The organism is Streptomyces sp. NPDC016469 (genome assembly GCF_040632905.1).
Taxonomy (GTDB): Bacteria; Actinomycetota; Actinomycetes; order Streptomycetales; family Streptomycetaceae; genus Streptomyces.
Genome location: NZ_JBEYCQ010000025.1, coordinates 1 through 57303 on the forward strand (window position 1 = coordinate 1; position 57303 = coordinate 57303).

General features: G+C 72.5%; 50 protein-coding genes and 1 pseudogene (1 of these 51 only partly in view). 36 read left to right on the forward strand and 15 right to left on the reverse strand.

Features of this window, described 5'->3' with window-relative positions:
* A pseudogene (locus tag ABZ565_RS25660) lies at positions 1–84 on the reverse strand (electron transfer flavoprotein subunit beta); the annotation flags it as partial.
* Positions 85–193: 109 nt separating this feature from the next.
* Between ABZ565_RS25660 and ABZ565_RS25665 the strand changes: the two are divergent.
* Entirely contained in the window at positions 194–946 is a 753-nt protein-coding gene (locus tag ABZ565_RS25665; protein WP_361031319.1) for a TetR family transcriptional regulator, read from the forward strand.
* A 130-nt stretch (positions 947–1076) separates the two neighbouring features.
* The gene (locus ABZ565_RS25670; RefSeq protein WP_361031322.1) at positions 1077–1478 is read left to right on the forward strand and encodes a hypothetical protein; all 402 of its coding nucleotides are present in this window, start codon (positions 1077–1079) and stop codon (positions 1476–1478) included.
* 21 nt (positions 1479–1499) lie between these two features.
* On the opposite strand, the gene ABZ565_RS25675 is transcribed toward ABZ565_RS25670, so the two are convergent.
* From ABZ565_RS25675 to ABZ565_RS25685, 3 genes are all read right to left on the reverse strand, one after another.
* Positions 1500–2144, reverse strand: a complete 645-nt coding sequence (locus ABZ565_RS25675) for a response regulator transcription factor (protein WP_361031325.1) — start codon at positions 2142–2144, stop codon at positions 1500–1502.
* A complete protein-coding gene (locus ABZ565_RS25680; protein WP_361031567.1) occupies positions 2135–3250 on the reverse strand; it encodes a histidine kinase in 1116 nt (371 codons plus the stop codon). Before ABZ565_RS25680 ends, ABZ565_RS25675 begins: the two co-directional genes overlap by 10 nt.
* Before the next feature lie 143 nt (positions 3251–3393).
* A complete protein-coding gene (locus tag ABZ565_RS25685) occupies positions 3394–4065 on the reverse strand; it encodes a DedA family protein (RefSeq protein ID WP_361031328.1) in 672 nt (223 codons plus the stop codon).
* A 285-nt stretch (positions 4066–4350) separates the two neighbouring features.
* Here ABZ565_RS25685 and ABZ565_RS25690 point away from each other — a divergent pair, with 285 nt between their 5' ends.
* Entirely contained in the window at positions 4351–7086 is a 2736-nt protein-coding gene (locus ABZ565_RS25690; RefSeq protein WP_361031331.1) for a cellulose binding domain-containing protein, read from the forward strand.
* Positions 7087–7192: 106 nt separating this feature from the next.
* Positions 7193–7702: a hypothetical protein gene (locus ABZ565_RS25695; RefSeq protein WP_361031334.1), complete on the forward strand. Its 510-nt coding sequence runs from the start codon at positions 7193–7195 to the stop codon at positions 7700–7702.
* A gap of 84 nt (positions 7703–7786) precedes the next feature.
* On the opposite strand, the gene ABZ565_RS25700 is transcribed toward ABZ565_RS25695, so the two are convergent.
* On the reverse strand, positions 7787–8671 hold the full coding sequence (locus ABZ565_RS25700; RefSeq protein ID WP_361031337.1) for a sugar isomerase: 885 nt from the start codon (positions 8669–8671) through the stop codon (positions 7787–7789).
* Positions 8672–8857: 186 nt separating this feature from the next.
* Here ABZ565_RS25700 and ABZ565_RS25705 point away from each other — a divergent pair, with 186 nt between their 5' ends.
* The 16 genes from ABZ565_RS25705 to mmuM all read left to right on the forward strand — a co-directional run bounded on the left by ABZ565_RS25705 (position 8858) and on the right by mmuM (position 23812).
* Positions 8858–9658: a DeoR/GlpR family DNA-binding transcription regulator gene (locus ABZ565_RS25705; protein WP_026171883.1), complete on the forward strand. Its 801-nt coding sequence runs from the start codon at positions 8858–8860 to the stop codon at positions 9656–9658.
* Positions 9659–10126: 468 nt separating this feature from the next.
* Positions 10127–11101: an ABC transporter permease subunit gene (locus ABZ565_RS25710; RefSeq protein ID WP_361031570.1), complete on the forward strand. Its 975-nt coding sequence runs from the start codon at positions 10127–10129 to the stop codon at positions 11099–11101.
* On the forward strand, positions 11098–12042 hold the full coding sequence (locus ABZ565_RS25715; RefSeq protein ID WP_361031340.1) for a carbohydrate ABC transporter permease: 945 nt from the start codon (positions 11098–11100) through the stop codon (positions 12040–12042). The genes ABZ565_RS25710 and ABZ565_RS25715 overlap by 4 nt, the downstream gene beginning before the upstream one ends.
* Before the next feature lie 51 nt (positions 12043–12093).
* On the forward strand, positions 12094–13734 hold the full coding sequence (locus ABZ565_RS25720; protein WP_361031343.1) for a hypothetical protein: 1641 nt from the start codon (positions 12094–12096) through the stop codon (positions 13732–13734).
* Positions 13735–13773: 39 nt separating this feature from the next.
* Entirely contained in the window at positions 13774–14949 is a 1176-nt protein-coding gene (locus ABZ565_RS25725; protein WP_361031346.1) for a Gfo/Idh/MocA family oxidoreductase, read from the forward strand.
* 278 nt (positions 14950–15227) lie between these two features.
* Positions 15228–16229, forward strand: a complete 1002-nt coding sequence (locus tag ABZ565_RS25730; RefSeq protein ID WP_361031349.1) for an MBL fold metallo-hydrolase — start codon at positions 15228–15230, stop codon at positions 16227–16229.
* Between the two features lie 62 nt (positions 16230–16291).
* Positions 16292–17644 carry an ATP-binding protein gene (locus ABZ565_RS25735; RefSeq protein ID WP_361031352.1) on the forward strand — a complete coding sequence of 451 codons (1353 nt, stop codon included), beginning with the start codon at positions 16292–16294 and terminating at the stop codon, positions 17642–17644.
* The gene (locus tag ABZ565_RS25740; protein WP_073966247.1) at positions 17641–18066 is read left to right on the forward strand and encodes a roadblock/LC7 domain-containing protein; all 426 of its coding nucleotides are present in this window, start codon (positions 17641–17643) and stop codon (positions 18064–18066) included. Before ABZ565_RS25735 ends, ABZ565_RS25740 begins: the two co-directional genes overlap by 4 nt.
* Positions 18063–18416, forward strand: coding sequence for a DUF742 domain-containing protein (locus tag ABZ565_RS25745; RefSeq protein ID WP_018105822.1), 354 nt, complete (start codon positions 18063–18065; stop codon positions 18414–18416). The genes ABZ565_RS25740 and ABZ565_RS25745 overlap by 4 nt, the downstream gene beginning before the upstream one ends.
* Positions 18394–19008, forward strand: coding sequence for an ATP/GTP-binding protein (locus ABZ565_RS25750; protein ID WP_361031356.1), 615 nt, complete (start codon positions 18394–18396; stop codon positions 19006–19008). Before ABZ565_RS25745 ends, ABZ565_RS25750 begins: the two co-directional genes overlap by 23 nt.
* Positions 19005–20279, forward strand: coding sequence for a cytochrome P450 (locus ABZ565_RS25755; protein ID WP_361031359.1), 1275 nt, complete (start codon positions 19005–19007; stop codon positions 20277–20279). Before ABZ565_RS25750 ends, ABZ565_RS25755 begins: the two co-directional genes overlap by 4 nt.
* 83 nt (positions 20280–20362) lie before the next feature.
* Positions 20363–20782 carry a cell division protein SepF gene (gene sepF, locus ABZ565_RS25760; RefSeq protein WP_361031362.1) on the forward strand — a complete coding sequence of 140 codons (420 nt, stop codon included), beginning with the start codon at positions 20363–20365 and terminating at the stop codon, positions 20780–20782.
* A gap of 9 nt (positions 20783–20791) precedes the next feature.
* Positions 20792–21151, forward strand: a complete 360-nt coding sequence (locus ABZ565_RS25765) for a nucleotide pyrophosphohydrolase (RefSeq protein WP_361031365.1) — start codon at positions 20792–20794, stop codon at positions 21149–21151.
* Between the two features lie 146 nt (positions 21152–21297).
* Positions 21298–21834, forward strand: a complete 537-nt coding sequence (locus ABZ565_RS25770) for a DUF6099 family protein (protein ID WP_361031368.1) — start codon at positions 21298–21300, stop codon at positions 21832–21834.
* Positions 21835–21930: 96 nt separating this feature from the next.
* A complete protein-coding gene (locus ABZ565_RS25775; RefSeq protein WP_361031371.1) occupies positions 21931–22854 on the forward strand; it encodes an LLM class F420-dependent oxidoreductase in 924 nt (307 codons plus the stop codon).
* 13 nt (positions 22855–22867) lie between these two features.
* A complete protein-coding gene (mmuM, locus tag ABZ565_RS25780) occupies positions 22868–23812 on the forward strand; it encodes a homocysteine S-methyltransferase (protein ID WP_361031374.1) in 945 nt (314 codons plus the stop codon).
* 55 nt (positions 23813–23867) lie between these two features.
* Here mmuM and ABZ565_RS25785 read toward each other — a convergent pair whose 3' ends face one another.
* Positions 23868–24722, reverse strand: coding sequence for a chromosome condensation regulator (locus ABZ565_RS25785; protein WP_361031377.1), 855 nt, complete (start codon positions 24720–24722; stop codon positions 23868–23870).
* Between the two features lie 89 nt (positions 24723–24811).
* Between ABZ565_RS25785 and ABZ565_RS25790 the strand changes: the two genes are divergently transcribed.
* From ABZ565_RS25790 to ABZ565_RS25810, 5 genes are all read left to right on the forward strand, one after another.
* The gene (locus ABZ565_RS25790; protein WP_361031380.1) at positions 24812–26302 is read left to right on the forward strand and encodes a 3' terminal RNA ribose 2'-O-methyltransferase Hen1; all 1491 of its coding nucleotides are present in this window, start codon (positions 24812–24814) and stop codon (positions 26300–26302) included.
* Positions 26299–28875 carry a polynucleotide kinase-phosphatase gene (locus ABZ565_RS25795; RefSeq protein ID WP_361031383.1) on the forward strand — a complete coding sequence of 859 codons (2577 nt, stop codon included), beginning with the start codon at positions 26299–26301 and terminating at the stop codon, positions 28873–28875. The genes ABZ565_RS25790 and ABZ565_RS25795 overlap by 4 nt, the downstream gene beginning before the upstream one ends.
* A gap of 66 nt (positions 28876–28941) precedes the next feature.
* The gene (locus ABZ565_RS25800; protein ID WP_361031386.1) at positions 28942–30174 is read left to right on the forward strand and encodes an arginine deiminase; all 1233 of its coding nucleotides are present in this window, start codon (positions 28942–28944) and stop codon (positions 30172–30174) included.
* Positions 30175–30284: 110 nt separating this feature from the next.
* Positions 30285–31286 carry an ornithine carbamoyltransferase gene (gene argF / locus ABZ565_RS25805; RefSeq protein ID WP_361031389.1) on the forward strand — a complete coding sequence of 334 codons (1002 nt, stop codon included), beginning with the start codon at positions 30285–30287 and terminating at the stop codon, positions 31284–31286.
* A 184-nt stretch (positions 31287–31470) separates the two neighbouring features.
* The gene (locus ABZ565_RS25810; RefSeq protein WP_361031392.1) at positions 31471–32892 is read left to right on the forward strand and encodes an amino acid permease; all 1422 of its coding nucleotides are present in this window, start codon (positions 31471–31473) and stop codon (positions 32890–32892) included.
* Here the strand turns inward: ABZ565_RS25810 and ABZ565_RS25815 are convergent.
* Entirely contained in the window at positions 32889–33314 is a 426-nt protein-coding gene (locus ABZ565_RS25815; protein ID WP_361031395.1) for an ATP-binding protein, read from the reverse strand. The two genes, ABZ565_RS25810 and ABZ565_RS25815, sit on opposite strands and share 4 nt — an antisense overlap.
* Positions 33315–33554: 240 nt before the next feature.
* On the opposite strand from ABZ565_RS25815, the gene ABZ565_RS25820 reads away from it, so the two are divergent.
* Both ABZ565_RS25820 and ABZ565_RS25825 read left to right on the forward strand, forming a co-directional pair.
* On the forward strand, positions 33555–34382 hold the full coding sequence (locus ABZ565_RS25820) for an enoyl-CoA hydratase family protein (RefSeq protein ID WP_361031398.1): 828 nt from the start codon (positions 33555–33557) through the stop codon (positions 34380–34382).
* The gene (locus ABZ565_RS25825) at positions 34379–36670 is read left to right on the forward strand and encodes a bifunctional salicylyl-CoA 5-hydroxylase/oxidoreductase (RefSeq protein ID WP_361031400.1); all 2292 of its coding nucleotides are present in this window, start codon (positions 34379–34381) and stop codon (positions 36668–36670) included. Before ABZ565_RS25820 ends, ABZ565_RS25825 begins: the two co-directional genes overlap by 4 nt.
* Here the strand turns inward: ABZ565_RS25825 and ABZ565_RS25830 are convergent.
* Genes ABZ565_RS25830 through ABZ565_RS25840 form a run of 3 tightly spaced genes read right to left on the reverse strand, consistent with a single transcriptional unit; the run spans position 36657 to position 39568 of the window.
* On the reverse strand, positions 36657–37088 hold the full coding sequence (locus ABZ565_RS25830) for a hypothetical protein (protein WP_361031403.1): 432 nt from the start codon (positions 37086–37088) through the stop codon (positions 36657–36659). The two genes, ABZ565_RS25825 and ABZ565_RS25830, sit on opposite strands and share 14 nt — an antisense overlap.
* Entirely contained in the window at positions 37081–37926 is an 846-nt protein-coding gene (locus ABZ565_RS25835) for a PaaX family transcriptional regulator C-terminal domain-containing protein (protein ID WP_361031406.1), read from the reverse strand. Before ABZ565_RS25835 ends, ABZ565_RS25830 begins: the two co-directional genes overlap by 8 nt.
* 4 nt (positions 37927–37930) lie before the next feature.
* Complete coding sequence (locus tag ABZ565_RS25840) at positions 37931–39568, reverse strand: AMP-binding protein (protein WP_361031409.1); 1638 nt, start codon at positions 39566–39568, stop codon at positions 37931–37933.
* A 119-nt stretch (positions 39569–39687) separates the two neighbouring features.
* Between ABZ565_RS25840 and ABZ565_RS25845 the strand changes: the two genes are divergently transcribed.
* Together ABZ565_RS25845 and ABZ565_RS25850 are read left to right on the forward strand one after the other, a co-directional pair.
* Positions 39688–40815: an acyl-CoA dehydrogenase family protein gene (locus ABZ565_RS25845; RefSeq protein ID WP_361031412.1), complete on the forward strand. Its 1128-nt coding sequence runs from the start codon at positions 39688–39690 to the stop codon at positions 40813–40815.
* Complete coding sequence (locus ABZ565_RS25850) at positions 40812–41213, forward strand: RidA family protein (protein ID WP_361031415.1); 402 nt, start codon at positions 40812–40814, stop codon at positions 41211–41213. Before ABZ565_RS25845 ends, ABZ565_RS25850 begins: the two co-directional genes overlap by 4 nt.
* Before the next feature lie 68 nt (positions 41214–41281).
* Here the strand turns inward: ABZ565_RS25850 and ABZ565_RS25855 are convergent, their stop codons facing one another.
* From ABZ565_RS25855 to ABZ565_RS25875, 5 genes are read right to left on the reverse strand one after another with little or no spacing between them, the layout of a single operon-like run.
* Entirely contained in the window at positions 41282–42415 is a 1134-nt protein-coding gene (locus ABZ565_RS25855; protein WP_361031418.1) for an FAD-dependent monooxygenase, read from the reverse strand.
* 53 nt (positions 42416–42468) lie between these two features.
* Positions 42469–43038 carry an ATP/GTP-binding protein gene (locus tag ABZ565_RS25860; protein WP_361031421.1) on the reverse strand — a complete coding sequence of 190 codons (570 nt, stop codon included), beginning with the start codon at positions 43036–43038 and terminating at the stop codon, positions 42469–42471.
* A 6-nt stretch (positions 43039–43044) separates the two neighbouring features.
* Positions 43045–43467, reverse strand: coding sequence for a DUF742 domain-containing protein (locus ABZ565_RS25865; RefSeq protein ID WP_361031424.1), 423 nt, complete (start codon positions 43465–43467; stop codon positions 43045–43047).
* Positions 43464–43901, reverse strand: coding sequence for a roadblock/LC7 domain-containing protein (locus ABZ565_RS25870; RefSeq protein WP_018105797.1), 438 nt, complete (start codon positions 43899–43901; stop codon positions 43464–43466). Before ABZ565_RS25870 ends, ABZ565_RS25865 begins: the two co-directional genes overlap by 4 nt.
* Positions 43898–46594: a nitrate- and nitrite sensing domain-containing protein gene (locus ABZ565_RS25875; protein WP_361031427.1), complete on the reverse strand. Its 2697-nt coding sequence runs from the start codon at positions 46592–46594 to the stop codon at positions 43898–43900. The genes ABZ565_RS25870 and ABZ565_RS25875 overlap by 4 nt, the downstream gene beginning before the upstream one ends.
* 337 nt (positions 46595–46931) lie before the next feature.
* Between ABZ565_RS25875 and ABZ565_RS25880 the strand changes: the two genes are divergently transcribed.
* The 7 genes from ABZ565_RS25880 to ABZ565_RS25910 all read left to right on the forward strand — a co-directional run.
* A complete protein-coding gene (locus ABZ565_RS25880; RefSeq protein WP_361031430.1) occupies positions 46932–49841 on the forward strand; it encodes a Na+/H+ antiporter subunit A in 2910 nt (969 codons plus the stop codon).
* Positions 49838–50476, forward strand: a complete 639-nt coding sequence (locus ABZ565_RS25885; protein WP_361031433.1) for a Na(+)/H(+) antiporter subunit C — start codon at positions 49838–49840, stop codon at positions 50474–50476. The genes ABZ565_RS25880 and ABZ565_RS25885 overlap by 4 nt, the downstream gene beginning before the upstream one ends.
* Complete coding sequence (locus ABZ565_RS25890; RefSeq protein ID WP_361031436.1) at positions 50473–52128, forward strand: Na+/H+ antiporter subunit D; 1656 nt, start codon at positions 50473–50475, stop codon at positions 52126–52128. Before ABZ565_RS25885 ends, ABZ565_RS25890 begins: the two co-directional genes overlap by 4 nt.
* Entirely contained in the window at positions 52125–52769 is a 645-nt protein-coding gene (locus ABZ565_RS25895; RefSeq protein ID WP_361031439.1) for a Na+/H+ antiporter subunit E, read from the forward strand. Before ABZ565_RS25890 ends, ABZ565_RS25895 begins: the two co-directional genes overlap by 4 nt.
* Positions 52766–53101 (forward strand): monovalent cation/H+ antiporter complex subunit F, encoded by a 336-nt coding sequence (locus ABZ565_RS25900; protein ID WP_361031442.1) that lies wholly within the window; start codon positions 52766–52768, stop codon positions 53099–53101. The genes ABZ565_RS25895 and ABZ565_RS25900 overlap by 4 nt, the downstream gene beginning before the upstream one ends.
* Entirely contained in the window at positions 53098–53451 is a 354-nt protein-coding gene (gene mnhG / locus ABZ565_RS25905; RefSeq protein WP_361031445.1) for a monovalent cation/H(+) antiporter subunit G, read from the forward strand. Before ABZ565_RS25900 ends, mnhG begins: the two co-directional genes overlap by 4 nt.
* A 135-nt stretch (positions 53452–53586) precedes the next feature.
* Positions 53587–57303 carry the 5' portion of a bifunctional nitrate reductase/sulfite reductase flavoprotein subunit alpha gene (locus ABZ565_RS25910; RefSeq protein WP_361031448.1) on the forward strand. The gene runs 369 nt beyond the window's last position, so the window shows 3717 of its 4086 coding nt (coding positions 1–3717); it begins with the start codon at positions 53587–53589; its stop codon lies off the right edge, out of view.

Sequence of the window (57303 nt, forward strand, 5' to 3'; positions counted from 1 at the left end):
ATCCAACGTCAGGTCATCGGCGAAATGCCGGTCACCGGTCGCGTCGGGCACGTACTTCACAGTGACAACGATCCTCAAGCTCACGCCGGCTCTCCCTGTACCTGGTGGTGTCCTGCGGGAATCCTATGGCACTCAGTACCCTTCGTAAAGGTACCCAGTGTCGGCAGGCTGCTTTCGGTGTTACGTTTCCGGCATGACCGAAGACCGCCGGCCGGCCAAGAAGCCCCCCATGCGTGACGTGCTCGCCGAGGCGGCCTTCGCGCTCTTCCTGGAGCGCGGGTTCGAGCGGACCACGGTGGACGACATCGTGGCGCGGGCCGGGGTGGGCCGGCGGTCCTTCTTCCGCTACTTCCCCTCCAAGGAGGACGCGGTCTTCCCCGACCACGAGCGGTGCCTCGCGGACATGACCGCGTTCCTGGCGGACGCCGACGGCACGGACCCGGTCGCCACGGTGTGCGACGGCGCCCGGCTGGTACTGCGCATGTACGCGGAGAAGCCCGAGTTCTCCGTGCAGCGCTACCGGCTCACCCGCGAGGTGCCCGGGCTGCGCACGTACGAGCTGTCGGTGGTGCGCCGCTACGAGAGGACCCTCGCCGGCTACTTGGAGCGGCGCTGGGCCGGGGACCCGGACGCCGGGCCCGACGCCGCGCTGCGCGCCGAGGTGATCGCCGCCTCGGTCGTCGCCGCGCACAACAACGGGCTGCGGTCGTGGCTGCGGTCGGGCGGCGAGGGTGACGCGGGGGCCGAGGTGGACCGGGCCCTCGAACTGGTGCGCGCGGTGTGGGGCGGGGCGGGCGCGCGGCCGGTCGCGCCCGCCCCGGAGGCGGAACCCGCCGCGGTGTCCTCCTCCGGGAGCGACGACGAGGTGATCGTCATGGTCGCGCGCAAGGGCGCCCCGATGTGGCGCGTGGTGCAGCACATCGAGTCCGCGCTCGGCACCGCCTGAGGGGCCTCGCAGGAGCCACAGCACCACTTCGCGGCACTCAGTGCCTTTACTCCTGGAACTAAGTGCCATACGGTGCCGGTGTGCCGCCGCCGGAGGTGCGGCGCACCGAGTCGAGCGCGGGAGGCGGAACGTGTTCAGTACCGGAACCGACGTGGGGCCGCGGGCCCGCGAGGCCGTGGCGGCGCACACGCAGGAAGGGCTCGTCTACCAGGTGTGCCGCTGGTGCCACACCGCCTCCTTCCGCACACTCCTGTGCCCCGTCTGCGCGTCGAGCGATCTCGAATCCGAGCGGAGCGACGGCCACGGCGTGGTCATCCGCTCCAACGTCGTCAACCGCTACTCGCGCGTGATGCGCAACGAGTCCCTGGTCCGCTTCCCCGAAGGCTTCGTCTACCGGTGCCGGATCGTGGGCGCGGCCCCGCACCTGGTGAACGTCGGCGACCGGGTACGACCGGTCGGCGGCCGCACCTCCGTGGCCGGCGAGGTCGTGCTCGAACTCTGCGACCCGCCCGGCTCGGCCGGCTGGTACTGAGGGACGCCGGGGCCGGGGCCCTCACGCCTCCAGATAGCGCAGGACGGCGAGGACCCGCCGGTTGTAGCCGGTGGTGTGCGCGAGGCCCAGCTTGTCGAAGACGGTGTTGAGGTTCTTCTCGACGGCACTGAGCGAGATGTGCAGCTTCTGCGCGATGGCCGCGTTGGTGTGACCCTGCGCCAGCGCCTCCAGGACGCTGCGCTCGCGCGGGGTCAGCCGCGACAGCGGATCACCGTGCGTGCTGCGGATGACCAACTGCCGTACGACCTCCGGGTCGAAGACGGCCCCGCCCGCGTGGATGCGTTCCAGCGAGTCCAGGAACTCCTCCACCTGGGCGACCCGGTCCTTGAGCAGGTACCCGACCCGCTCCGCGTTCTCGGCGAGCAGCTGGGCGGCGTAGTTCCGCTCCACGTACTGGGAGAGCACCAGCACGCCGACGTCCGGCCGCCGCGCCCGGATCTCCACCGCCGCGCGCAAGCCCTCGTCCTTGTGCGTGGGCGGCATCCGGATGTCGGTGACGACGATGTCCGGCGCGTGAGCCGCGACCTGCGACAGCAGGGACTCGGCGTCACCCACCGCGCCCAGCACCTCATGGCCCTCCTCGGTGAGCAGACGGACCAGGCCCTCCCTGAGCAGGATCGAGTCCTCGGCGAGAATCACACGCACGGCAGCTCCGCGGTCACGGTGGTGGGGCCCCCTGCGGGGCTGTGGACGTCCAGCATGCCGTCGATCGCGGCGACCCGGCCGCGCAGCCCCGCCAGCCCGCCGCCGTCCGGGTCGGCGCCGCCGCAGCCGTCGTCCCGGACGCGCACGGACAGCACGTCGCCGTGTCGCGCCACGCTCACCACGACGCCCTCGGCGCCCGAGTGCTTGGCGGCGTTGTTAAGGGATTCGGACACCACGAAGTACGCGGCCGTCTCCACGGGCGACGGCAGCTCCCCGGAGACCTCGTAGGCCACCCGGACCGGGATCGGGCAGCGCTCCGCCACCCCGCCCAGCGCCTCCCGGAGCCCCACGCTGTCCAGCGCCGTCGGATACACCCGCCAGGCCACCTCGCGGAGTTCCGCGAGCACCTCGCCCGCCTCCCGGTGCGCCTGGGCCAGCAGGGCGTCGGCGCGCTCGGCGTCCCGGGCGCGGCGGGCCCGGCCCAGCAGCATCGCCAGCGCGACCAGCCGCTGCTGGACCCCGTCGTGCAGATCGCGCTCGACGCGCCGCCGCTCCCGGTCCACCGCCCGCACCACGGCGGCCCGGCTGGCGGCGAGTTCACCGATGCGCCGCCTCAGCAACTCCCGCTCATCGGGCCCGAAACACTCCCGGGCGAGCCTGGCGTCCAGCGCGGCGAGCGAGAACAGCCCCTGCACGTCGAGGAAGAGCAGGACGGAGCCCAGGACCACCTGGGCGGGCAACTCGCCCCAGCCGAGCGTGGAACGGGCCAGGCCCACCGCGAGCAGCCCGGCCAGCACCAGGCCGAACCCGAGCAGCGCGGTCACCACCGCGCACAGCAGCCCCGAGGAGATGCGGCCGGCCAGATAGCGGAGGACCTGCTGGTCGGAGGGGCGGTGCGCGGGGAACCGGTCGCCGAAGAAGACGGCCCGGCGCCACCGCTCGGCCTCCGCCAGCCTCCTGGCGCCCGCCACCAGGAGGCGGCGCGCGGGGACCCGGGCGCGGGGCCACAGCAGGAACGGCCCCAGGAGCCCCCCGGCCACCGCGAAGTACACCAGACCGGCGAGGGCCGTCGCGCAGCCGAGCAGCGCCCCCGCCACCCCGGACAGCCGGCCGGCCGGGCCGCGGCCGGACGTGTCCGGCGCTCCGGGGGAATCCTCCAGCACCCTGCCCCGCTCCTCCGCCTCGTGTACGGGATCCCCGCTCGGGGGCCCGGTCGGGCGAACCATAGTTCCCGGCCCGCTCCCGCGCATCAGGCGCCCCGGCGGTGCCTCGCCCGCGCCGCCGCCGCGCCTGAACGGACGCGCACCACGACGTACAGCACGAGCGCCACCGCGACCAGCAGCAGCACGGCCTTGGAGAGCACGCCGACGTAGCCGCCGACGGTGTCCCACTGGTCGCCGAGCCAGTAACCCGCCATCACCAGCACGGAGTTCCACGCCAGACTGCCCACCGCGGTCAGCCCGAGGAACGTCGGCAGCGGCATGCGTTCCAGGCCCGCCGGTACGGAGATCAGGCTCCGGAAGATCGGCACCATCCGGCCCAGCAGCACCGCCTTCGTGCCGTGCCGCAGGAACCACACCTCGGTGCGCTCCAGGTCGGAGGCCCTGACCAGGGGCAGCCGCGCCCACAGGGCATGCACCCGCTCCCGGCCGAACAGCGCCCCGATCCAGTACAGGGCCGCCGCCCCCACCACCGACCCGAGCGTCGTCCAGAACAGCGCGGAGGCGAGCGACAGCACCCCCTGGCCGGCCGCGAACCCGGTCAGCGGCAGGATCACCTCGCTCGGCAGCGGGGGGAACAGGTTCTCCAGGGCGATGGCGAGCCCGGCCCCCGGAGCGCCGAGGGCGTCGATCAGGTCGGCCGCCCAGCCGGCGAAACCTCCGGCGGGTTCCTGCGGCAGAGCGAGTGGAACGGGATGCATGACGGGCTCCAGACGGACGGCCGCCGAGGCGCTCTGCCCCGGCTCCCCACCACGCTAGGAAGCGCCGGACCGCATCGGTATGAGGGTCGCCGCCGCTCGGGGTGCGGTTTACCGCAGATGTGTCCTCCGACGGCAGCACGCCGTAGTCATCCGATGAAGCTTGCCTTTTCTCTTCTCCCGGAGGGGTGGCGCCGCTACCATCGGGACGCGAAATGGGAGCGCTCCCACATCCGTTCACGCCCTTGACCGCCTTTGTCGGCGGACCTGTTCGGAGGAGACGTTTCCGTGCGCACAAGCGCAAGACCCTTGGCCGCCCTGGTGGCGGCACTCACCCTCACAGCGGGGCTCTTCGCCGCCGGCGCCCCGGCGTCGGCGAAGGACAGCGACGCCGCTCCCGCCACCCAGGCATCCGATGTGTCCCTCGCGGCGGACACGTACGACTGGAAGAACGTCCGGATCGACGGCGGCGGTTTCGTCCCCGGGATCGTCTTCAACCGGTCCGAGAAGAACCTCGCCTACGCCCGCACCGACATCGGCGGCGCCTACCGCTGGGACCAGGCCGGCAAGCAGTGGAAACCGCTGCTGGACTGGGTCGACTGGGACCACTGGGGCTGGACCGGCGTGGTGAGCCTCGCCTCGGACTCCGTCGACCCGGACAAGGTGTACGCCGCCGTGGGCACCTACACCAACGACTGGGACCCCACCAACGGCGCGGTGCTGCGCTCCTCGGACCGGGGCGCGACCTGGAAGGCGAGCACGCTGCCGTTCAAGCTCGGCGGGAACATGCCGGGCCGGGGCATGGGCGAACGCCTCGCGGTCGACCCGAACAAGAACTCCGTGCTGTACCTCGGCGCGCCCAGCGGCAACGGCCTCTGGCGGTCCACCGATTCGGGTGCCACCTGGTCCGAGGTGACGGCCTTCCCCAACCCGGGCGACTACTCCTCGGACCCGACCGACACCAGCGGCTACGGCAACGACAACCAGGGCATCGTCTGGGTGACGTTCGACGAGCGCACCGGCAGCGCGGGCAGCGCGACCCAGGACATCTACGTCGGGGTCGCCGACAAGGAGAACACCGTCTACCGGTCCACGGACGGCGGCGCCACCTGGTCGCGGATCGCAGGGCAGCCGACCGGGTACCTGGCACACAAGGGCGTGCTCGACTCCGACAACGGCTACCTGTATCTGACCCTGAGCGACACCGGCGGCCCGTACGACGGCGGCAAGGGGCAGATCTGGCGGTACACCACCGCGACCGGTGCGTGGAAGGACGTCAGCCCGGTCGCCGAGGCCGACACCTTCTACGGCTTCAGCGGGCTCAGCGTGGACCGGCAGCATCCCGGCACGGTGATGGCGACCGCGTACAGCTCCTGGTGGCCGGACACCCAGATCTTCCGCTCCACGGACAGCGGCGCGACCTGGACCAGGGCGTGGGACTACACCAGCTACCCCAACCGCTCCAACCGCTTCACCCAGGACGTCTCCTCGGTGCCGTGGCTGACCTGGGGCGCCAACCCGACGCCGCCGGAGACCACACCCAAGCTGGGCTGGATGACGGAGGCGCTGGAGATCGACCCGTTCGACTCCAACCGCATGATGTACGGCACCGGCGCGACGATCTACGGCACCGAGAACCTCACCAACTGGGACTCCGGCAGCCAGTTCAAGATCACCCCGATGGTGAAGGGCCTGGAGGAGACCGCCGTCAACGACCTGGCCAGCCCGCCGTCCGGGGCGCCGCTGCTCAGCGCCCTCGGTGACATCGGGGGCTTCCGGCACACCGACCTCGACGCCGTGCCGGACATGATGTTCACCTCGCCCAACCTCACCTCCACCACGAGCATCGACTTCGCCGAGAGCAGCCCGAACACGGTGGTCCGGGTCGGCAGCGCCGACGCCGCCCCGCACATCGGCTTCTCGACGGACAACGGCGCCAACTGGTTCCAGGGCTCAGAGCCGTCCGGGGTGACCGGCGGCGGCACGGTCGCGGCGGCGGCCGACGCGAGCGGCTTCGTGTGGAGCCCCGAGGGTGCCGGGGTCCACCACGCGACCGGGTACGGGAGTTCGTGGTCGGCGTCGACCGGGATCCCGCAGGGTGCGACGGTCGAGTCGGACCGGAAGAACCCGAAGAAGTTCTACGGGTTCAAGGCCGGGACCTTCTACGTCTCCACGGACGGCGGCGCGACCTTCACGGCGAAGGCGTCGAGCGGCCTGCCCACCGAGGGCGACGTCCGCTTCAAGGCGGTCCCCGGCACCGAGGGCGACATCTGGCTCGCGGGGGGCGCCACGACGGGCGCGTACGGCCTGTGGCACTCGACCGACTCGGGGGCGACCTTCACCAAGCTGAGCGGTGTGGGGGAGGCGGACTCCGTCGGCTTCGGCAAGGCGGCCGAGGGCGCCTCGTACCAAACGCTCTTCGTGTCGGCGAAGATCGGCGGGGTGCGCGGCATCTTCCGGTCGACCGACGCGGGCACCACCTGGACCCGCATCAACGACGACGCCCACCAGTGGGGCTGGACCGGCGCCGCGATCACGGGCGACCCGCGCGTCTTCGGCCGGGTGTACGTGTCCACCAACGGGCGCGGGATCATGTACGGCGACTCGTCGGACAGCGACGGGGGCGGTACGGACCCCGGCACCGACCCGGGCACCGATCCCGGCACCGACCCGGGCACGGACCCCGGCACCGACCCCGGTGACGCGGCCTGTTCGGTGACGTACAAGGTCACCAACCAGTGGTCCGGCGGCTTCCAGGCCGATGTGACCCTCACCAACACGGGCAGCACCGCGCTGGACGGCTGGAAGCTCGCCTGGACCTTTCCGGACGGGCAGAAGGTCGGCCAGATGTGGAACGCGACGCCCGCGCAGGACGGGGCGAAGGTGACGGCCGCCAACGTCTCCTGGAACGGCCGGGTGGCGCCGGGTGCGTCCGCGGGCTTCGGCTTCACGGGCACGCTGACCGCCGGCAACAAGGCACCGGCCACCTTCTCGCTGGGCGAGGAGGTCTGCGCCACCGGCTGACGCGGGGCGCGGGGCCCCGCGGCGGGGGGCGGGCCGGGCGGCCCGGGCCCGTCCCCCGGCACGGTCTTACTGGCCCCGTACAGGTTCGTCGGCCATACTGCCCGCCGTGGAGCAGCGCATAGACCCGAAGACCCAGCCCGCGTACGCCGCAGGGACCGACCCGGCGTACATCCCCGGTCTCACGGCCCCCCGACCCGCCGAAGCGGTGGAGAAGGAGCCGGAGAACACCGAGGAGCCCGCCCCGGCGGACGCCGTCGCCGAGCCGCCGGCCGACCAGGCGCCGGTGGCGCAGGACGAGGAGGACGAGGAGAAGGAGAGCGACGAAGAGACCCCCGAGGGACCGTCGTTCGAGGTGAGCGACCGGCGCGGCTCGATCTCGGCCGGGCCCGGCGGAGTCCGGTTCACGCTGGACGACCAGCAGGCCGACTTCGGCTGGGACGAGATCGGGGCGGTCGAGCTGAAGCCGGCCCGTTTCGGCCGCAGGTTCACCGTCACCGTCCACCTGTCGTCCCAGCGCTGGTTCAACGGCGAGGTCGAGGCGACCTCCCGCAGCAGCCTCAAGGAGTGGACCGAGGGCTTCGACGCGGTCCTGGACGCCCACTTCGAGGAGTCCTGACGGGAGCTCAGTCCGTACCCCACGCCTCAAACGCCGGCGGGGCCGATTCTCGGCCCGTCCGGCGTTCGACGTCTGCCGCGCGGATCAGGCGTCCGCAAGCACCACCGAGCGGGTCAGGTGGCGGGGGGAGTCCGGGTCGAGGCCGCGGGCGGTGGCGCGGGCCACGGCCAGGCGCTGGACGCGGACCAGGTCGGCCAGCGGGTCCAGGGCGCTGTCCACCCAGCGGGCGCCGGTCTCCAGAAGCTGCTCGCGCAGGCCCTCGGGGGCGGTGCCGAACATCCAGGTGGCGGTGGTGTCGGTGGCGATGGAGATCGGGCCGTGGCGGTACTCCATCGCGGCGTACGACTCGGTCCAGGAGAGCGACGCCTCCTTCATCTTGAGGGCCGCCTCATTGGCGAGGCCGGCCGTCCAGCCGCGCCCGAGGAACGTGAACTGCGTGCAGTCCACCAGGCCCTCCGGCAGCGGCTCCGTGAGCGCCCGCTCCGCGTCCCGGACCACGGCGTCGGTGTGCAGGCCGAGGTGCGCGCGCAGCAGCGTGAGCAGCGTGGTGGCGAACCGGGTCTGGACGACGGACTGTTCGTCGGCAAAGTCGAGGACGACGACCGCGTCGGCGGCCGTCATCACCGGGGTCTCCGGGTCGGCGGTGATCGCGACCGTGGGCGTGGTGCCGCTCAGCCGGCCGAGGAGTTCGAGGACCTCGGTCGTGGTGCCGGAGCGGGTGAGCGCGACGACCCGGTCGTAGCGGCGGCGGGTGGGGAACTCGGACGCGGCGAAGGCATCGGTCTCGCCCTGCCCGGACTCCTCACGGAGCGAGGCGTATGCCTGAGCCATGTAGAACGAGGTGCCGCAGCCGACGACGGCGACGCGCTCGCCGGGCGCGGGCAGCGCGGCCGCGTGACTCGGTGCCAGCTCCGCTGCGCGGCGCCAGCACTCCGGCTGACTGGCGATCTCGATCTCGACAAATGACACTTTTGCACTCCGTACTGGTGATGGGATGCTCGTTTGCGCACGCTACCCGCGATGAGCGAGCATTATCAAGCATTCTGCTTGCACGGGACTTGACTCGCCGGAGCCTTGTGCGACGCTTGCGCCCTGTCCGGTGATCGCGCCCAAGGGGATGGGCGCCCGCAGCCCGGACCTGTGAGGAGAACCGTCTTGTCCAGGGATGCCCGGTGGAACGCACTGCTGGAACTCGTAGGTAAGCACGGCCGGGTGGACGTCGAGGACGCCGCGAAGACGCTGGACGTCTCGGCCGCGACCATCCGGCGGGACCTGGACCAGCTCGCCGAGCAGCAACTGCTCACCCGCACCAGGGGCGGCGCGATCGCCCACGGCGTCAGTTACGAGCTGGCCCTCCGGTACAAAACGGGGCGCAACGCCCCGGAGAAGCAGGCCATCGGCCGTGCCGTCGCCGAACTCGTCGCGGTCGGCGAGGTGGTCGGCCTCACCGGCGGCACCACCATCACCGAGGTGGCCCGCTCGCTCGCCGTCCGCGCTGACCTGGTGGGCGACGGGGCCGGCGGCGCGGCGGGGCAGCCGACGCTGACGGTGGTGACCAACGCCCTCAACATCGCCAACGAGCTGGTGATCCGGCCGCAGATCAAGATGGTCGTCACCGGCGGGGTCGCCAGGCCCCAGTCGTACGAGCTGACCGGTCCACTGGCCAGCGGGGTGCTCGGCGAGATAACGCTCGACGTGGCCGTCCTCGGTGTCAACGCCATCGACACCGAACGCGGCGCGTACGTGCACCACGAGGGCGAGGCCAGCATCAACCGGCTGCTCGCCCAGCAGGCCCAGCGGGTGGTGGTCGCCGCCGACTCCTCGAAGATCGGCAAGCGGGCCTTCGCCCGGGTCTGCGACCTCTCCCTGGTCGACTTCCTGGTCACCGACCGGGGGATCGCCCCCGAGGCGTCCGCCCGCTTCACCGAGGCCGGCGTCACGGTCATCGCCGTCTGACCCTCGCAGTACCCACGGCGGGCCGCCGCGCGCACCCTGCGCGGCAGCCCGCTTTTCCGTGCGCACCCGAACCGGTTCAGAGTGCCGTGTCGTGCGTGAAGTGTGCACGGTCAAGCACAATCGCGCACATGATGACCGGTTCTGACGAACAAACAGCACGTTCCCGGTCTCGGTTTGCGGTCATCGAACGCCCCTTATGCAGCGATTGCCGGGTCTGCGACGTCCTGTAGTGCTGCATGGAGTGACTTTTGCCTGCCCATAGATGTTCGTTACCTCTGCGAAATGAACAACTCTTGCCATACAGGTGCGCGGTCGTGAACTATGTGCCTGTCGCCGCGAAGGAGCAGCGGCCGCGCTTCCCCGAAGCGCGTGCCGCCCTCCACGTATGCGGGACGTTCTCTCGCTCCATCAGCCCTGGAGGTGCCTGTGACGATGGCAAACACGCCGGTCACAGCTGCGCGGCCGCCCGTGCCGCAGCCCCGCGACCCGGAAGACGCGGAACGCCCCGCGGGGAGGAAGGGCAGGAAGAACCGAATACGGCAGCCGCTTCGGCAGCGGCTCAAGCGGGACAAGGCGCTTCTGCTCTTCTGCCTGCCCGGCGTGCTGTACTTCGTCCTCTTCTTCTACCTGCCGCTCGCGGGCAACGTCATCGCCTTCCAGGACTACCAGCCGTTCCTGGGCTTCAAGCAGAGCCCGTTCGTCGGGATGGCGAACTTCACCGCGCTGCTGGCCGAGCCCGAGTTCTGGAGCGCGGTGTCCAACACCCTCCAGATCACGGCGATCCAGCTCCTCCTGTACTTCCCGGCACCGATCGCCCTGGCCCTGCTGCTCAACTCGCTCATCAGCGAGAAGATCAAGCGGTTCATCCAGACCGTCGTCTACCTCCCGCACTTCCTGTCCTGGGTCGTCGTCGTCGCGATGTTCAAGCAGGTGCTCGGCGGCGCCGGATCGGTCACCACGCTCCTCATGGAGCACGGGGTGAGCATCGGCAACGTGATGACCGACCCCGGGACCTTCAAGTTCCTCATCACCGCGCAGGCCATCTGGAAGGACTGCGGCTGGGGCACGATCATCTTCCTGGCGTCCATCGCCTCGATCGACATGGGCCAGTACGAGTCCGCCGCCATGGACGGCGCCGGCTGGCTCCGCCGGATCTGGCACATCACCCTGCCCGGCATCCGGCCGGTCATCCTGATGCTGCTCATCCTGCGGCTCGGTGACATCCTCTCGGTCGGCTTCGAGCAGATCCTGCTCCAGCGCGACGCCGTCGGCCCGGACGCCGCCGAGGTCATGGACACCTACGTCTACTTCCACGGCGTCGTGGACGGTGACTGGGGCATGAGCACCGCCGCCGGACTGATGAAGGGCGTCATCGGATTCGCCCTCATCCTCGCCGCCAACAAGCTGGCCCACCGCTTCGGCGAGCAGGGAGTGTACCGATGAGTCAGTCCGTCGCGACCCGGCTGCGTGCCGCCCGGCCCGGTCCCCGCCCCCGCAAGTCCAACGGCCGCCCGCCGTGGATGGAGCGCCCGCACTGGTACGGGCAGAGCGCCAAGGGCATCGCGCTCATCGTGCTGACCGTGATCGTGCTCTACCCGTTCCTCCTGGCCATCGGCACCAGCCTCGCGGGCCGCGAGGAGCTGAACGCCAACGGCGGCTACGTGCTGATCCCGCACCACCCGACGCTGGAGGCGTACCGCGTCATCCTGTCCGGGGGAGTGGTCACCCGGGCCGCGGTGGTGTCCATCTTCATCACGCTGATCGGCACCGCGCTCAGCCTGGCCTGCACGGTGATGATCGCGTACGGCACCTCACGGCCCGGCACGGTCCTCGCCAAGCCGATTTTGCTCCTTGTGCTCGGCACGTTCCTGTTCGCGCCCGGCATCATCCCGACGTACCTCGCCGTCCAGCAGTTCCACATGCTGGATACGTACGCCTCACTGATCCTTCCGGTCCTGCTGAACGCCTTCAACATCGTCGTCGTCCGCTCGTTCTTCCAGAGCATCCCGGAAGAGCTGTACGACGCGGCGCGCATCGACGGCGCCGGCGAGGTCACGGTCCTCTTCCGGATCGTCCTCCCGCTGTCGAAGGCGGTCCTCGCCGTGGTCGGCCTGTTCTACGCCGTCGGGTACTGGAACAGCTTCTTCAACGCGGTGCTGTACCTCAACGACTCCAGCAAGTTCCCCATCCAGGTGATCCTGCGGAGCTACGTCCTCAACGGGCAGAGCATCAACGCCTCCGCGATGGGCGTCCACTCCATCCCGCCCGCGACCTCCCTGCAGATGGCCGTGCTGATCATCGCCATCGTGCCCATCTTCTGCGTCTACCCCTTCCTGCAGAAGTTCTTCGTCAAGGGCGTCCTCACCGGGGCGATCAAGGGCTGATCCGCCCACCCCGCACCACCGCCCCGCACGCCACCCACTTCAAGGAGCCCCATGTCCACCCACCTGTCCCGACGCGGTTTCATGGGCGCCGCGGGAATCGCCGGCCTCACCGTCGCGGGTCTGTCGACCCTGAGCGCCTGCGGCAGCGGCGCCACGGTCAGCAAGGGCGGCGCCAAGGCGTCGGCCAAGCTCAAGCTCCCGACGTACGTGGCGGCCCAGACCGCCCCCGCCGACCTCGCGGGCAACGCGTCGGGCCTCGACGCGACCTACCTGCGCTACCCCAAGAAGCTCACCAGGTCCGTCGCGAAGGCCCCCGGCGACGGCAGCCGCATCACCGCCCTCACCGAGACGTTCACCACCCCCGCCCCGCCGCAGGCCAAGAACGCCTACTGGCAGGAGCTGAACAAGCGCCTCGGCGCTCGGTTCGACATGACGATCGTCGTGGACCAGGGCGTCGACGCGTACCTCACCAAGTTCAACGCGATGATGGCCGGCGGCGACATACCCGACCTGGTCTGGTTCCCGCCGAACCAGGGCATCCAGCGCGTGCCCGAGCTCCTGGACGCCAAGTTCCACGACCTCACGCCCCACCTGTCGGGCGACGCGGTCAAGGCGTACCCCAACCTCGCGAACCTGCCGACCACCGCGTGGAAGACCGCCGTCGTCAACGGCAAGATCCGCGGCGTCACCGTCGCCTACGGCTCCATGGGCCAGGTCTACGTCGTCAACCAGGACTTCTGGAAGCCGGTGGGCGGTGCCGAGTTCACCAGCGCCGAGGACTTCCTGGCCAAGGGCAAGGAGCTGCTGGACGTCAAGCGCAACAAGTACGTCCTGGAACCGGCGTACGTGAACCACATCGCCCAGTTCGCCCAGTGGTTCGGCGCTCCCAGCGCCTGGCGCCTGGAGGGTGGCAAGCTGACGCACCAGTACGAGACGGAGGAGTACCAGGAGGCCCTGGCCTTCGCCGTCAAGTGCGCCCGGGCCAAGCTCTTCTGGCCGGACCCCAACCTCAGCACCACCATGGAGAAGATGGCGCAGGGCTCCCTCGGCGCCTACGTCCAGTCCTTCCCCAGCTTCCTGGTCGACGCCAAGACGTACGACTTCCCGTTCGGCGTCATCGTGCCGTTCGCCGCCAAGGAAGGCGCCACACCGCACTACAACATGGGCTACGGCTCCGTCGGCTACACCGCGATCAACAAGAAGGCCGACGACAAGCGCGTCAAGATGCTGCTGCGCGTCCTGGACTACCTGGCCGCCCCCTTCGGCACGGAGGAGCGTCTCTTCCTCGACAACGGCATCGAGGGCAAGCACTGGAACCGCACATCCGACGGGGACGTGAAGCTCACCGCCAAGGGCAACTCCGAGGCCGTCACCACCGCGATGCCGCTGGCCTTCCTCGCCGCCGGACCCGAGTACATCTATCTGCCGGGCCGGGGCGACATGGCGAGCAAGATCCACGGCTGGCAGGAAGACCTGCTCAAGATCGCCCAGTCCAACCCGACGAGCGGCCACTTCTCGGACACGTCCACCAGCAAGGGCCCGTCGCTCACCACCTCCATGAGCGACATCCAGCTGGACATCGTCGCCGGCCGCAAGCCGATTTCCGCCTTCAAGGACGAGCTGCGCAAGTGGCGCTCCGGCGGCGGCGACAAGATGCGCGCCGAGTTCGAGGCGTCGCTCGCCGGCAAGTAGCCTCCGCCCGCACGACCCGCACCAACTGAAGGGACTCCCGTGTCAGACCTGCGACTCGGCGTCATCGGGCTCGGCCTGCGCCGGTCCATCGCGATGTCGGCCCACCACCCCGGCAAGGGATCGGCGATCACCGCCGTCTGCGACCTCGACCCGGAGGTGCGCAGCCGCGAGGCCGAGCGCTTCGGCGCCGAGATCGCGGTCGAGGACTACAAGCTGCTCCTCGGCCGGGACGACCTGGACGCGATCATCGTCGCGACCCCGGACGACACCCACGAAGTCATCGCCGTCGACGCCCTGAGGGCCGGCAAAGCGGTCTTCGTCGAGAAGCCCCTCGGCATCTCCGTCGAGAGCTGCGACACCATCCTGCGCGCCGCGTACGAGACCGGCACCCGGCTCTACGTCGGCCACAACATGCGCCACATGGGCGTCGTCCGGCTGATGCGCGACATCATCGCGCGCGGCGACATCGGCGAGCCCAAGGCCGTCTGGGTGCGCCACTTCGTGGGTTACGGCGGCGACTACTACTTCAAGGACTGGCACGCCGACCGCACCCGCACCACCGGTCTGCTGCTCCAGAAGGCGGCGCACGACATCGACGTGCTGCACTGGCTGGCCGGCGGCTACACGCAGCGCGTCAACGCCCTCGGGGACCTGCTCGTCTACGGGAACCTGCCGCGCCGCGAGCCGGACACCCCGCGCCCCGAGAACTGGCTGCGCGAGTTCGACTGGCCGCCGACGGCCCGCAAGGACCTGCACCACATCGTGGACGTCGAGGACGTCTCGGTGATGAACATGCAGCTCGACAACGGCGTCGTGGCCGCCTACCAGCAGTGCCACTTCACCCCCGACTACTGGCGCAACTACACGGTCATCGGCACCGAGGGCCGGCTCGAGAACTTCGGTGACGGCCCCGGCGACGAGGTCAAGGTCTGGAACACCGGCCCCAGCGGCTACCGCGCCGACGCCGACATCACCTACCGGGTGCCGGAGGCCAAGGGTTCCCACGGTGGCGGCGACAGCGGGATCATGCGGGAGTTCGTCCGGTTCGCGCGCGACGGGGGAGTCACCGACACCTCCCCGGTCGCCGCCCGGATGAGCGTCGCCGCCGGTGTCCTCGCGACCCGTTCCCTGCGCGAGGGCGGTGCCCCCCACGAGGTGCCGCCGCTCGACCCCGAGCTGATCGCGTACTTCGAACGAGGCCAGGTCCGTTCCTGACGCTCCGGCCGACCGGCCCACGGGTCCCCGGCGCACCGCCCACGCGGTCGCGCCGGGGACTTTTGGTGTCTGTTTTCGGCCATGCTCAGTGGGTAATCAGCCCCTTCCGGTTTGACGGCGCCGTATCCCGTAATAGTGACGAAGTCGGTCCGAAGTGGTCTCGTACGGTCACCGCCCGGCCGCCCGCAGGGCGGGTCAAGGGCTGTTTCAAGCCAATCACATGCCCGTATGGCCGGGCTCGAACGCGCGACCGGAAACCGGTCGGCATAATCGCGTCCATGTCGATCACGGGTGGGGAAGTCGTTGACCTTGGCAGGGGCCTGTACGCCTGGCTCCCGCCGAAGCGTGGCTGGGGGCTGGCCAACTGCGGTCTGCTCGTCTCGCCCCGCGGCGCGCTGTGGATCGACACGCCGTACGACCCGGTGCTCGCCGGCCAGTTCCTCGCCGAGTCCTCCAAGCGGCTGCCCGACGGCGTCACCATCGACCGGGTCATCGTCACGCACGCCAACGGCGACCACTTCTGGGGCGCGGGGGTGCTTGGTCCGGACGCCGAGATCATCGTGACCCGCGAGGCCCGGGAGCACATCCACTACGAGCCCTCCCCGCAGCAGCAGCACGCGCTCGTCACCGGCGGCGACCCGGCCACCCCGCTCGGGGCCTACCTCGCCCGCCACTTCGGCCCGTTCGACTGGTCCCGGACCGAGCCCGTCCGGCCGACCACCTACTTCACGGGCGAACTCGAACTGAGCCTCGGCGACTACCCGGTGCAGATCACCTCGCTCGCGCCCGCGCACACCACCGGCGACCTGATGGTCCACCTGCCCGCCCAGTCCACCGTGTTCAGCGGCGACATCATCTTCTCGTCGTCCCCCGAGCAGCCCGGCGACCACCCGATCCACTGGGAAGGGCCGCTGAGCAACATCATCGGCGCCTGCGAACAGGTGCTGGCCACCGGCGCCGAAACGATCGTTCCCGGCCACGGACCCCTCCTCGACCGCGACGGCGTCCGCGAGCACATCACGTACCTCGAATACATCCGCGAGCGCGCCCACACCCTGCACGCCGCGGGCATCCCCTCCCTCGAGGCCGCCCGCCGGGTCATCGCCGAGGGCCGCTACCCCGGACTCGGCCTCCCCGAGCGGCTGGTGGTCACCATCGGCAGCGAATACCGGCAGCTCGACGGCTCGGAGCGGCCCAGCGTGGTCCAGGTCATGACCGACGTCGCCACCGTCGCACACGAAGTGGAGCAGGTCAGTGAGCCGGCAGGCAGCGCGGGCTGACCGCGCGGTCCCGCCCCGCGCGCGACGGCGGACCGACCCGACGAGAGAAACGCGGTAACGGCATGGCATGGATCGTCGCACTGATCGCCGTCGTCGCCGCGGTGGTGGGCTTCGCCCGCGCCTACCGGACCGGCCTCTCCGAGCAGCAGGCCGTCACCCGCGCCGAACTCGCCGAACGCCAGGCCAAGGCCGCCGAGGCCCGCACCGCCGCCCTCCTGGACGAGATCAGGCAGCTCGCGCGCCGACGCATACCCGCCGCCGCCCTCGCCCTCTCCCACCCCAGCGCCACCGTCCCCGGACTGCGCGAGGCGGCCGAGGTCGACGGCGGCGCCGCCCTCCTGCTCACCGAGGCCGTCCAGGCCGCGCGGACCGCGGTCCTGGAAGAGCGCGGACGCGTCGACGCCGCGGCCCGTGCCGCGATGCGCGGCACCTCGGCCAAGATCCAGTCGCTGCTGAACCAGTCCCAGCAGCTGCTGCACGAGCTCCAGCACGAGTACGACGACCCGCGCATCCTCCAGCTCGACTTCCGCAACGAACTCGCGCTGCGCCGCACCCAGTCCACCGCCGTCCTGTGCGACGCCTGGCCCGGCCTCGCCCGCCAGAACTCCCCGCTGGTCGAGATCGTCCTCGGCGCCCAGTCCCGCGTCGCCGGCTACGAGCGGATCAAGGTCTCCAACCACCTGCGCGACGAACGCCTCGCGCTCGCCGCCCGCGCCGCCGAACCCCTCGCCATCGCCCTGGCCGAACTCCTCGCCAACGCCACCGCGTACTCCCACCCCGAAACCGACGTCCAGGTCACCGTCCAGCAGAGCGGCGGCCGAGGCGCGTTCCTCGTCGTGGACGACGCCGGCATCGGCATGGACGAGGACGCCCTCGAACGGGCCCGCGCCCTGCTCGCGGGACCCGCCGAGGTCCTGCTCACCGAGCTGGGCGACCCGCCGCAGACCGGCTTCGCGGTCGTCGGCCGGCTCGTCGTGCAGTACGGCTTCGACTGCCACATCGAGGCGTCCCCGTTCGGCGGCATGCGGACGATCCTGCGCGTCCCGGCCCACCTGCTCACCGTGCTGGACGAGGACCGGAACCTCTCCGCCCTCGCCCCCGCCCCCGTGGCAACCGCCGCCCCGGCCCAGCCCGCCCCGGCCGGAACGGACACCCCCGCACCGGACGCCGCCGAGCCCACCGGGCTGCCCAGCCGGCGCCGGCGGACGCCGCGCCGCACACCCGCCGCGGCCACCGCCGCCCGGGCCGCCGAGCCGTCCGCCGACCGGATGTCCCGTACACCGGAGGCGGCAGGGGCTTCCTGGGCGGCCCTCCAGCAGGGCACCCTCAACGGCAGGAGCGTCACCGGGCGGGCCCCCGCACCGGGCACCGGCGCCCCCGACCACCAGGACGACCAAGGAGACGACGAGAAGTGAGCGCCCCCAGCCCCACCTCAGGCGACCTCGCATGGGTGCTGACCCCGCTGCTGGAGCTGCCCGGAGTCCAGCACGCCGTGGTCGCCACCGGCGACGGCCTGGTCGAAGGCGCGTCCCCCGGCCTCGACCGGGCCTCCGGCGAACGGGTCGCCGCGATGACCGCCACCCTGCACGCCGCCGCCCGCGCCTTCACGACCGCCTTCACCGACGCCGAGGCCCCGCAACTGGCCCAGACCGTCGTGGAATCGGACCTGGGCTTCGCCATCGTCGTACCGGCCGGGCGCAACACCACCCTCGCCCTGTTCGCCGAACCCGGCGCCAAACTCGGCGACATCGCCTACCAGATGCAGGTCCAGGTCACCGCGCTCACCCGGGCGATGCACGCACCCGCCCGCCAACCGGACACCGCCGCCCGGCCATGACCCCCGGCCCAGCACGCCGCCTGATCCCCGCCTATCTGGTCACCGGCGGCCGGTCCCGCCCCGCCGGCCCCGCGCTCGACCGGCTCGCCGTCCTCGTACGCACCGACGCGCCCGTGCCCGACGACGCCGGAACCCAGGCCCGCAGACTCTGCGACCTGCTGGAACCGGGTGCCCTCACCGTCGTCGAGTGCGCGGCCCACCTGGACCTGCCGGTCAGTGCCACCGTCTTCCTGGCCACGGACCTCGCGGCCACCGGACTACTGCTCACCCGACCGCCGATACCCAGTGCCGGGCAGATCGACAGGTCGCTTGTCGAGAGGCTGCTCGATGGACTCCGCTCCCTCCCCTGACCGGACCGGCGTCGGCTATCTGCCGGCCGCCGCCCGGACCCTGATGAAACTCGTCGTCACGGGTCCCTTCGGCGTGGGCAAGACCACCCTGATCCGCACCCTCTCGGAGATCGCCACCCTTCACACCGAGGAGGCGATGACCCAGTCCAGCACCCGCGTCGACTCCACCGCCGGACTCCCCGACAAGACCACCACCACGGTCGCCATCGACTTCGGCCGCCTCACCGTCCCCGACGACCTCGTGCTCTACATGTTCGGCACACCGGGCCAGGAACGGTTCCTGCCGCTGTGGGAGGACATCGCCCGGGGCGCGCTCGGCGCACTCGTCCTCGTGGACACCCGGCGGCTCGCCGACTCCTTCGCCGTTATGGACATGGTCGAGGAGCAGGGCCTGCCGTACGCCGTCGCGGTGAATCGTTTCCCCGACGCCCCCGCGCACAGCGACGAGGTCCTGCGCAAGCACCTCGACCTGGACGGCAACACGCCGCTCATCCAGTGCGACGCGCGCGAACGCCGCGGCAGCATCGACGCCCTGATCGCACTCGCCGAACACGTGCTGACCCGCATGCCGCAGCCCGAGGACGCCTCATGACCGCGTACGCACCACCGCCGCAGCCCCTCGCGCTGTTCGGCCCGGCCTTCGCTGCCGACCCGCAGGGCCACTACCGCGCCCTGCGCGAGCACGGCCCGCTCGCACCGGTGCGCATCGCCCCCGACGTCGAGGCACTGCTCGTCACGGACTACCAGGCCGCCATCGACCTGCTCCGCGACACGCACACCTTCAGCAAGGACCCCCGCGCCTGGCAGGCCACCATCCCGCCGGACTCGCCCGTGCTGCCCGTGCTCGGCCACCGCCCCACCGCCCTGTTCAGCGACGGCGCGGTGCACGCCCGCTACCGCGAGGCCATCAACGACAGCCTCGCGCTCATCGAACCGCACGTCCTGCGCGCCGAGGTCGCCCGCGTCGCCCGCCAGCTCATCGGCCGGTTCGCCGCCACCGGCAGCGGTGACCTCATCGCCCAGTACGCCCGCCGGCTCCCCATGCACATCTTCGTCACCTGGTTCGGCGCCGACCCCAAGGACGGCGAACGCATCGTGGACGGGGTGGCCGGGATGATGAACTCGGCGGCCGACGCCGCCGCCGCGTACGCCGACCTGGTCGACGTCGTCAGCCGCCTCGTCGCCGACCGGCGCGCCCGGCCGCGCCGCGACCTGACCTCGTACTTCCTCGCCCACCCGGCGGGGCTCGACAACGACGAGACGGTGCGTCAGATCACCCTGGTGATGAGCGCGGGCAACGACCCGATGACCAACCTCATCGGCAACGCCACGCTCCACATGCTCACCGACGAACGCTACGCGGGCTCCCTGCACGGCGGCGCGATGACCGCCCACGAGGCGATCAACGAGGTGCTGTGGCGCGACCCGCCGATCGCCAACCTGGCGGCCCACTACCCGCGCCGGGACACCGAGTTCCACGGCGTCCGGCTGCGCGCCGGACAGCTCGTCCTGGTCTCCTACGCCGCCGCCAACTCCCAGTCCCCGCCGCCCGCCACCGACGACGGCGTCCGGTCCGGGGCCAGCGCCCACCTCGCCTGGTCGGCGGGGCCCCACCGCTGCCCCGCCAAGCAGCCGGCCCTGCTCATCGCCATGACCGCCATCGAACAGCTCACCAGCCTCCTGTGCGACGCGGAGCTGGCCGTGGCACCGGACGAACTGCTGTGGCGCCCCGGCCCGTTCCACCGCGCGCTGGCCCATCTCCCGATCCGCTTCACCCCGCTGGACACCACCGCCGCTCCGAGCGGCGCCATCACGGTCGCGGACCCGTCGGACGTGATTCCGGCTGCGGCGATCGAATCTTGAGCCGTGTCGCTCGTAGGCCGAACGGGTGAGGGAGGGGACAATCGCCCGATGAACAGTGAGCGCAGCCGGCACAACGCCGACCGATGTGCGGACGGGGTGGTCCGGTGAGCAGGTACGACAGGTACGACGTCACGGACGAGCAGTGGGAGGGGCTGGCCCAGGTCGTACCGCTGCGCAGCCGCAACGAGTGGCCCTCCCGGGTGGACCACCGCGCCGTCCAGGACGATCCGGAGCCCGCCGAGCAGCGGCGCATGGTCGTGTTGCGGGTCCAGGTGTTCGCGGACGCCCGCGAGGTCGCGGAATACCTGGTCGCCCAGGTGCCGGTGCTGCTCGACCTGACCAGCGCGGAGGGCGATGTGGCCAAGCGCATCCTGGACTTCGCCAGCGGTGTCGTCTTCGGGCTCGGCAGCGGCATGCACCGGGTGGACCGCAACGTCTTCCTGCTGTCGCCGGCCGGCATGGAGGTCGAGGGCGTCACGGCGGCCGGGGTGCCGGGGGCGTAGGGCGAGCAGGTGACCGAACTCGACGTACGGACCCTCCAGCGGCGGCTGGCCGCATTCGCGGACGCGCGCGACTGGGGGCAGTACCACACCCCGAAGAACCTGGCCTCGGCGCTGAGTGTGGAGGCCGCCGAACTGGTCGAGATCTTCCAGTGGCTGACGCCCGAGCAGTCGGCACGGGTCATGGAGGATCCGGCGACGGCACCCCGTGTGGCGGACGAGGTCGCGGACGTGCTCGCGTATCTCCTCCAGTTCTGCGAGGTGCTGGGGATCGACGCCCTGGCGGCACTCGCCGCCAAGATCGAACGGAATGAGTCGCGCTTTCCGGCCCCAGGATCAACGGGCGACCAAGATCGTCACTCTTCGGAGTGACCGACTTGTTCACACTCGATTGAGTGTCCACAGATTTCCGAAATCCTCTGGCGTTTCGGTGCGGTCGCCCTCACTGTGGGTAATGAACGTGGTGAGCGGGTTTTCCGCGGCGACGAGCGGGATTTCGCATCGAACGGGGGCAGTCGATGGAAGCGGAACGGCTGGTAGCGGTCATCAGGCAGGCGCTGGCGCAGAGCCGGGGCACACCGGACATCATCGCCGAGGCGTGGCAGGCGCAGGCCCTGTCCCAGGCGGTCGGCAGCCGGCTGGCGGCGGCCGGTCCCAAGGAACTGCGGACCGAGGCGGGCGCCCTCAGCGAGATCGGGGGCAGGAGCAGCGGCGCGCTCGACCACCCGGCGGCCCGCTCCGGGGTGGCACGCGCGGCGCGGCTGACCGAGGTCGCCGATCCCCGGGCGGCCCTGACGGGCCTGGCCGCGCTGCTCGGGGAGGTCGGTATAGCCCTGGTAGGGGTGGCGTGCGAGACCGATGAGCAGAGCCTGTACTGGCAGTGCATGGAGGCGATCGACGCCGCCGACGAGTCCACGGACCGGGTCCGCTCCATGCTCCGTCTCCTCGACGACCGGGAGCGCGAGCGGCGGGAGGACCTGGAGCGCGGCCGGGAGCGGGACGGCCCGCACGGGGTGCTGCACGGCCCGGTGGGCCCGGTGACCGGCATCCAGTGAGCGGTACGCCCTCCGGTACGCCCTCCGACGCCGCGACTCGATGCGGACGGTGCCCCGGAGAAGGGCGTACGGCGCGCGCGGGTGCAGGATGGAGGCATGGATCTTCGCATTTTCACCGAGCCCCAGCAGGGGGCGAGCTACGACACCCTCCTCACCGTCGCCAAGGCCACCGAGGACCTCGGCTTCGACGCCTTCTACCGGTCCGACCACTATCTGCACATGGGACAGGGCGACGGCCTGCCCGGCCCCACGGACGCCTGGATCACGCTGGCCGGGCTGGCCCGCGAGACCAAGCGCATCCGCCTGGGCACGCTGATGACCGCGGGCACCTTCCGGCTCCCCGGCGTCCTCGCCATCCAGGTGGCGCAGGTCGACCAGATGTCGGGCGGCCGGGTCGAACTGGGCCTGGGTGCGGGCTGGTTCGAGGAGGAGCACACGGCGTACGGCATCCCCTTCCCGAAGGAGAAGTTCGGCCGCCTGGAGGAACAGCTCGCGATCATCACCGGGCTGTGGGCGACCGAGGTCGGCAAGACGTTCAGCTACGACGGCACGTACTACCAGCTGACGGACTCCCCGGCGCTGCCCAAGCCGGCGCAGGCCAAGGTGCCGGTGCTCATCGGCGGGCACGGTGCGAAGCGCACCCCGCGCCTCGCCGCCCAGTACGCGGACGAGTTCAACATCCCGTTCGCCTCGCTGGAGGACAGCGAGAAGCAGTTCGGCCGGGTCAGGGAGGCGGCCGAGGCGGCGGGCCGCAAGCCGGATGACCTGGTGTACTCCAACGCGCTGGTCGTCTGCGTCGGCCGGGACGACGCGGAGGTGGCGCGCCGGGCCGCCGCCATCGGCCGCGACGTGGTGGAGCTGAAGGCGAACGGACTCGCGGGGTCGCCCGCCGAGGTGGTCGACAAGATCGGGCGGTACGCGGCGATCGGGGCGTCGCGGATCTACCTCCAGGTGCTCGACCTGGACGACCTGGACCACCTGGAGCTGATCTCCTCCCAGGTCCAGTCCCAGCTGGGCTGAGAGCGGGGCAGCGATGACACCTGGGCCCGGCCGTCCGCTGGCCGCCGCGCTGGCGGAGGGCACGCTCGTCCTGGACGGCGGGCTCTCCAACCAGTTGGAGGCCCAGGGCTGCGATCTGTCCGACGCGCTGTGGTCCGCCCGGCTGCTCGCCGACGGACCCGAACAGATCGAGGCCGCCCACACGGCGTACGTGCGGGCGGGGGCCCAGGTGCTCATCACGGCCAGTTACCAGGCGAGCTACGAGGGGTTCGAGCGGCGCGGAATCGGCCGGGACGAAGCGGCCGGGCTCTTCGCCCGCAGCGTGGAGCTGGCCCGCCGGGCGGCCGGCGCGGTGGAGCGGGACGTCTGGGTGGCGGCCTCGGTCGGCCCGTACGGGGCGGTGACGGCGGACGGGGCGGAGTACCGGGGCCGCTACGGGCTCACCGTCCGGGAGCTGGAGCGCTTCCACCGCCCCAGGATCGAGGCGCTGGCCGCCGCCGGGCCGGACGCGCTGGCCCTGGAGACGGTGCCGGACATGGACGAAGCGCGGGCGCTGCTGCGGGTGGCGGGGGAGTACGGGCTGCCGGTGTGGCTGTCCTACACCGTGTCCGGGGACCGGACCCGGGCCGGGCAGCCGCTGGACGAGGCGTTCGCCCTGGCCCGGGCGCACGACGAGGTCATCGCGGTCGGGGCCAACTGCTGCGCCCCCGCCGACGCGGAGGCCGCCGCGCGGGCAGCGGTCCGGGCGACCGGGAAGCCGGCGGTGGTCTACCCGAACAGCGGCGAGCGCTGGGACGCGACGAGCGGTGCCTGGACCGGGGCGGCCACGTTCACCCCGGACCGGGCGGCGTCCTGGGAGGAGGCGGGCGCCCGGCTGATCGGTGGGTGCTGCCGGGTGGGCCCGGAGGCGATCGCGAGGCTGACGGCTGCGCGGCACGGTGCGCCGGGGGAGCCCGCGGGAGGAGCCGGGGCGGGGTGACACCGCGTGGGCCCGTGCGCGGGTGCCGGTCGGCGTCGGGGCATGGCCCGAGGGGTTACCGCAGGCGGATGCCGGACCAGGCGGCGACCTCGCACTGCCCGTCCGCGTTGTTCCCCGTGCTGACGACCGTGCCGTCGGTGCGCAGGCCGAGCGTGTGCGTCGACCCCGCCGCCACGGCGACGATGTCGCGCCAGCCGCCGACCTCGCACTGTCCGCAGCTGTTGTCGCCCACCGCGAGGACCCGTCCGGAGGAGGTGACCCCGACGGTGTGGCAGCTGCCCGCGTCCAGCCCCACCACGTCCTCCCACTCGCCCACCTCGCATGCCCCGGTCGCCCGGTCGCCGGTGGCCAGGGCGCGCCCGTCGGCTCCGAGGGCGACGGTGTGGAGGTACCCGGCCGAGACGGCGGCCAGGCCGCGCCATTCCTCCAAGGCGCACTGCCCGCGCCGGTTGTTCCCCGTGGCCACCGCGGAACCGTCCGCCCGGACGCCGACCGAGTGCCAGTCACCGCACGAGAGGGCGACCACCTCGCGCCAGGGCCCCACATCGCACTGCCCCTCCGCGCCCCGGCCCGCCGCCACCACAAGGCCGTTCCCGAGCAGCCCGAGCGTGCGGCGCCAGCCGGCGGCCACGGCCGTAACGCCTCGCCAGCCGGACACGTCGCACTGCCCGTCGCCGTTCCACCCCGTCGCCAGTACCGTGCCGTCCGAACGGAGGCCCACCGTATGGGATCTGCCCGTGTTCCTCGCGGTGTGGACGTTGCCCGCCGCGACCGAGACCACGCCGTCCCACCGGCCGACACGGCACTCGGCGGTGGCGAGACCGCTGCCGGCGGTGAGCACGGTGCCGTCCCGGCGCAGGCCGACCGAGTGACGCCTCGCGGCGGCCGGCACCGACGGGCCGATGAGCATGGAGCCTCCTGGAAGCTCGGTGTGAGTGCTGGGGGCTGGACATGGAAATTGCCTGGTGGGAGGAGGACGGGCGGATCATACTCAAACGTGTGTTCCTGACGATCAGTACAACCGGCTCCCCGGAACGTCCCGCCACCGACCTCGGGTTTCTGCTGCACAAGCATCCCGAGCGGGCGCAGGCGTTCTCCACCTCCCACGGCACCGCGCACGTCTTCTACCCCGAGGCGTCCGCGGAGCGGTGCACGGCGGCCCTGCTGCTGGAGGTCGATCCCATTGCCCTGGTGCGCAAGGGGAAGGGCAAGGGCCGGGGCGGGGCGCCCGACGCGGCGCTCGCGCAGTACGTCAACGACCGCCCCTACGCGGCATCCTCGCTGCTGTCCGTCGCGATGAGCACCGTCTTCAAGTCCGCGCTGAGCGGTGCCTGCAAGGCGATGCCGGAGCGGGCGGCGGCCCCCCTGGAGCTGCGGATCGAAGTGCCCGCCCTGCCGGCCCGTGGTGGTGCCGAGCTGGTGCGCAAGCTCTTCGGTCCGCTCGGATGGACGCGGGTGGAGGCGGAGGCCGTACCGCTGGACGAGACGTTCCCGGACTGGGGCGACTCGCGGTACGTACGGCTGGTGCTCGAAGGCGAGCTGCGGCTCGCCGACGCACTGCGCCAGCTGTACGTGCTGCTGCCGGTGCTGGACGACGCCAAGCACTACTGGGTGGCGCCGGACGAGGTCGACAAGCTGTTGCGGGCGGGCGAGGGGTGGCTGGCCGAGCACCCCGAGCACAAGCTCATCACCAGCCGGTATCTCGCGCGGCGCTGGGGACTGACCCGGCAGGCGATGGAGCGGCTGGAACTGGTGCGGCTCGCGGAGGCGGACGACCTCGACGTCGAGAGCCTCGACAACGCCGTGGACGAGGGCTCCGACACGGAGGAGCGGCCGGTGCCGCTGGCCGTGCGGCGCCGCGACGCGATCCTGGCCGCGCTCACCGCGGCCGGGGCGGGCCGGGTGCTCGACCTGGGCTGCGGACAGGGGCAGTTGGTGCAGGCACTGCTGAAGGACCCGCGCTTCACGGAGATCGTCGGCCTCGACGTGTCCATGCGCGCCCTGACGATCGCCTCGCGCCGGCTGAAGCTGGACCGGATGGGGGAGCGGCAGGCGGCCCGCGTGACGCTGCGCCAGGGCTCGCTCACCTACACGGACAAGCGGCTCAAGGGGTACGACGCCGCGGTGCTCAGCGAGGTCATCGAGCACCTGGACCCGGAGCGGCTGCCCGCCCTGGAATTCGCCGTGTTCGGCTCCGCGCGCCCCCGCACGGTGCTCGTGACCACGCCCAACGTCGAGTACAACGTCCGCTGGGAGACCCTCCCGGCCGGCCACACCCGCCACGGCGACCACCGCTTCGAGTGGACCCGGGCCGAATTCCGGGCCTGGGCCGAGGCGGTGGCCGGACGGCACGGGTACGGCGTGGAGTTCGTGCCCGTCGGCCCGGACGACCCCGAGGTCGGCCCGCCCACCCAGATGGCCGTGTTCACCGCCGGCACCGCCACGACAGCCACCACCGACGAGACCGAGAAGGAGGCGAAAGCCGCATGACCACCAACGACACCGGGCGCGCCCCGCACCGCACCCTCCCCGTCACCGACCTCTCCCTCGTCGTGCTCATCGGGGCGAGCGGGTCCGGCAAGTCCACCTTCGCGCGGCGGCACTTCAAGCCGACCGAAGTCATCTCCTCGGACTTCTGCCGGGGCCTCGTGGCCGACGACGAGAACGACCAGAGCGCCAGCAAGGACGCCTTCGACGTCCTGCACTACATCGCGGGCAAGCGCCTCGCCGCCGGCCGGCTGACCGTCGTGGACGCCACGAACGTGCAGCCGGAGGCCCGGCGCCAGCTCGTACGCGTGGCCCGGGAGTACGACGTGCTGCCCATCGCCATCGTGCTCGACCTGCCCGAAGAGGTCTGCCTCGCCCGCAACGCGGCCCGCCCGGACCGCGCCGACATGCCCCGCCACGTCATCCAGCGCCACCGCCGCGAGCTGCGCCGCTCCCTGCGCGGCCTGGAGCGCGAGGGCTTCCGCAAGGTGCACATCCTGCGCTCCGAGGATGAGGTCGACCAGGCCGAAGTGGTCCTGGAGCGCCGCTTCAACGACCTGCGCCACCTCACCGGCCCGTTCGACATCATCGGGGACATCCACGGCTGCCGCTCCGAGCTGGACACCCTCCTCGGCAAGCTGGGATACGTGGACGGCGCCCACCCCGAGGGCCGCACCGCGGTCTTCGTCGGCGACCTGGTCGACCGCGGCCCCGACAGCCCCGGCGTCCTGCGCCGCGTGATGTCGATGGTCGCCGAGGGGAACGCGCTGTGCGTCCCGGGCAACCACGAGAACAAACTCGGCCGCTACCTCAAGGGCCGCAAGGTGCAGCTCACCCACGGCCTCGCCGAGACCGTCGAGCAGCTGGAACGGGAGGACGCGAAGGACCCGGAGTTCCGCAAGCAGGTCGGCGCGTTCATCGACGGGCTCGTCAGCCACTACGTGCTGGACGGCGGCCGGCTCGTCGTCTGCCACGCCGGGCTGCCCGAGAAGTACCACGGCCGCACCTCCGGCCGGGTCCGCTCGCACGCGCTGTACGGGGAGACCACCGGCGAGACCGATGAGTTCGGGCTGCCCGTGCGCTACCCGTGGGCGGAGGACTACCGGGGCCGCGCCGCCGTGGTCTACGGCCACACGCCCGTGCCCAGCACCTCGTGGATCAACAACACCATCTGCCTGGACACCGGTGCCGTCTTCGGCGGGAGGATGACCGCGCTGCGCTGGCCGGAGCGCGAGCTCGTCGACGTACCGGCGGAGCAGGTCTGGTACGAGCCGGTGAAGCCGCTGGAGACCGAGGCGCCCGGGGGCCGGGAGGGCCGGCCGCTCGACCTGGACGACGTGCAAGGCCGCCGCATCGTGGAGACCCGGCACATGGGCCGCCTCGCCGTCCGCGAGGAGAACGCGGCCGCCGCCCTGGAGGTCATGAGCCGGTTCGCGGTCGACCCCCGGCTGCTGCCCTACCTGCCGCCGACCATGGCGCCCACCGCCACCTCGCACGAGGACGGCTACCTGGAGCACCCGGCCGAGGCGTTCGGCGAGTACCGGGCCGCCGGCGTGGCGAAGGTCGTGTGCGAGGAGAAGCACATGGGCTCCCGCGCCGTGGCCCTGGTCTGCAAGGACGCCGCCGCGGCCCGGGAGCGCTTCGGTACCGCGGACGCCGGCGACGGCGGGCCCACCGGTGCGCTGTACACCCGCACGGGCCGCCCGTTCCTCGACGACACCGCGCTCACCGAGACGGTGCTCGGGCGGCTGCGCGCGGCCGTGACCGCGGCCGGGCTGTGGGACGAGTGGGGCACCGACTGGGTGCTGCTCGACGCCGAGCTGATGCCCTGGTCGCTGAAGGCACACGGCCTGCTCCGCTCGCAGTACGCGGCCGTGGGCGCCGCCTCCGGCGCGGTGTTCCCCGCCGCCACCGGGGCCCTGGCCGCGGCCGCCGCGCGCGGCGTCGACGTGGGCGCGCTCGCGGACCGGCAGCGGGAGCGGGCCGGGGACGCGGCGGCGTTCACGCAGGCGTACCGGCGCTACTGCTGGGGCACCGACGGGCTGGACGGCGTGCGCCTCGCGCCGTTCCAGATCCTCGCCGTACAGGGCCGCTCCCTCGCCTCCGTACCGCACGACGAGCAGCTGGCCTGGCTGGACCGGCTGGTGGAGCACGACCCCACCGGGCTGCTCCAGGTCACCCGTCGGCTCGTCGTGGACACCGCCGACGAGGCGTCGGTCCGGGCGGGCGTCGACTGGTGGCTGGAGATGACCGGCCGGGGCGGCGAGGGCATGGTCGTCAAGCCGCTCGGCGCGCTTGTCCGGGACGGCAAGGGACGCCTGGTGCAGCCCGGGATCAAGGTGCGCGGCCGGGAGTACCTGCGGATCATCTACGGCCCCGAGTACACCCGCCCGGACAACCTGGACCGGCTGCGCGGCCGCTTCCTCGGCCACAAGCGCTCGCTGGCCCTGCGCGAGTACGCCCTCGGCCTGGAGGCCCTGGACCGGCTCGCGGACGGGGAGCCGCTGTGGCGGGTCCACGAAGCGGTGTTCGCCGTCCTGGCGCTGGAGTCCGAGCCGGTGGACCCCCGGCTCTGAGAGCACCGGCAGAACAAGCTGGCGATTCGCCGGGTGAACGGCGCGCCGCGCGGTGAGGATGTGGGCATGGGATTCCATGTCGACTCCGAGGCCGGGCGGCTGCGCCGCGTCATCCTGCACCGCCCCGATCTGGAACTGAAACGGCTCACGCCGAGCAACAAGGACGCGCTGCTCTTCGACGACGTGCTCTGGGTGCGCCGGGCCCGGCAGGAGCACGACGGCTTCGCGGACGTGCTGCGGGACCGGGGCGTCGAGGTGCACCTCTTCGGCGACCTGCTGCGCGAGGCGCTGGAGATCCCGGTCGCCCGGCGGCTCGTGCTGGACCGGGTCTTCGCCGAGAAGGAGTACGGCCCGCTCGCCACCGAGCACCTGCGGGCCGCCTTCGAGGAGTTGACCTCGGCCGAGTTGTGCGAGGCGCTGGTCGGCGGGATGACCAAGCGGGAGTTCCTGGAACGGCACAAGGAGCCGGTCTCCGTCCGCTTCCACGTCATGGACCTGGACGACTTCCTGCTCGGGCCGCTCCCCAACCACCTGTTCACGCGCGACACCTCGGCGTGGATCTACGACGGTGTCTCGATCAACGCGATGCGCTGGCCGGCCCGGCAGCGCGAGACGGTCCACTTCGAGGCGATCTACCGTCACCACCCGCTGTTCACCGGCCCGGAGGCGGGCGCCTTCCACCACTGGTCCGAGGGGCAGGACGACTACCCCTCCACCATCGAGGGCGGCGACGTCCTCGTCATCGGCAACGGCGCCGTGCTCATCGGGATGAGCGAACGCACCACCCCGCAGGCCGTGGAGATGCTGGCCCGGGGGCTCTTCGACGCCGGCTCGGCCCGGACCATCGTGGCGCTGGACATGCCCAAGAGCCGCGCCTTCATGCACCTGGACACCGTGATGACCATGGTCGACGGGGACACCTTCACCAAGTACGCGGGCCTCGGCATGCTCCGCTCGTACACGATCGAGCCCGGCGACGGGCCGCGCGACCTCAAGGTCACCGACCACCCGCCCGAGCAGATGCACACCGCCATCGCCCAGGCGCTCGGTCTCGGCTCGATCCGGGTGCTCACCGCGACCCAGGACGTGCACGCGGCCGAGCGGGAGCAGTGGGACGACGGCTGCAACGTGCTGGCCGTCGAACCCGGGGTCGTCGTCGCGTACGAGCGCAACGCCACCACCAACACGCATCTGCGCCGGCAGGGCATCGAGGTCATCGAGATCCGGGGCAGCGAGCTGGGCCGGGGCCGGGGCGGTCCGCGCTGCATGAGCTGCCCGGTCGTGCGGGACGCGGTCTGACGGGCGACGGGGTCCGTACCGCGAGACGGCGCTGTATAGCGATGCATTGCGTCGTATAGGGTTCCAGCGTTACGGTATGCGTCCCCCCGCCCGACCCAGGAGCAGTCACCATGGCCATAGACCTCGCAGGCCGCCACTTCCTCAAGGAGCTGGACTTCACGGCCGCGGAGTTCCGCGGCCTGATCGAGCTGGCCGCCGAGCTCAAGGCCGCCAAGAAGTCGGGCACGGAGACGCAGCGGCTGCGCGGCCGGAACATCGCGCTGATCTTCGAGAAGACGTCGACCCGCACCCGGTGCGCGTTCGAGGTCGCCGCCGCCGACCAGGGCGCCTCGACCACGTACCTCGACCCCTCCGGCTCCCAGATGGGGCACAAGGAGTCGGTCAAGGACACCGCGCGCGTCCTCGGCCGGATGTTCGACGGGATCGAGTACCGGGGCGACAGCCAGGCGGCCGTCGAGGAGCTGGCCGCGTACGCCGGGGTGCCGGTGTTCAACGGGCTGACCGACGACTGGCACCCGACCCAGATGCTCGCCGACGTGCTGACGATGACCGAGCACAGTGAGAAGCCACTGGAGGAGATCGCGTTCGCCTACCTCGGCGACGCCCGCTTCAACATGGGCAACTCCTACCTCGTCACCGGCGCCCTGCTGGGCATGGACGTGCGCATCGTCGCGCCCAAGGCGTACTGGCCGGCCGAGACGGTCGTCGCCGAGGCCCGTGCGCTCGCCGAGGTGTCCGGCGCCCGGGTCACGCTCACCGAGGACGTGGCCGAGGGTGTGCGCGGCGCGGACTTCGTCGCCACCGACGTCTGGGTCTCGATGGGCGAGCCCAAGGAGGTCTGGGACGCGCGCATCGCGGCCCTCGTGCCGTACGCCGTCACGATGGACGTCCTGCGGGCGACCGGGAACGCCGGGGTGAAGTTCATGCACTGCCTGCCCGCGTACCACGACCTCGGCACCGGGGTGGCGCGCGAGATCCACGAGCGGCACGGGCTGAGCGAGCTGGAGGTCAGCGACGAGGTGTTCGAGTCCGAGCACTCCGTCGTCTTCGACGAGGCGGAGAACCGCATGCACACCATCAAGGCCGTGCTCGTGGCGACGATGGCCGGTTAGCGGCCCGGCGGCCCCGCATGTTCATGCAGCCAATTGGGTGAATATGCGGACAGGTGTCTATGATGGTGCCGATTGGTGGGGTTCGAGCTCGCACGCTCGAACCCCCTTTTCGTGCGCGGGACGGCCCCCACCGCCCGAGCCGCGCCTCCCCCCCCACGCGTACCACCGGAAATGAGACACCGCCGTGAGCCCACTGCGCCTTCCCGGCCCCCCGCACCGCGTCAAGGACCCGCACCGGCTGATCGCCGAATCGGGCGCCGACCTGGAGGGGCACGGCCTCAAGCGCACCATGGGCCTGTTCCAGCTGGTCTGCTTCGGGGTCGGCGCGGTCGTCGGGACCGGCATCTTCGTGGGCCTGTCCGACAGCGTGGCGGAGGCCGGGCCCGCCGTCGTGGTCTCCTTCGTCCTCGCCGCTGTCACCTGTGTCTTCACGGCGTTCTCCTTCGCCGAGCTGGGCAGCGCCATTCCCGTCTCCGGCAGCTCGTACTCCTTCGCCTACGCCACGCTCGGCGAACGCCTCGCCTTTCTCGTCGGCTGGTGCCTGCTCCTGGAGTACGGCGTCTCGGTCTCCGCCGTCGCGGTCGGCTGGAGCCAGTACGTCAACGAACTCCTCGACAGCCTCTTCGGCCACCAGCTGCCCGCCGCGCTCTCCGCGGGCCCGGCGGACGGCGGCGTGATCAACCTGCCCGCCGTGATCGTGGTCATGATGGCCGCGACGCTGCTGGTGCGCGGCGTCCGGGAGAGCGCGGGCGCCACCGCCGCGATGGCCGTCCTCAAGCTGGTCGTCCTCGCCCTGTTCTGCGTCATCGCGTTCACCGCGTTCGAGCGCGGCAACCTCGCCCCGTTCGCCACCCACGGCGCGGGCGGTGTCACCGCGGGCGCCTCCCTGGCGTTCTTCTCGTACATCGGCTTCGACGCGATCACCACCGCCGGGGAGGAGGTCAAGAACCCCCGGCGCAACATCCCGCTCGCGATCATGATCTGCATCGGCCTGGTCACGCTGCTCTACTGCGCGGTCGCCCTCGCCGCGATCGGCGCCCTCGGCCCGGACGCCGTCTCCGACAAGCCCGCCGCGCTCTCGCTGATCGTCGACCAGGTCACCGGCTCCTCCGTGGGCGGCGGCATCATCGCCTTCGGCGCGGTCGTCGCCATCGCCTCGGTGGTCCTCGCGGTGATGTACGGGCAGACCCGCATCCTGATGTCGATGTCCCGCGACGGCCTGGTCCCGAGGGTCTTCGAACGGGTCTCGCCGCGTACCGCGACCCCGGTCGCCAACACCTGGATCGTCGCCGTCGTCTTCGCGGTCCCGGCGGCCTTCTCCTCGCTCGACATGGTGGTGAACCTGACCACCATCGGCACGCTCGCCACCATGGTCGCCGTCAACGCCGCCGTCCTCGTGCTGCGCCGCCGCAACCCCGAGGTGCGCGGCTCCTTCCGGGTCCCGCTCTACCCGCTGAGCCCGCTCATCGGGATCGGCTTCTGCCTCTACCTGATGTACGGCACCGGCTGGACGACCTGGGTCCAGTTCGCGGTGTTCCTCGCGGCCGGTGCCCTCGTGTACGCCGTCTACGGGCACCGCCGCTCCCGGCTGGCCCAGGGCTCCTAAGGCTGTACGGGCGGCAGCCGGAACCAGACCGCCTTGCCGCGGTCGGTCGGGCGGTGACCGCAGGACGAGCTGAGCGTGCGGATCAGCAGCAGGCCCCGGCCGTGCTCCTGCCACGGGTCCGGTACGTCATCCGGCTCGGGGCGGGACAGATCGCCGGGCGGGGCCGGGTCGCCGTCGTGCACCTCCACCTGGCAGCCGGCCGGAAGCAGCTCGACCACCAGCTCTATGGGCTCGTCGCCCGGGGTGTGCTCCACCGCGTTGGCGACCAGCTCGGCGGTCAGCAGTTCGGCGGTGTCGCTGTCGGCGGGGGCGTCGATGTCCGTCAGCACCGAGCGGATCAGCGCCCGGGCGATCGGCACGGCGGCCGTGGAGTGCGGCAGGGAGATGCGCCAGGAGGGGCGTGGCGGTCCGTCGGGGAGCACGAGGGTTTCCGTTCGGGTGAGCGCGGGGGGTCCTGGGCTCAGACGGTTCCGCGCTCAAGACTTTCTCGACTCCACCTTACGAAGCGGCGCGACGCGGGCAAGGGCCTGCCGCCCGGGACCTTGGGGACATTCGTCACTGGACGGGCACGCGACGGTGTATCGCGTACTCGTGACGGGAGTCACGCAACGGTGATAAATTCGGGGCCAGGCAGCAGCGACGGCTGAAGGGGATACCCCGCCATGAGCCCGTTCACCGGCTCCGCACCGCGTACGCAGCACTGGCGCCACCTGCGGGTCACCGTCGAGGACGGCGTCGCCACCGTCACCCTCGCCCGGCCCGAGAAGCTCAACGCCCTGACCTTCGGCGCCTACGCCGACCTCCGCGACCTGCTGGCCGAGCTGGCCCGGGAGCGCTCCGTGCGGGCCCTGGTGCTGGCCGGTGAGGGGCGCGGCTTCTGCTCCGGCGGCGACGTGGACGAGATCATCGGCGCGACCCTCGCGATGGACACCGCCCAGCTCCTGGACTTCAACCGGATGACCGGCCAGGTCGTCCGCGCGGTCCGCGAGTGCCCCTTCCCCGTCGTCGCCTCGGTGCACGGGGTGGCCGCCGGGGCCGGCGCCGTCCTCGCCCTCGCCGCCGACTTCCGCGTCGCCGACCCCACCGCCCGGTTCGCCTTCCTCTTCACCCGGGTCGGGCTCTCCGGCGGCGACATGGGCGCGGCCTATCTGCTGCCCCGGGTCGTCGGTCTCGGTCACGCCACCCGGCTCCTGATGCTCGGCGAACCGGTCCGCGCCCCCGAGGCCGAACGGATCGGCCTGATCAGCGAGCTCACCGACGAGGGCGACGCCGACGAGGCCGCCGCCGCGCTCGCCCGCCGCCTCGCGGACGGGCCCGCGCTCGCCCTCGCCCAGACCAAGGCGCTGCTCACCGCCGAGCTGGACATGCCGCTCGCCGCCGCCGTCGAGATGGACGCCGCGACCCAGGCCCTCCTGATGCACGGCGAGGACTACGCCGAATTCCACGCCGCGTTCAGCGAGAAGCGGCCGCCCGCCTGGCGCGGCAAGTGACCGCCCCGGGCCCCGGCCTGCACCGGATCGCGGTCATCGGCGGCGGGCCCGGCGGGCTCTACGCGGCCGCGCTGCTCAAACGCCTCGGCCCGGACCGCGAGATCACCCTCTGGGAGCGCAACGCCCCCGACGACACCTTCGGCTTCGGCGTCGTCCTCTCCGACGAGACCCTCGGCGGCATCGAACACGCCGACCCGGTCGTGCACCGTGCCCTCCAGCGCGAGTTCGTCCGCTGGGACGACATCGACATCGTGCACCGGGGCCACACCCAGACCTCCGGCGGCCACGGCTTCGCCGCGCTCGGCCGCCGCCGGCTCCTGGAGATCCTGCACGGACGCTGCGCCGGGCTCGGCGTCGACCTCCGCTTCCGTACCCAGGCCCCGCCCGCCGCCGAACTCGCCGCCACGCACGACCTGGTCATCGCCGCCGACGGCGTGCACAGCGCCACCCGCGACGCCCACGCGGAGAGCTTCCGGCCCCGGATCACCGGACACCGCTGCCGCTACATCTGGCTCGCCGCCGACTTCGCCCTCGACGCCTTCCGCTTCGAGATCGCCGAGACCGGGTACGGCGTGATGCAGCTCCACGCCTACCCGTTCTCACGGGACGCTTCCACCGTCATCGTCGAGATGCGGGAGGAGGTGTGGCGCGCGGCCGGCTTCGACGCACCCAACCCGGCCGAATCCATCCGCCAGTGCGCCAAGGTCTTCGCGGGCGCCCTCGGCCACCGGCCGCTGCGTTCCAACAACTCCGCCTGGCTCACCTTCCGTACCGTCGTCAACGCGCACTGGTCGCACGGGAACACCGTCCTCATCGGGGACGCCGCGCACACCGCGCACTTCTCCATCGGCTCCGGCACCAAGCTCGCCGTGGAGGACGCCCTCGCGCTCGCCGCCTGCGTCGAGGAGCAGCCCTCGCTGCCCGCCGCGCTCGCCGCCTACGAGAGCGAGCGGCGGCCCGTCGTGGAGTCGACGCAGCGCGCGGCGGCGGCCAGCCTGCGCTGGTTCGAGGAGCTGAGCCGGCACGTGGACCAGCCGCCCCGGCAGTTCGCGTTCAACCTCCTCACCCGCAGCCGCCGCGTCACCCACGACAACCTCCGGCTGCGCGATCCGGCGTTCACGGCCGGGGTGGAGGAGGAGTTCGGCTGCCCGCCGGGCACCCCGCCGATGTTCACGCCGCTGCGGCTGCGCGGCCTGGAACTGCGCAACCGCGTCGTCGTCTCGCCGATGGACATGTACTCGGCCACCGACGGCGTCCCCGGCGACTTCCACCTCGTCCACCTCGGCGCACGGGCGCTGGGCGGCGCCGGGCTCGTCATGACGGAGATGGTCTGCGTCAGCCCCGAGGGCCGCATCACCCCCGGCTGCACCGGCCTCTACACCGACGAACAGGCGGCCGCCTGGGCCCGGGTCACCGGCTTCGTGCACACCGCGTCCCCCGGCACCGCCATCGGCGTCCAGCTCGGCCACTCGGGCCGCAAGGGCTCCACCAAGCTCATGTGGGAGGGCATCGACCAGCCCCTGGACCGCGGTAACTGGCCGGTGACCGCCGCCTCGCCACTGCCGTACGCCCCCGGGGTCAACCAGGTCCCGCACGCCCTGGACCGGGCCGGGCTGGAGGAGGTCCGGGAGCAGTTCGCCGCCGCCGCCCGGCGCGCCGACGCCTGCGGGTTCGACCTCCTCGAACTGCACTGCGCGCACGGCTATCTGCTCTCCGGCTTCCTCTCGCCGCTCACCAACCACCGCACCGACGCCTACGGCGGACCGCTCGCCCACCGCCTCCGCTTCCCCCTGGAGGTCTTCGACGCGGTGCGCGAGCTGTGGCCCGAGGACCGGCCGATGACCGTCCGGATCTCCGCCACCGACTGGGCGGAGGGCGGCACCACCGCCGAGGACGCCGTGGAGATCGCCCGTGCTTTCGTCGCGCACGGGGCCGACGCCATCGACGTCTCCACCGGCCAGGTCGTCCCCGGTGAGCGGCCCGAGTACGGGCGGTCCTACCAGACCCCGTACGCCGACCGCATCCGCAACATCCTGTGCGTGCCGGTGATCGCGGTCGGCGCGATCTCCTCCTGGGACGACGTCAACTCCCTGCTCCTCGCGGGCCGGGCCGACCTCTGCGCCCTGGCCCGCCCCCACCTCTACGACCCGCACTGGACGCTCCACGCGGCGGCCGAACAGGGCTACACAGGACCGGGCGCCCCCTGGCCCCTCCCGTACCGCGCCGGCAGCCGCACCCCGCCGACCGGCCGCACCGACGCCCCGAAGCCGCGCCTCACTCTGGGCTGACCGGCAGGCACTCGTGGCACAGGCACGGGTCCGGATGCGGGGCCGCGTGGTGGGTGTTCCGGCCCAGGCGCGCGGTCCGCTCCAGCTGCTCCGCCCACTCCAGCGCCTCCTCGCGCGTCCACACGATCCACTCTGCGCAGCGCCGGAGCACGGCGGGGGAGTACACCAACTGGGCCCGGAACGTATGCAGGTGGCGCGTGACGGTGTCGATGGTGATCCAGTGCCCGGTGTGCCGGCCGTGGCCGACCGCCGTCAGCTGCTCGTTGCCCATCCCCGGGTAGGTGTCGACCACGTAGACCTTCGCGCCCGGCCGGAACGCCTTGGTGCCGGAACGGAACTCCTGGCCCAGCTCCCCGTACCGCCGCCACCGCACGACGTTCGCCGCGACCAGCCAGCGAGGCTCGGGCGCCTCAGCCATGGTCAGGCTCCGGGCCGGCCGTCATCCGGTGCGCGAACTCCGCCCCCGCGTCCCGCAACCGCTCGTGCAGCGCCCGGAACACCTCGGCCGACCTGGCGCCCGGCCACTCGTCGGGAAGCAGCTCTCCGGGCAGCCCCGGGTCGGCATAGGGCACCCGGCGCCAGGAGTCCAGCGCCGTCAGGTAGTCCCGGTAGGCCGCCTCCGGGTCCGTCGCCGCGTCGCCGCGCGCCTCCCAGGTCCTGAGCACCGGTTCGTGGCGTTCCAGGAAGCCGTGGTGGAGCCGGGCCACCGCCTCCAGGTCCCACCAGCGGGCGACGGCCTCCCGGGTCGCGCTGAAGCCCAGGTGGTCACCCCGGAACAGATCGACGTACGGGGCGAGTTCCAGCCGTTCCAGGGTGTGCCGGGTCTCGTCGCGCAGCCCCGCCGGCGCGATCCAGACCCCGGGGGCCGCGGTGCCGAACCCGAGCCGGGACAGCCGCGAGCGCAGCAGGTGCCGCTTGTGGCGCTCCGCCTCGGGCACCGAGAACACCGCCAGCACCCAGCCGTCCCCCACCTGCGGGTCCGGGTGGCGGTAGATGCGCCGGTCGCCGTCGTCCAGGAGCTGGCGGGCGTCCGCCGACAGTGCGTATCCGGCCGCCCCGTCCGCCGTGCGCCCGGCGACGAGCAGCCCGCGCCGCTTCAGCCGGGAGACGGACGAGCGTACGGCGGGGGCGTCCACGCCGACGGCACCGAGCAGCCGGACCAGACCGGCCACCGGCATCGGCCCGTCGCCGGGGGTGCGGCCGTACGCCCCGTACAGGGTGACGATCAGCGAACGGGGGGTGTGCGGTTCGACCATGTGATCATTCTCGGTCCGGGGCGGGCCCCGCCGCACCGGGTTCGCCCGCGCGGAGCCTGAACCGTTGCAGTTTCCCCGTGGCGGTACGGGGAAGGGCCGGCAGGAACGTGATGCGGCGGGGGCACTTGTGCGGGGCCAGCTCCGCCCGCATGAACGTCCGCAGCTGGTCCGCCGTCAGCGCGGCGCCCTCCCGCTCCACCACGTACGCCGCCACGATCCGGCCGCGCAGCTCGTCCGCCTGCCCCACCACCGCCGCCTCCGCCACATCGGGGTGGCGCAGCAGGGCCTCCTCGACCTCGGGGCCCGCGATGTTGTACCCGGAGGAGATGATCATGTCGTCGGCGCGGGCCACGTACCGGAAGTAGCCGTCCGCGTCGCGCACATAGGTGTCACCGGTGACGTTCCAGCCGTGCCGTACGTAGTCGCGCTGCCGTTCGTCCGCGAGGTAGCGGCAGCCGACCGGGCCGCGCACGGCGAGCAGGCCGGGCTCCCCGTCCGGCACCGGCGCGCCCTCGGCGTCCACCACGCGGGCCTGCCAGCCGGGGACCGGGACGCCCGTGGTGCCGGGGCGGATCGCGTCGTCGGCGGCCGAGACGAAGATGTGCAGCAGCTCCGTCGCGCCGATGCCGTTGATGATGCGCAGCCCGGTCCGCTCGTACCAGGCGTGCCAGGTCGTCTCCGGCAGGTTCTCGCCCGCCGAGACACAGCGGCGCAGCGCCGACAGGTCGTGCCCGTCGAGCTGGTCCAGCATCACCCGGTACGCGGTCGGCGCGGTGAACAGCACGGAGACGCGGTGCTCCGCCAGGGCGGGCAGCAGCTGCTTCGGCCCGGCCTGTTCGAGCAGCAGCGCCGACGCGCCCACCCGCAGCGGGAACACCACCAGGCCCCCGAGGCCGAAGGTGAAACCGAGCGGCGGACTGCCCGCGAACACGTCGTCGGGCCCGGGCCGCAGGACGTGCCGCGAGAAGGTGTCGGCGATGGCCAGCACATCGCGGTGCAGATGCATGCAGCCCTTGGGGCGGCCGGTGGTGCCCGAGGTGAACGCGATCAGCGCCACGTCGTCCGACGCGGTGTCCACCGCCCGGTACGGGCCCGGCCGGGCGGCGGCCAGCCGCAGCAGGTCGTCCGGCGCCGCACCCCCGTACGCCGTGATCCGCAGTCCGGGCACCCGCGCCCGCGCGAGGTCGTCGACCGACCGCGCGTCGCACAGGGCGTGGCTCACCCGGGCGATCGAGCAGATCGTGGCCAGCTCGGACGCCCGCTGCTGCGCCAGTACGGTGACGGCGACCGCGCCCGCCTTCAGCACCGCCAGCCAGCAGGCGGCCAGCCGGGGCGTGGTGGGGCCGCGCAGCAGGACGCGGTTGCCGGGGACGACGCCCAGGTCCGAGGTGAGGACATGGGCGATCCGGTCCACGAGGTCCCGCAGCTCCCCGTAACTCAGCACCCCGCCGTCCGGCGTGCGGAAGGCGGGGCGGTCGGGGCCGAGGCGGTCGGCCGTGCGGTCCAGGAGCTCGGTGGCGCAGTTGAGCCGGTCCGGGTAGTGCAGCTCGGGCAGGTCGAAGAGCAGGTCCGGCCACTGCTCCACGGGTGGGAGATGCTCCCTGGCGAAGCCGTCGATGTGCGCTGAGGTTTTCGGGTCCATGAAGGATCGCCCCCTTGTCGCTCCTGGAGCGTATCGTTTGGGTGACGGTAGTCAACGGTCCGCGATAAAGATGCTCAGGTGCAATCGATGCGACCAGATGCGACCAGAGAGGCGCCGGTATGACGGCATTCTCGCTCGATCCGGCACAGACCGCCTGGTGCGAGGAACTGCGCACCCTGGCCCGCGACCGGCTCGCCCCGCTCGCCGCGCGCGGGGAGCCGGGGCACGTCAACCGCCCGCTGCTCGCCGCCCTCGGCGAGCTGGGCCTCCTCGACCGGCTGTTCGACTCGGGCGCCCTGGACCTCTGCCTGCTGCGCGAATCGCTCGCCCGGAGCTGTACCGAGGCCGAGACCGCCCTCGCGCTCCAGGGCCTCGGCGGCTTCCCCCTCCTCCGGTCGGGCACCCCCGCCCAGCGCGAGCGGTGGCTCCCGGGGATCCGCGCCGGCCGCTGCGTGGCCGCCTTCGCGCTCAGCGAGCCGGGCGCGGGCTCCGATGCGGGTGCCCTGGCGCTCGACGCCGCCCCGGACTCCGGCGGCTGGCGGCTGACCGGCGAGAAGTGCTGGATCTCCAATGCGCCGGAGGCCGACTTCTACACGGTCTTCGCCCGCACGACCCCGGGCGCCCGGGCCCGTGGTGTCACCGCGTTCCTGGTCCCCGCCGACCGCGCGGGGCTGACCGGCACCCCCCTGGACATGCTCTCCCCGCACCCGATCGGGGCCCTGGCCTTCGACGGGGTCCGCGTCACCCCCGACGACCTGCTCGGCGAGCCGGACCGGGGCTTCGCGGTCGCCATGGACACCCTGAACCTCTTCCGCCCCAGCGTCGGCGCCTTCGCCCTCGGTATGGCCCGGGCCGCTCTCGACGCCACCGTGGAGCACACCGCGACCCGGACCGCCTTCGGCGCGCCCCTGTCCGCCCTCCAGGCGGTGGCGCACCAGGTCGCCGAGATGGCCACCCGCACCGAGGCCGCCCGGCTGCTGGTCTACGCGGCGGCCGCCGCCCACGACGCCGGGGAGCCCGGGGTGCCACGCCGGGCCGCCATGGCGAAGCTGTACGCGACGGAGACCGCGCAGTTCGTGGTCGACACCGCCGTCCAGCTGCACGGCGCCCGCGCCCTGCGCCGCGGGCATCTGCTCGAACACCTCTACCGGGAGGTCCGCGCCCCGCGCATCTACGAGGGCGCCAGCGAGGTCCAGCGCACGATCATCGCCAAGGAGCTGTACGCGAACCGGGAGCCGACCGCATGAGCCCGATCCACCGCATCAACCCGCACGAACTCTCGCCCGCCTCCGGCTTCTCGCACGCGGTCACCGCGACCGGCGGCCGGCTCGTGTTCCTGGCCGGGCAGACCGCCCTGGACCAGCGCGGCGAGGTCGTCGGCGACACCCTGCCCGACCAGTTCGCGACGGCCCTGGGCAACCTCCTCACCGCCCTGCGCGCGGCGGGCGGCTCCCCGGCGGACCTGGCCCGGGTCACGGTGTACGCCACCGACGTCGCCGACTACCGGGCCCACGCCCCGGAACTGGGCCGGATCTGGCGCCGGCTGGCCGGCCGCGACTACCCGGCCATGGCGGTCATCGGGGCGGCCCGGCTCTGGGACGAACAGGCACTGGTCGAGATCGACGGCATGGCGGTCCTGCCCTGAACGGCGTACGCCCCCGCCGAGCCCGGAACCGGGCCCGGCGGGGGCGTGGAGAAACGCGTCGAACGGGATCAGTACGGCTGCACCAGCACGTGCGCCGCGCCCGGAATGCCGATCTTCAGCAGCTCGTCCTCCTCCGGCGTCGTCTCCCCGCCCGTCTCCTGCTTCAGCACCGCACGCGACATCGCCTGCACCCACATGGCGCGCGGACGGCGCCGCGCCTCCCACATGTCCAGGGCCGCGTCGACGTCCGCCTCGGCGTCCAGCGACTCGGCGAGCACCAGCGCGTCCTCCACGGCCATCGCCGCGCCCTGCGCGATGTGCGGGGTGCTCGCGTGCGCCGCGTCACCGGCCAGGACCACCCGGCCCACGTGCCACGGCTCCTCGACCGTCACCTGGGAGATCCGCGAGTAGACGACCGCCTCCGGCCCGGTGACCTGTGCCAGCGCCTCGGCGACCGGGCCCGAGAACATCGGCAGCCGCTCCTTCAGCTGCTCGTGGGCGCTCGAAGGGTCCGGCCGGAAGTCCTCGGCCTCCGCGAAGACCGAGCCCAGGTACATCAGCTCGTCGGTGATCGGGGTGAGCAGCGCCTTGGCGGCCTGGCCCGCGGTACCCATCACGACGCCCCGCACCTGCTCCTGGCGCGGCACGGTGACGCGCCAGTTGGCGAAGCCGGTGTACTGGGGGGCGTAGCGGTCCCCGTACAGCCGGGTGCGCAGCGGGGAGCCGATGCCGTCGAAGCCGACGACGAGGTCCCAGCGGCCGGCCGACCCGTCGGAGAGGGTGACGTCGACGCCGCTTCCGTCGTCGGTGAGCTCCGTGATGGTCGCGCCGAACCGGATCTTCGCGCCGGCCGAGGTGGCCGCCGCGTTCAGCACCCGGGCCAGCGCGGGGCGGGGGATGCCGTTGTTGGAGGGGGCGTCGCCCATGCGCGGCTGCGGTATCTCGGCCAGGGTGTTGCCGGCCGGGTCCGCGATGGTCAGGACCTCCCACTCGAAGCCCGCTGCCAGGCAGTCCTCCAGCACCCCGATCTCCCGCATCACGTGCAGGGCGTTCGACGGCTGGATGATGCCGACGCCGAGGGCGTCGAGCTCGTCGCGGAGCTCCGCCACCTCGACGGTGTGGTCCCGCCGGGCCAGGGCGGTGGCGAGCGTCAGCCCGCCGATGCCGCCGCCGTGGATCAGGACGCGCAGAGGTGTTGCCATGTCGGATCTCTCCAGAGCGAGGAAGGAACGGAAGGGTGAGGGGGCGGACCGGGTCAGCCGGCCGCCACGGGCAGGCTCATCAGGTGGTCCACGAGGGCCAGCAGCACATCCCGGCCGAACGGACGCTCACGTACGTCGCCGACCAGCAGCGGCACGTGCGGGTCCAGGTCCAGGGCGGCCCTGATCTCGTCCGTGGTGCGGGTGTTGTGCCCGTAGAAGCAGTTGATCGCGACGACGAACGGGATGTCCCGGCTCTCGAAGAAGTCGATCGAGGCGAAACTGCTCTCAAGGCGCCGGGTGTCGGCGATCACGACCCCGCCGAGGGCCCCGTTCACCAGGTCGTTCCACATGAACCAGAAGCGCTCCTGGCCCGGTGTGCCGAACAGGTAGACGACCAGGTCCTGGCTGACCGTGATCCGGCCGAAGTCCAGGGCCACGGTCGTCGTGTCCTTCCGGCCGACGCCGGCCAGGTCGTCCACACCGATGCTGGCCGTGGTCAGAAGCTCCTCGGTGCGCAGCGGGGCGACCTCGCTGACGGCACCCACGAGGGTGGTCTTGCCGACGCCGAAACCGCCGGCTATCAGGATCTTGACGGCGGCGGGCGCCGCCTGACTGGTGGTCATCTTGGGTCAGAGTCTCCGGAGTCCGTCGCGAACAGCGGCCAGTACGCCCATGTCGGCGCCGCCGGACGCCCGGGCCACCGAGAGCGGGGCCCGGGCGATCAGGAGGCCGGTGGCGACCAGGTCCGCCAGAAGGATCTTGGTCACCGAGACCGGCAGGTCGAGGCCCGAGGCGACCTCGGCGACCGCGGCGGGCTGCCGGCAGCGGTCCAGGATCAGCCGGTGCTCCGGCTGGAGCCGGCCCGGGCGGGCCGCCGCGCCGTGCTCGTCCCGCGGATCGTGCGCGGTCGTGAGCACCGTGATGAGGGTGAGGTCGTCCCGGTCGGGGGCCGTCCGGCCGCGGGTGATGGTGTACGGGCGCACCATCGTGCCCGCGGCGTCCTCGCCGTCGTCCTCGAAATCCCCCTGCCCGTACGGCCAGTGGCCGGTCACGCCCGCGGCCTGTCCCCGGCGCCGAAGGCGTCGAAGTCGTCCCGCGCCGGGGTGCTGAGCTTCTGGCCGACCTGGAGTACGAGGTTGTGCATGGCGAGCGACATGATCTCGGCGTCCACCTCCTGGGAGGCGATGACGGCCAGGTGGGTGCCCTGGCCCGCCGAGATGATGAAGAGCCACAGGTCCGCCAGCTCCACGATCACCTGGTGGACGCCACCGCCGTTGAAGAGCTGGCCCACCCCGCGGGCCAGGCTCTGCTGCCCGGTGCAGATCGCGGCCAGCCGCTCGGCGTCGGGCCGCTCGATGGTGCGCGAGTGGCTCACCACCAGCCCGTCGTCCGAGAGCAGGACGGCGTTGATGGTCTCGGCCACCGAGTCGACCAGACCGTCGAGGAGCCAGTCGAGATCCTGGCGAGTGGCGGTTGTGCGTGTCATGTCCGTTCTTCTCTCGTGAGGTCGGGCTGCGTCGGCGGCTCGTCGGTGGCGCGGGCGGCGCGGGAGCGGCGCTGGAACGCTCCGATGGCCGCACCCGCGCGGTGCGGGGCGATCCGGGGCGGCGGGTCCTCGGCCCTGACCCGCGGCCGGGCCGCGGCGGCCGGCGCGGCCGGGTCGACCCGAAGCTCGTCGGCGAGGCTGGCCTGGCGCACCCGGCGCGGCAGCGGCGGCTCCCCGGCGGTCCCGGCCACAAGGCCCGGTCCCGGCGCGGGCTCCGAAAACTGCACGGGCTGGGCAGGCTGCACGGGCTGTGCGGCGTGCCCGAGGTGCCCCGCGGCCGGTTCGGGCTGCGGGGGCAGGGAGACCGGGAAGCCGTCCGCGTCCAGCTCGCCCGTCAGATACGTGTCCGGGTAGGACTGCCGCGGAGCGCCGTACGGCTCCGAGGGCTCCGGGTATGCCTGGTGCGCGACCGGGTACTGCCCCTGGGCCGTCATATAGGGCTGTTCGCCGTCCGTGTACGCGCCCTGGTACGCGGCGTCGTCCTGCCGGGCGCCCCCGTACACGTCGTCCCGCTGCCCGTACGCGTGCACGTCCGTCCCGGCGTACGGGGCATCGGGCGCGGTTTCGGGGGCGGGTGAGGGCGTGCCCGGCGCGTGCAGGGCGGTGACCCCGGCGAGGGCCCTGCCCCGGCCCCGGCTGGGCAGCGCGTCGGTGTCCCGGAGCGGGGCGGGGGCCTGGACGGGCTCCTGCGCCTCGGGGGCGGGGACGGCCACCGGACCGGCGTGCGGGCCGGGGACGGTGAGCGCGTCCGGGACCAGTACGACGACGCGGGTGCCGCCGAACGCCGACCGGCGGAACTCCACCCGCAGTCCGTGCTGGTCGGCGAGGCGCGCGATCACGTACAGGCCGAGGCGGATGTCGTCGGCGTGGGCCAGCACGTCCATCCGGGGCGGCCGGCTCATCAGCTCGTTGGCCGCGGCGAGCTGGTCCTCCTCCATGCCGAGCCCGCGGTCCTCGACCTCGATGGCCAGGCCCCGGCTCACCTGGGCGGCCCTGACCTCGACGGGGCTGGGCGGCCGGGAGAAGGTGAGGGCGTTCTCGATCAGCTCCGCCAGCACGTGGGAGACCGGGCCCACGGCCCGCGCGGCGAGCCACGGGGAGCCGTCCAGGTCCAGCACCACGCGCTGGTAGTCCTGCACCTCGCCCTGGGCGGAGCGCATGACGTCCAGCAGCGGTACGGGCTTGCGCCAGCGCCGGTGCGGGGAGCCGCCCGCGAGGATCACCAGGTTCTCCTCGTACCGCCTCAGGCGGGCGGTGAGGTGGTCGAGGTCGAAGAGGCCGTCCAGCACCTCGGGGTCCTCGTGCTTGCGCTCCAGCTCGTCCAGCTTCTTCAGCTGCTGGCCGATGAGCTGCTGGGTGCGGCGGGCGATGCGCTGGAGCAGCCGCTCGAAGCCGCGGTGCTGGTCCGCCTGGTCGACGGCGGCACGCAGCGCGCTGGTGCGGGCCAGGTCGAGCGCGTGGCCGAGCTGGGCCAGTTCGTCCGTCGCGCCGGGCTCACCGCCGTCCCCGATCGCCCGGGCCTCGGCCTCGACGTCGATGCGCTCGCCCTTGCCGAGCCGTTCGACCACGTCGGGCAGCGCCTTCTCCAGCTCCTCGGCCCGCTCCTGGAGCCGGCTGATCCGGCGGCGCAGGTTGCGGGAGAGCCGCCAGGTGAACCAGATCACCGCGACGACGGCGGCGAGGCCGACGACCGTGGTCAGGACGACCTTGATCAGGAGGGAGACCACACTGTCCTTGCCCTCCGCGACCACCACGTCGGTGCGGGCCTCCATCAGCTCGACCAGCCGGGGCGTGAGCTCGTCCATCGCGCCGCGCCAGTCCGCCTCCTTCGCGTCGAGGGCGACGGAGCCGGAGGCGTCCGGGCCGGCCGGGCGCAGGACCTGGGTCTCCACCCGGGTCTTGGCCTTCCAGGCGGCGGAGCCGAAGACCTTCTGCCACTCGGCCTTCTCGTCCGCCGGGAGATAGGGCATGACCTTGGTCGTGTACTGGAACGACTGGGCGGAGACGGCCTGCCGGACCTCCTGGAGGTCCGCGGTGCCCAGCCTGCCCTTCGTCCAGCCCCGGGCGAGCAGCGCGTCCGAGCGGGAGATCATCTCCTTGGCCCAGAACACGTCCACCAACGGCTGCGAGATCGTGGTGATCCGGCCGTTGTCGACATGGCTGAGGGCCGTGAAGAGCTTCAGGTCGACGGCGATCAGGTCCGTGTAGTAGCGGTACACGGCCTTCTGCTGGTCGTTGTCGCCCTCGTCCACGAGAGCGCGCTGCGCGGGGAGTTGGGTGATCGCCGTACGGGCTTCGCCGACCGCGTCCCGTACCTCGCCCGGAGCGTCGTCGGTGTCGGTGTCGGACAGCGACTGGAAGCTGGTGATCGCCTTGTCGGTCAGCTTGCGCTGCTTGCGCAGGGCGTCGGTGGCCCCTCCCTTGCGGGCCAGCGCCTCGGCGCTGAGCCGTCGCTCCTCCTGGAGGTTGTAGTACACGATGTTGGACGGCTGTCCGGCCTTCTGGGCCAACTGCCCTTGAGCCGCTTGCTTCTGGAAGTCGAGCAGAGTCTGACCACTGGTGACGGCCCAGAGGGCGGCCAGGGCAACACCGGGGACGACGGCCAGTACGAGCAGGGCCGTCCGCAGCGCCATTGTGGTCGAGCTGCTCCGCCGTGACGCGCGCGTGCGCAGGGCATGCTCCTTGACGTGGTACCGACCTCACGGTCGGTCAAATCCGTTGAGAACCAGGACGGATAGATAGTAGTCACAGTGCAAAAATGAAGAGGAAGTGGGATCACATGTTCATCATCTGGCGAGCACATGATCACCATGAAGCGGCGATGTCCCCTCCGATGTGACGGGCCGCCTGGGGTGCGGCGGGTCGGACGGGTGAAGCGGCGCTGGGGATATATCTGTATTTAGTGCCCTCTGTCCGTTCGGTAGCCCTGCAGACCCCACCGCCCGCCACCGCACCCCGCCACCCCGCCGTATGACCGCGCTCGTCGTCGCCCACTTCGTCCTCGCGGCCTTCGCACGCCCGCTGGTGCGACGGCTGGGCACGCGCGCCTTCCTCGTCCTCGCGCTGCCGCCCGCCGCCACCACCTGCTGGGCGTTCACCCGGTGGGAGACGGCCGCGTCCGGCTCCTCGGTCGACTGGTCCTGGGCCTGGATGCCCGCCTACGGCGTCTCCGTGGATCTGCGCCTCGACGCGCTCGCCGAACTCATGGTGCTGCTCGCGTCCGGCGTCGGCACGCTCGTCCTGCTCTACTGCGCCTCCTACTTCAGCGACACGACACCCCGCCTGGCCGGGTTCGCCGGGAATCTGCTCGCCTTCGCCGGGGCCATGCTCGCCCTCGTCCTCAGCGACGACCTGATCTCCCTCTACGTCTTCTGGGAGCTCACCACCGTCTTCTCGTACCTCCTCATCGGGTACGACAGCGAGCAGCGCCACAGCAGACGCTCCGCCCTCCAGGCACTGACCGTCACCACGCTCGGCGGCCTCGCCATGCTGGTCGGCTTCCTGATCGTCGGTCAGGAGGCCGGGACCTACCGCATCTCCGCGATCCTCGCCGACCCGCCCCCGGCGACCACCGCCGTCCAGGTCGCCGTCCTGCTCATCCTGTGCGGGGCCCTGTCCAAGTCGGCCGTCTGGCCGTTCAGCCTCTGGCTGCCCAACGCCATGGCCGCGCCCACCCCCGTCAGCGCCTATCTGCACGCCGCCGCGATGGTCAAGGCCGGGGTCTACCTGGTCGCCCGGCTCGCCCCCGCCTTCGCCGACGTGCCCGGCTGGCGGCCCGTCGTGATGGTCTTCGGCGCCGCGACCATGCTCCTCGGGGGCTGGCGCGCCCTCAGACTGCACGACCTGAAGATCGTCCTGGCGTACGGCACCGTCAGCCAGCTCGGCTTCCTCACCCTCCTCGCGGGCGTCGGCAACCGCGATGCCGCGCTCGCCGCCGCCGTCATGATCCTCGGCCACGCCCTCTTCAAGGCCCCGCTTTTCCTCGTCACCGGCATCGTGGACCACGCCGCCGGCACCCGTGACCTGCGCAAGCTCTCCGGCGTCGGGCGCGCCCTGCCCCACGTGTGCGCCGTCGCCGTGCTCGCCGCCCTCTCCATGGCCGCCCTGCCCCCGCTGCTCGGCTTCGCCGCGAAGGAGTCGGCGTTCGAGGCGCTGCTGCACGGCGACACGGCGGACCGCTGGGCGCTCGGCATCACGGTCGCGGGCTCGGCGCTCACCGTGGCGTACACCGCCCGGTTCATCTGGGGCGGCTTCCTGCGCAAACCGGGGGTCGCCGACACCCCCGTGCCCCGGGTCGGCCCGGCCTTCCTCGCCGCGCCGGCCGCGCTCGCCCTCTGCGGGCTCGTCCTCGGCCCCGGCGTCGGCTGGACCGACCGGCTGCTCAGCGCCTACGCCGACGCCTTCCCGGCCCCCGCCCACCCGTACCACCTCGCGCTCTGGCACGGCTGGGGCACCGCCCTCCTCCTCTCCGCCGCCGCCACCGCGGGCGGCGCGGTCCTCTTCGCCGCGCGCGACCGGGTCGCCCGGCTCTCCCGGCGCATCGCCTGGCCGACCGCCGACGGTGTCTTCGGCCAGCTCCTCCTGGGCCTGGAACGCCTCTCCCTCCAGGCCACCGGCTTCGTCCAGCGGGGCTCCCTGTCCGTGTACCTCGCGACGACCCTGCTGGTGATGCTCGCCGGACAGCTCGCCGTGCTCATCGCCGACCGCCCCTGGCAGGGCGCGTCCGCGCCCCGGCTCTGGGACGTCCCGCTCCAGGGCGGCGTCGCCGCCCTGACCTGTGCGGCGGCCCTCCTCTGCCTCACCGTCAGACGGCGCATGAAGGCCGTGGTGCTGGCCGGACTCACCGGTTACGGGACCGCCCTGCTGTTCGTCGTCCAGGGCGGCCCGGACCTGGCGCTCACCCAGTTCTGCGTCGAAACCGTGTCGATGATCGTGTTCGTGCTGGTCCTGCGGCGGATGCCGGTGCACTTCCAGGAGTCCGTCAGCACCTGGCGACGGGCCGTGCGCATCCCGGTCGCCCTGGCCGCCGCCGCCACCCTCGGCGTGGTGGTCTGGGTCGCCGCCGCCGCGCGCACCGCGTCCCCGGCGGGAGCCGCCATGGTCGAGGAGACCGCGCACCACGGCCTCAAGGACGTCGTCGCCACCATCCTCGTCGACCTCCGCGCCTGGGACACCATGGGGGAGTCCGCCGTACTCGCCGCCGCCGCGATCGGCGTCACCAGCCTCGTCTACCTGCACCGGCGCGCCGAGGGGACGGCGGCACCCACCGAGGCGAGGGGCCGCACCGCCTGGTCCGTGACCGCCGAGCCGCTGACCGGGGTGCCGCAGGGCGACGAGGGGGCGCCCGAGCGCGGCTGGCTGGCGGCCGGCGCCACGCTGGCGCCCGAACACCGGTCCGTGGTCTTCGAGGTGGTGGCGCGGCTGCTGTTCCACCCGATCCTGGTGCTCTCGGTGTACCTGCTGTTCTGCGCCGAGAACATGCCGGGCGGCGGCTTCGTCGGCGGCCTGGTCGCGGGCCTCGCCCTGATCACCCGCTACCTCGCGGGCGGGCGCTTCGAACTCGCCGAGGCCGCGCCCCTGCAACCCGGCCTCTTCACCGGGCTCGGCCTCTTCGTCTCCACCGGGGTCGCCCTGTCGGGCCTCTCCGACGGAACGGTCCTGCACGCCTGGACGTACCACGGCCACCTGCCGCTCGTCGGCGACTTCGAGTTCGGCACCCCGGTGATCTTCGACTGCGGGGTCTACCTGCTGGTCCTCGGCGTCGTCCTCGACATCGTGCGGGCCCTCGGCGCCAAGATCGACCGGCAGATCGAGCGTGCCGCAGCCGAGAAGGCCGCCGCCCGCCGGGCCGGGCCCGAGCCGGGGGAGGCCACCCCGTGACCGTCAGCGCCTCGCTCCTGGCCACCGCGGCGGTCCTCTGCGCGGTCGGCGGCATCCTCATGCTGACCCGGCCCCTCACCCGCATCCTGCTCGGCGCGGTCATCGCCGGCAACGGCATCAACCTGTTCGTGCTGTCCGCCACCGGGACGGCGGGCCGCGAACCGCTGCTGTACGGCGTCGATCTCGGCCGGGTCACCGACCCGCTGCCCCAGGCCATCGCGCTCACCGCGATCGTCATCACCCTGGCCACCACCGCGTTCCTGCTCGCCATGGCCTACCGCGGCCACCAGCTGACCGGCACCGACGAGGTCCACGACGACCTGGAGGACCGCCGCATCGTCCTGCGCGCCGAGGTGCTGGACGAGCGCGACGAACTGCGCACGCGGTTCCGGGCCGACGGCGACCGCAGCGCCGGGGCGCGCCGCGCCTACCGCGACGAACGCCGCCGCCTCCGGGCCCGGCTGCGCGCCGACCGGGCCCTCCAGGCCAGGGGCCGCGACGCCACCGGCGACCTGTGGCACGACGTCCTGGGCGCGGACCCGGAGGACTACGCGAAGAGCGCCGAGGACCCGCCCGGCTCCCGGGCCGAGGACCCGCGGCGCCCCGACACCGACGACCCGGGAGGCACCGGATGAACGCACTCGTCCCGCTGCCGGTGCTGCTGCCGCTCTGCGCGACCGGCCTGAGCCTCGCCTTCGGCACCCGGCTCAAGCAGATCCAGCGCTTCATCAGCGTGGCCGTGCTCACCGCCGTGCTCGGCCTCTCGGTCGCCCTGATGATCGCCGCCGACACCGGCGGGCCGCTCTCCGTGCACCTGGGGGACTTCGCGCCGCCGCTCGGCATCACCCTGGTCGCCGACCGGCTCTCCGGGCTGATGCTGACGGTCTCCTCCGCCGTCACCCTGTGCGTCCTCGTCTACTCCCTGGGCCAGGGCATGGCGGACCGGGACGAGGAGACGCCCGTCGCCGTCTTCCACCCCGCGTACCTGATCCTGGTCGCCGGGGTCTCGTGCACCTTCCTCGCCGGCGACCTGGTCAACCTCTACGTCGGCTTCGAGATCATGCTCGTCGCCAGCTTCGTCCTGCTCACCCTCGGCGGCACCGGTCCGCGCATCCGGGCCGGCTCCACGTACGTGATCATCTCGCTGTTCTCCTCGATGCTCTTCCTGACCGCCATCGCCATGACGTACGCGGCGACCGGCACCGCCAACTTCGCCCAGCTCGCCGAACGCCTGGGCGCGCTGCCGCTGGGCGTCCAGACCCTGATCCAGGCGATGCTGCTGACGGTCTTCGCCATCAAGGCGGCCGTCTTCCCGCTCGCCGCCTGGCTGCCCGACTCCTACCCGACCGCGCCCGCCCCCGTCACCGCCGTCTTCGCCGGACTGCTCACCAAGGTCGGCGTCTACTGCATGCTGCGCACCGAGACCCTGCTCTTCCCCGGCAACCGGCTCGGCGACCTGCTGATGGCGGCGGCCCTCGCCTCGATGACCGTCGGCATCCTGGGGGCCGTCGCCCAGACCGACCTCAAGCGGCTGCTCTCCTTCACCCTCATCAGCCACATCGGCTACATGGTCTTCGGCATCGGCCTCGCCACCCGGCAGGCCTACGGCGGCGCCATCGTCTACGTCGTCCACCACATCACCGTCCAGACCACGCTGTTCCTGGTCGCCGGACTGATCGAACGCCGGACCGGCACCACCGAACTCACCCGGATCGGCGGCATCGCCCGGGCCGCCCCCGCCCTCGCCGTCCTCTTCTTCGTGCCCGCGATGAACCTCGCCGGCATCCCCCCGCTGTCCGGCTTCGTCGGCAAGCTGGGCCTCATGCGCGCCGGTGTCGCCGACGGCGGGGTGTGGGCCTGGATCCTCGTCGTCGGCGCGACCGTGACCAGCCTGCTCACGCTGTACGTGATGGCCAAGGTCTGGAACCTCGCCTTCTGGCGGGCCGCGCCCCCGGGCCAGGCCGCCGCCGGCACGGTCCTGGAATCGGACGACGACAGCGACGACGACGATGCCGACGAGGGCCCGGACCGGATGGCCGGCACCGGCGACGAGGGCGTCCGCATCCGCCACCAGCCCGCCGGCCTCGCCGTCGCCGCCACGCTCCACGGCCACGCCGTCACCACCACCAGCGTGCTGCCCCGCCCGATGACCTGGGCGACGGCCGCCGCGGTCGGCCTCGGTCTCGCCTTCACCGTGTTCGCCGGCCCGCTCACCTCGTACACCGACCGCGCGGCAGCCGAACTCATCGCCCGCACGCCCTACACCCAGGAGGTGCTGGGCCCGTGAAACGCCTCGTCACCCTTTCCTTCCGCAACAAGGACCTGCCGCCGTTCAGCGCCGCGTTCGGCGCCCGGCACCGGAGGGTGCTCGACCTGCCGCTGATCGCCTGGCTCACCGTGATCTGGGTGCTGCTCTGGTCCAGCCTCAACTGGGCGAACCTGCTGACCGGGGCCGTGGTCGCGGTGGTCGTCTGCCTCGCCTTCCCGCTGCCCACGGTCGACCTGGGGCTGCGGCTGCACCCCTGGGGCATCCTGCGCCTCGCCGGCTATCTGCTGTACGACATGTACACCTCCGGCGTGAAGGTCACCCGGCAGATCCACGGCCGGCAGCCCCACCGGGCGGCCGTCATCGCCGTACCGCTGCGCTGCCGCTCCGACCTGATGCTCACCGCGACCGCCGTCACCGTGTCCAACGTGCCCGACGGCTCCGTCGTGGAGGTCCGCCGCGCCACCGCCACCGTCTTCCTGCACGTCCTGGACGCGGACGACCCCGCCGAACTGGAAGCCGCCCGGCGGTCCGTGTGGCGCCTGGAGGAGCTGACCGTACGCGCCTTCGGCACCCGCGACGAGATCGAGCGGGTCGCCGCCCCGCCCCCGCGGACACCGCCCACCGGCCGAGCGCCGGGAGACCGGGAGGACGGCCGATGAGCGCGCCCCAGACCGTGGACCGCGTGCTGCTGGTGGCGGCCGTCGTCCTGATCCTCGTCGCCGGCGCGCTACTGCTCGCGCGCATCTGGCGCGGGCCCTCGATGCTCGACCGGGCCATCGCGCTCGACGTCTGCGCCGCGCTCATCATCGCCGGGCTCGGCGCCAAGTCGGCGTTCGCACGCGACCCGTTCTACTTCCCGATCATGCTGGTCCTCGCCTTCCTCGGCTTCACCGGCTCGGTCGGCATCGCGCGGTTCATCGCCGTACGCGACCGGCCGCCCGGCCATCCGGACCACCCCGGCGGGCGGCGGAACGGCGGTGGCACCTCATGAGCGTCTGGCTCCAGATCCTGGACACGGCCGGCGCGGCGCTGGTACTGCTCGGCGCCGCGGTCTGCCTGCTCGGCGTGGTCGGCATGCTGCGCCTGCCGGACGTCCTCTCCCGCAGCCACGCCGCGACCAAACCGCAGGCGCTCGGCATGCTCATCGTGCTCGCCGGGGTCGCGCTGCGGCTGCGCAGCGGCATGGACCTGGCGACGCTGGCGCTGATCGGCTTCTTCCAGATGATGACGGGACCGGTCGCCGCGCACCTGGTCGCCCGCTCGGCGTACCGGACGGGGCAGGTCGACCACACGGAACTGCTCTTCGACGACCTGGACGAACAGCTCACCGAGGAGACCTGACCGGCCGGTCTTCTCACACCGGCGGCCCGCCCGGTGTGCGACGAGCGTTACCGCCCATGATCGGCCGGTGCCACACCGGCGTAACGGCGCCTTCCTACCGTCGGAGCACGATCCGATTCACGGAAGGTCTCCCCGGTGCCCCCACAGAGCTCGTCGGCCGACGCCACTCAGGTCCGTACGGTCTGCTCGTACTGCGGGGTGGGCTGCGGGATGGTCCTCGACATCGCGGCCGGGCCGGACGGACGCCGTACGGTCCGCAAGGCGTCGGGCGACAAGGCCCACCCCGCCAACGCCGGGCGGCTCTGCACCAAGGGCGCGACCACCGCCGACATGCTCGCCGCCCCCGGCCGGCTGACCACCGCCCTGGTGCGGCCGGAGCGGGGCGCGGAGCCCGTACCGGTGGGCGTGGACGAGGCGGTCGCGTCCACCGCGCGGCGGCTGCGGGCGGTCATCGACACGCACGGACCGGACGCCGTCGCGTTCTACGTGTCCGGGCAGCTGGGCCTGGAGGCGCAGTACCTCGCGAACAAGCTGGCCAAGGGGTTCGTCCGCACCAACCGCGTCGAGTCCAACTCGCGGCTCTGCATGGCGAGCGCGGGCAGCGGCTACAAACTGTCGCTCGGAGCCGACGGGCCGCCCGGCTCCTACGACGACCTGGACCGCGCGGACGTCTTCCTCGTCATCGGCTCCAACATGGCCGACTGCCATCCGATCCTCTTCCTGCGCCTCCTGGACCGCGTCAAGGCCGGCGCCAAACTCATCGTCGTGGACCCCCGGCGCACCGCCACCGCCGACAAGGCCGACCTCTTCCTGCGCGTCAACCCCGGCACCGACCTGGCCCTCCTCAACGGCCTCCTGCACCTGCTCCACGCGGACGGGCACACCGACCCCGCGTTCATCGCCGCGCACACCGAGGGCTGGGAGGAGATGCCAAAATTCCTCGCCGACTACCCGCCCGCCACCGTCGCGGAGATCACCGGCATCCCGGAGGACGACCTCCGCCTGGCCGCCCGGTGGATCGGCGAGGCGGGGGAGTGGACGAGCTGCTGGACGATGGGGCTCAACCAGTCCACCCACGGCACCTGGAACACCAACGCGCTGATCAACCTCCACCTCGCGACCGGCGCCATCTGCCGCCCCGGCAGCGGCCCCCTCTCGCTCACCGGCCAGCCCAACGCGATGGGCGGGCGCGAAATGGGCTACATGGGCCCCGGGCTGCCCGGTCAGCGGTCGCTCCTGGACGACGCGGACCGCGCCTTCACCGAGGAGCTGTGGGGGCTCGCCCCCGGCACCCTGCGCAAGGACGAGTGCGGCCGGGGAACGGTCGAGATGTTCGAGCGGATGGCGGCCGGTGACATCAAGGCGTGCTGGATCATCTGCACCAACCCCGTCGCCTCCGTCGCCAACCGCCGCACCGTCATCGAGGCCCTGGAAGCCGCCGAACTCGTCATCACCCAGGACGTGTTCGCCGACACCGAGACCAACGCCTACGCCGATGTCGTCCTGCCCGGCGCCCTGTGGTCCGAGGCCGAGGGGGTACTCGTCAACAGCGAACGCAACCTGACTCTCGCCCGCCCGGCCGTCGAGCCACCCGGCGAAGCCCTCGCGGACTGGCGGATCATCGCCCGTATCGCCTGCGCGATGGGGTACGAGGACGCCTTCACGTACGAAAGCGCCGAGGAGGTCTTCGAGGAGATCAAGCGCGCCGCCAACCCCCGCACCGGCTACGACCTGCGGGGTGTGACGTACGAACGGCTGCGCACCGCCCCCGTCCAGTGGCCCGCGCCCACCGCCGACGGCCCGGACCGCAACCCCATCCGCTATCTCACCCCGGACGGCGGCGGGCCCGCCTTCCCGACGCCGACCGGACGCGCCCGCTTCTTCGCGCGCCCCCATGTCCCGGCGGCCGAGATGCCGGACGACGACTACCCCTTCCTGCTCAACACCGGACGGGTCCAGCACCAGTGGCACACCCTCACCAAGACCGGCAGGGTCGCCAAGCTCAACCGGCTGAACCCCGGCCCGTTCGTGGAGGTGCACCCCGGGGACGCGGCACGGCTCGGCATCGCGGAGGGGGACGCGGTCGAGGTGGAGTCGCGGCGAGGGCGGGCCGTGCTGCCGGCCGTGGTCACCGACCGGGTCGCACCCGGCTGCTGCTTCGCGCCCTTCCACTGGAACGACCTGTTCGGCGAGTACCTCAGCGTCAACGCGGTGACCGGCGACGCCGTGGACCCGGTCTCCCACCAGCCGGAGTTCAAGGTGTGCGCGGTGACGCTGACGAAGGTGGCGGCGGCACCCGTTCCCGTCGCGGCACCGGTGGAAACCGCGACCCCGCCGTCTCCGGACACCGCGGCCGTCTTCGGCCTGGACACCACCCCGCCCCCGGTCCTCGCCGAACACGAGCGGCAGTACCTCGTCGGCTTCCTCGCCGGGCTGCCCCTGGGCGCCCCCGGCGTCCCCGTCCTCCCGCCCGGCGCCCCCTTCAGTGCCGAGCACGCCCGCTGGGTCAACGGCGTCCTGGCCGGCATGTACTCCCGCACCGGGCCGCCCGCCGACGACCCCGAGCCCGTCCCCGCCGAGGCCCCCGGCCGCGAGGTCGTCGTGCTGTGGGCCTCGCAGACCGGGAACGCCGAGGAGTTCGCCGTCGCCACCGCCGACCGGCTCACCGCCACGGGCCACCGCGCCCGGCTCCTCGGCATGGACCAGGCGGACCCGCGTACCCTGCCGCCGGCCGCCGACCTCCTCCTGATCACCAGCACCTTCGGGGACGGCGACGCGCCCGACAACGGCTCCGGGTTCTGGGAGGCCCTGACGGCGGCGGACCTCCCGCCCCTGGACGGCAGGCGGTACGCCGTACTGGCCTTCGGCGACTCCTCGTACGACGACTTCTGCGGGCACGGGCGGCGGCTCGACCGGCGCCTGGACGAGCTCGGGGCCGTCCGCCTCGCCCCGCGTACCGACTGCGAACCCGACTACGAACCGTCCGCGCTGAGCTGGCTCGACCAGGTCCTCGCCGGCCTCACCGCACCTCCCACGGAACCGGCCCCCACGCCCCTGCGCGCCCCCACGCCCCCGCCCGCTCCGGCCCGTGTCCGCACCCCCAGGCCCGCCCCCGTCACCGCCCGGCTGGCCGGCAACCGGCTGCTCGGCCTGCCCGGCTCCGGCAAGGAGGTCCGCCGGTTCACCTTCGACACCAGCGGCACCGGGACCGCGCTCGACCACGCGGCCGGTGACGCGCTCGGCGTCCACGCCGTCAACCACCCGGACCTGGTGGCCGAATGGCTCTCCGTCACCGGCCTCGACGCCGACGCCGAGATCGAGATCGCCGGCCTCGGCGGCCTCCGCCTGGGCGACGCGCTCCACACCCGCCTGGACATCACCCGCCTCACCCCCGCCCTGCTCGGCTTCGTCACCGAACGCACCGGCGACCGGGACCTGAAGAAGATGCTGCGGCCCGACAACAAGGGCGAGCTGGCCCGCTGGTCCTGGGGCCGCCAGGCCGTCGACGTCCTCGCCGAATTCCCGGTCAAGGCCACCCCCGGGGAGTGGGCCGGCGTCCTCAAGCCGCTCCAGCCCCGCCTGTACTCGATATCGTCCAGCCCGCTCACCGACCCCGACCGCCTCTCCCTGACGGTCTCCGTCGTCCGCTACGAGAACCTCCACGGCCGCCCCCGCGCCGGGGTCTGCTCACCCTTCCTCGCGGACGCCGAACCCGACACCCGCGTCCCGGTCTTCGTTCGCCGCGCCCCGCACTTCCGGCCACCGGCCCGCCCCGACGCACCGATGGTCATGGTGGGCCCGGGAACGGGGGTCGCCCCCTTCATCGGCTTCCTGGAGGAGCGCCGGGCCCGC

Excerpts from the sequence above, each read along its gene's own strand:
- ABZ565_RS25860 (WP_361031421.1), bottom strand. The coding sequence starts at position 43,038 with ATGACCACCAGTCAGGCGGCGCCCGCCGCCGTCAAGATCCTGATAGCC.
- ABZ565_RS25890 (WP_361031436.1), top strand. The coding sequence starts at position 50,473 with ATGAACGCACTCGTCCCGCTGCCGGTGCTGCTGCCGCTCTGCGCGACC.
- ABZ565_RS25755 (WP_361031359.1), top strand. The coding sequence starts at position 19,005 with ATGACCGCGTACGCACCACCGCCGCAGCCCCTCGCGCTGTTCGGCCCG.
- ABZ565_RS25855 (WP_361031418.1), bottom strand. The coding sequence starts at position 42,415 with ATGGCAACACCTCTGCGCGTCCTGATCCACGGCGGCGGCATCGGCGGG.
- ABZ565_RS25870 (WP_018105797.1), bottom strand. The coding sequence starts at position 43,901 with ATGACACGCACAACCGCCACTCGCCAGGATCTCGACTGGCTCCTCGAC.
- ABZ565_RS25715 (WP_361031340.1), top strand. The coding sequence starts at position 11,098 with ATGAGTCAGTCCGTCGCGACCCGGCTGCGTGCCGCCCGGCCCGGTCCC.
- argF (WP_361031389.1), top strand. The coding sequence starts at position 30,285 with ATGGCCATAGACCTCGCAGGCCGCCACTTCCTCAAGGAGCTGGACTTC.
- ABZ565_RS25745 (WP_018105822.1), top strand. The coding sequence starts at position 18,063 with ATGACCCCCGGCCCAGCACGCCGCCTGATCCCCGCCTATCTGGTCACC.
- ABZ565_RS25900 (WP_361031442.1), top strand. The coding sequence starts at position 52,766 with ATGAGCGCGCCCCAGACCGTGGACCGCGTGCTGCTGGTGGCGGCCGTC.
- ABZ565_RS25720 (WP_361031343.1), top strand. The coding sequence starts at position 12,094 with ATGTCCACCCACCTGTCCCGACGCGGTTTCATGGGCGCCGCGGGAATC.
- ABZ565_RS25665 (WP_361031319.1), top strand. The coding sequence starts at position 194 with ATGACCGAAGACCGCCGGCCGGCCAAGAAGCCCCCCATGCGTGACGTG.
- ABZ565_RS25820 (WP_361031398.1), top strand. The coding sequence starts at position 33,555 with ATGAGCCCGTTCACCGGCTCCGCACCGCGTACGCAGCACTGGCGCCAC.
- ABZ565_RS25730 (WP_361031349.1), top strand. The coding sequence starts at position 15,228 with ATGTCGATCACGGGTGGGGAAGTCGTTGACCTTGGCAGGGGCCTGTAC.
- ABZ565_RS25685 (WP_361031328.1), bottom strand. The coding sequence starts at position 4,065 with ATGCATCCCGTTCCACTCGCTCTGCCGCAGGAACCCGCCGGAGGTTTC.
- ABZ565_RS25775 (WP_361031371.1), top strand. The coding sequence starts at position 21,931 with ATGGATCTTCGCATTTTCACCGAGCCCCAGCAGGGGGCGAGCTACGAC.
- ABZ565_RS25735 (WP_361031352.1), top strand. The coding sequence starts at position 16,292 with ATGGCATGGATCGTCGCACTGATCGCCGTCGTCGCCGCGGTGGTGGGC.
- ABZ565_RS25795 (WP_361031383.1), top strand. The coding sequence starts at position 26,299 with ATGACCACCAACGACACCGGGCGCGCCCCGCACCGCACCCTCCCCGTC.
- mmuM (WP_361031374.1), top strand. The coding sequence starts at position 22,868 with ATGACACCTGGGCCCGGCCGTCCGCTGGCCGCCGCGCTGGCGGAGGGC.
- ABZ565_RS25770 (WP_361031368.1), top strand. The coding sequence starts at position 21,298 with ATGGAAGCGGAACGGCTGGTAGCGGTCATCAGGCAGGCGCTGGCGCAG.
- ABZ565_RS25835 (WP_361031406.1), bottom strand. The coding sequence starts at position 37,926 with ATGGTCGAACCGCACACCCCCCGTTCGCTGATCGTCACCCTGTACGGG.
- mnhG (WP_361031445.1), top strand. The coding sequence starts at position 53,098 with ATGAGCGTCTGGCTCCAGATCCTGGACACGGCCGGCGCGGCGCTGGTA.
- ABZ565_RS25840 (WP_361031409.1), bottom strand. The coding sequence starts at position 39,568 with ATGGACCCGAAAACCTCAGCGCACATCGACGGCTTCGCCAGGGAGCAT.
- ABZ565_RS25875 (WP_361031427.1), bottom strand. The coding sequence starts at position 46,594 with ATGGCGCTGCGGACGGCCCTGCTCGTACTGGCCGTCGTCCCCGGTGTT.
- ABZ565_RS25845 (WP_361031412.1), top strand. The coding sequence starts at position 39,688 with ATGACGGCATTCTCGCTCGATCCGGCACAGACCGCCTGGTGCGAGGAA.
- ABZ565_RS25785 (WP_361031377.1), bottom strand. The coding sequence starts at position 24,722 with ATGCTCATCGGCCCGTCGGTGCCGGCCGCCGCGAGGCGTCACTCGGTC.
- ABZ565_RS25750 (WP_361031356.1), top strand. The coding sequence starts at position 18,394 with ATGGACTCCGCTCCCTCCCCTGACCGGACCGGCGTCGGCTATCTGCCG.
- sepF (WP_361031362.1), top strand. The coding sequence starts at position 20,363 with ATGTGCGGACGGGGTGGTCCGGTGAGCAGGTACGACAGGTACGACGTC.
- ABZ565_RS25880 (WP_361031430.1), top strand. The coding sequence starts at position 46,932 with ATGACCGCGCTCGTCGTCGCCCACTTCGTCCTCGCGGCCTTCGCACGC.
- ABZ565_RS25800 (WP_361031386.1), top strand. The coding sequence starts at position 28,942 with ATGGGATTCCATGTCGACTCCGAGGCCGGGCGGCTGCGCCGCGTCATC.
- ABZ565_RS25830 (WP_361031403.1), bottom strand. The coding sequence starts at position 37,088 with ATGGCTGAGGCGCCCGAGCCTCGCTGGCTGGTCGCGGCGAACGTCGTG.
- ABZ565_RS25850 (WP_361031415.1), top strand. The coding sequence starts at position 40,812 with ATGAGCCCGATCCACCGCATCAACCCGCACGAACTCTCGCCCGCCTCC.